Annotated in this window: 40 protein-coding genes and 1 riboswitch; of the genes, 30 read left to right on the forward strand and 10 right to left on the reverse strand. The window is 59.5% G+C overall.

Going from position 1 to position 54,951, the window contains the following annotated elements; translation table 11 throughout:
• The first annotated feature begins 71 nt into the window (after window positions 1–71).
• The 3 genes from F4Y00_04100 to F4Y00_04110 all read left to right on the forward strand — a co-directional run bounded on the left by F4Y00_04100 (window position 72) and on the right by F4Y00_04110 (window position 4,088).
• A complete protein-coding gene (locus F4Y00_04100; GenBank protein ID MYE04136.1) occupies window positions 72–332 on the forward strand; it encodes a hypothetical protein in 261 nt (86 codons plus the stop codon).
• A gap of 551 nt (window positions 333–883) precedes the next feature.
• A complete protein-coding gene (locus F4Y00_04105; protein ID MYE04137.1) occupies window positions 884–2,761 on the forward strand; it encodes a 2-oxoacid:acceptor oxidoreductase subunit alpha in 1,878 nt (625 codons plus the stop codon).
• 229 nt (window positions 2,762–2,990) lie between these two features.
• A complete protein-coding gene (locus tag F4Y00_04110; GenBank protein ID MYE04138.1) occupies window positions 2,991–4,088 on the forward strand; it encodes a 2-oxoacid:ferredoxin oxidoreductase subunit beta in 1,098 nt (365 codons plus the stop codon).
• Between the two features lie 13 nt (window positions 4,089–4,101).
• On the opposite strand, the gene F4Y00_04115 is transcribed toward F4Y00_04110, so the two are convergent.
• Entirely contained in the window at window positions 4,102–5,343 is a 1,242-nt protein-coding gene (locus F4Y00_04115; GenBank protein ID MYE04139.1) for a Gfo/Idh/MocA family oxidoreductase, read from the reverse strand.
• Between the two features lie 163 nt (window positions 5,344–5,506).
• Here F4Y00_04115 and F4Y00_04120 point away from each other — a divergent pair, with 163 nt between their 5' ends.
• From F4Y00_04120 to F4Y00_04135, 4 genes are read left to right on the forward strand one after another with little or no spacing between them, the layout of a single operon-like run.
• Entirely contained in the window at window positions 5,507–6,625 is a 1,119-nt protein-coding gene (locus F4Y00_04120) for an ABC transporter substrate-binding protein (GenBank protein MYE04140.1), read from the forward strand.
• Complete coding sequence (locus tag F4Y00_04125; protein ID MYE04141.1) at window positions 6,622–7,746, forward strand: ABC transporter substrate-binding protein; 1,125 nt, start codon at window positions 6,622–6,624, stop codon at window positions 7,744–7,746. The genes F4Y00_04120 and F4Y00_04125 overlap by 4 nt, the downstream gene beginning before the upstream one ends.
• Window positions 7,747–7,773: 27 nt before the next feature.
• Window positions 7,774–8,352, forward strand: coding sequence for a TRAP transporter small permease subunit (locus F4Y00_04130; protein MYE04142.1), 579 nt, complete (start codon window positions 7,774–7,776; stop codon window positions 8,350–8,352).
• On the forward strand, window positions 8,349–9,680 hold the full coding sequence (locus tag F4Y00_04135) for a TRAP transporter large permease subunit (GenBank protein ID MYE04143.1): 1,332 nt from the start codon (window positions 8,349–8,351) through the stop codon (window positions 9,678–9,680). Before F4Y00_04130 ends, F4Y00_04135 begins: the two co-directional genes overlap by 4 nt.
• Before the next feature lie 19 nt (window positions 9,681–9,699).
• On the opposite strand, the gene F4Y00_04140 is transcribed toward F4Y00_04135, so the two are convergent.
• Window positions 9,700–11,070: an AAA family ATPase gene (locus tag F4Y00_04140; GenBank protein ID MYE04144.1), complete on the reverse strand. Its 1,371-nt coding sequence runs from the start codon at window positions 11,068–11,070 to the stop codon at window positions 9,700–9,702.
• Window positions 11,071–11,277: 207 nt separating this feature from the next.
• Between F4Y00_04140 and F4Y00_04145 the strand changes: the two genes are divergently transcribed.
• Entirely contained in the window at window positions 11,278–12,159 is an 882-nt protein-coding gene (locus tag F4Y00_04145; protein MYE04145.1) for a sugar phosphate isomerase/epimerase, read from the forward strand.
• Between the two features lie 286 nt (window positions 12,160–12,445).
• Complete coding sequence (locus F4Y00_04150; GenBank protein MYE04146.1) at window positions 12,446–15,031, forward strand: bifunctional aspartate kinase/diaminopimelate decarboxylase; 2,586 nt, start codon at window positions 12,446–12,448, stop codon at window positions 15,029–15,031.
• 28 nt (window positions 15,032–15,059) lie between these two features.
• Here the strand turns inward: F4Y00_04150 and F4Y00_04155 are convergent, their stop codons facing one another.
• The 3 genes from F4Y00_04155 to F4Y00_04165 form a co-directional block, all read right to left on the reverse strand.
• A complete protein-coding gene (locus F4Y00_04155) occupies window positions 15,060–15,521 on the reverse strand; it encodes a hypothetical protein (protein MYE04147.1) in 462 nt (153 codons plus the stop codon).
• A gap of 411 nt (window positions 15,522–15,932) precedes the next feature.
• Complete coding sequence (locus F4Y00_04160) at window positions 15,933–17,162, reverse strand: cupin domain-containing protein (GenBank protein ID MYE04148.1); 1,230 nt, start codon at window positions 17,160–17,162, stop codon at window positions 15,933–15,935.
• Between the two features lie 32 nt (window positions 17,163–17,194).
• On the reverse strand, window positions 17,195–17,383 hold the full coding sequence (locus tag F4Y00_04165; protein ID MYE04149.1) for a zinc ribbon domain-containing protein: 189 nt from the start codon (window positions 17,381–17,383) through the stop codon (window positions 17,195–17,197).
• A 64-nt stretch (window positions 17,384–17,447) separates the two neighbouring features.
• On the opposite strand from F4Y00_04165, the gene F4Y00_04170 reads away from it, so the two are divergent.
• The 10 genes from F4Y00_04170 (at window position 17,448) to F4Y00_04215 (ending at window position 28,001) form a co-directional block, all read left to right on the forward strand.
• On the forward strand, window positions 17,448–18,209 hold the full coding sequence (locus F4Y00_04170) for a DUF4159 domain-containing protein (GenBank protein ID MYE04150.1): 762 nt from the start codon (window positions 17,448–17,450) through the stop codon (window positions 18,207–18,209).
• Window positions 18,210–18,219: 10 nt separating this feature from the next.
• The gene (locus F4Y00_04175; protein ID MYE04151.1) at window positions 18,220–19,527 is read left to right on the forward strand and encodes a serine hydroxymethyltransferase; all 1,308 of its coding nucleotides are present in this window, start codon (window positions 18,220–18,222) and stop codon (window positions 19,525–19,527) included.
• A 49-nt stretch (window positions 19,528–19,576) separates the two neighbouring features.
• Window positions 19,577–20,176, forward strand: a complete 600-nt coding sequence (locus F4Y00_04180; GenBank protein MYE04152.1) for an orotate phosphoribosyltransferase — start codon at window positions 19,577–19,579, stop codon at window positions 20,174–20,176.
• Between the two features lie 3 nt (window positions 20,177–20,179).
• Window positions 20,180–21,055 (forward strand): twin-arginine translocase subunit TatC, encoded by an 876-nt coding sequence (tatC, locus tag F4Y00_04185; protein MYE04153.1) that lies wholly within the window; start codon window positions 20,180–20,182, stop codon window positions 21,053–21,055.
• Complete coding sequence (locus F4Y00_04190) at window positions 20,995–22,728, forward strand: S41 family peptidase (GenBank protein ID MYE04154.1); 1,734 nt, start codon at window positions 20,995–20,997, stop codon at window positions 22,726–22,728. The genes tatC and F4Y00_04190 overlap by 61 nt, the downstream gene beginning before the upstream one ends.
• Window positions 22,729–22,804: 76 nt before the next feature.
• Window positions 22,805–23,635 carry a sulfite exporter TauE/SafE family protein gene (locus F4Y00_04195; protein MYE04155.1) on the forward strand — a complete coding sequence of 277 codons (831 nt, stop codon included), beginning with the start codon at window positions 22,805–22,807 and terminating at the stop codon, window positions 23,633–23,635.
• A 152-nt stretch (window positions 23,636–23,787) separates the two neighbouring features.
• Window positions 23,788–24,936: a trypsin-like serine protease gene (locus F4Y00_04200; protein ID MYE04156.1), complete on the forward strand. Its 1,149-nt coding sequence runs from the start codon at window positions 23,788–23,790 to the stop codon at window positions 24,934–24,936.
• Window positions 24,933–25,979 (forward strand): hypothetical protein, encoded by a 1,047-nt coding sequence (locus tag F4Y00_04205; protein MYE04157.1) that lies wholly within the window; start codon window positions 24,933–24,935, stop codon window positions 25,977–25,979. The genes F4Y00_04200 and F4Y00_04205 overlap by 4 nt, the downstream gene beginning before the upstream one ends.
• A 117-nt stretch (window positions 25,980–26,096) precedes the next feature.
• Window positions 26,097–26,810 carry a glycosyltransferase family 2 protein gene (locus F4Y00_04210; GenBank protein MYE04158.1) on the forward strand — a complete coding sequence of 238 codons (714 nt, stop codon included), beginning with the start codon at window positions 26,097–26,099 and terminating at the stop codon, window positions 26,808–26,810.
• 249 nt (window positions 26,811–27,059) lie between these two features.
• Window positions 27,060–28,001 carry a branched-chain amino acid transaminase gene (locus F4Y00_04215; protein ID MYE04159.1) on the forward strand — a complete coding sequence of 314 codons (942 nt, stop codon included), beginning with the start codon at window positions 27,060–27,062 and terminating at the stop codon, window positions 27,999–28,001.
• On the opposite strand, the gene F4Y00_04220 is transcribed toward F4Y00_04215, so the two are convergent.
• From F4Y00_04220 to F4Y00_04230, 3 genes are read right to left on the reverse strand one after another with little or no spacing between them, the layout of a single operon-like run.
• The gene (locus F4Y00_04220; protein MYE04160.1) at window positions 27,994–28,782 is read right to left on the reverse strand and encodes a queuosine precursor transporter; all 789 of its coding nucleotides are present in this window, start codon (window positions 28,780–28,782) and stop codon (window positions 27,994–27,996) included. The two genes, F4Y00_04215 and F4Y00_04220, sit on opposite strands and share 8 nt — an antisense overlap.
• Window positions 28,783–28,802: 20 nt before the next feature.
• Window positions 28,803–29,834, reverse strand: a complete 1,032-nt coding sequence (locus tag F4Y00_04225) for a histidine kinase (protein ID MYE04161.1) — start codon at window positions 29,832–29,834, stop codon at window positions 28,803–28,805.
• Window positions 29,834–30,529: a response regulator transcription factor gene (locus tag F4Y00_04230; GenBank protein ID MYE04162.1), complete on the reverse strand. Its 696-nt coding sequence runs from the start codon at window positions 30,527–30,529 to the stop codon at window positions 29,834–29,836. The genes F4Y00_04225 and F4Y00_04230 overlap by 1 nt, the downstream gene beginning before the upstream one ends.
• A 41-nt stretch (window positions 30,530–30,570) precedes the next feature.
• On the opposite strand from F4Y00_04230, the gene F4Y00_04235 reads away from it, so the two are divergent.
• The 8 genes from F4Y00_04235 to F4Y00_04270 all read left to right on the forward strand — a co-directional run bounded on the left by F4Y00_04235 (window position 30,571) and on the right by F4Y00_04270 (window position 47,320).
• Window positions 30,571–33,600, forward strand: coding sequence for a TonB-dependent receptor (locus tag F4Y00_04235; protein MYE04163.1), 3,030 nt, complete (start codon window positions 30,571–30,573; stop codon window positions 33,598–33,600).
• A 26-nt stretch (window positions 33,601–33,626) separates the two neighbouring features.
• Complete coding sequence (locus F4Y00_04240) at window positions 33,627–36,914, forward strand: hypothetical protein (protein MYE04164.1); 3,288 nt, start codon at window positions 33,627–33,629, stop codon at window positions 36,912–36,914.
• Between the two features lie 5 nt (window positions 36,915–36,919).
• Window positions 36,920–38,035 (forward strand): PorV/PorQ family protein, encoded by a 1,116-nt coding sequence (locus F4Y00_04245; GenBank protein ID MYE04165.1) that lies wholly within the window; start codon window positions 36,920–36,922, stop codon window positions 38,033–38,035.
• Between the two features lie 266 nt (window positions 38,036–38,301).
• Window positions 38,302–41,277, forward strand: coding sequence for a T9SS type A sorting domain-containing protein (locus F4Y00_04250; GenBank protein ID MYE04166.1), 2,976 nt, complete (start codon window positions 38,302–38,304; stop codon window positions 41,275–41,277).
• A 97-nt stretch (window positions 41,278–41,374) separates the two neighbouring features.
• On the forward strand, window positions 41,375–43,357 hold the full coding sequence (locus F4Y00_04255; protein MYE04167.1) for a T9SS type A sorting domain-containing protein: 1,983 nt from the start codon (window positions 41,375–41,377) through the stop codon (window positions 43,355–43,357).
• Between the two features lie 3 nt (window positions 43,358–43,360).
• Window positions 43,361–44,749, forward strand: coding sequence for a hypothetical protein (locus F4Y00_04260; protein ID MYE04168.1), 1,389 nt, complete (start codon window positions 43,361–43,363; stop codon window positions 44,747–44,749).
• A gap of 39 nt (window positions 44,750–44,788) precedes the next feature.
• Entirely contained in the window at window positions 44,789–46,426 is a 1,638-nt protein-coding gene (locus F4Y00_04265) for a glycerol-3-phosphate dehydrogenase/oxidase (protein ID MYE04169.1), read from the forward strand.
• A gap of 18 nt (window positions 46,427–46,444) precedes the next feature.
• A complete protein-coding gene (locus F4Y00_04270; GenBank protein ID MYE04170.1) occupies window positions 46,445–47,320 on the forward strand; it encodes a glycerophosphodiester phosphodiesterase in 876 nt (291 codons plus the stop codon).
• Between the two features lie 26 nt (window positions 47,321–47,346).
• Here F4Y00_04270 and gcvP read toward each other — a convergent pair whose 3' ends face one another.
• Both gcvP and rnc read right to left on the reverse strand, forming a co-directional pair.
• Window positions 47,347–50,232: an aminomethyl-transferring glycine dehydrogenase gene (gcvP, locus tag F4Y00_04275; GenBank protein MYE04171.1), complete on the reverse strand. Its 2,886-nt coding sequence runs from the start codon at window positions 50,230–50,232 to the stop codon at window positions 47,347–47,349.
• Window positions 50,233–50,293: 61 nt separating this feature from the next.
• Window positions 50,294–50,965, reverse strand: coding sequence for a ribonuclease III (gene rnc, locus F4Y00_04280; protein MYE04172.1), 672 nt, complete (start codon window positions 50,963–50,965; stop codon window positions 50,294–50,296).
• Window positions 50,966–51,399: 434 nt separating this feature from the next.
• A riboswitch (cobalamin riboswitch) is annotated at window positions 51,400–51,637 on the forward strand.
• A gap of 123 nt (window positions 51,638–51,760) precedes the next feature.
• On the opposite strand from rnc, the gene F4Y00_04285 reads away from it, so the two are divergent.
• From F4Y00_04285 to F4Y00_04295, 3 genes are all read left to right on the forward strand, one after another.
• Window positions 51,761–53,665, forward strand: a complete 1,905-nt coding sequence (locus F4Y00_04285; GenBank protein MYE04173.1) for a TonB-dependent receptor — start codon at window positions 51,761–51,763, stop codon at window positions 53,663–53,665.
• Between the two features lie 321 nt (window positions 53,666–53,986).
• The gene (locus tag F4Y00_04290) at window positions 53,987–54,484 is read left to right on the forward strand and encodes a hypothetical protein (GenBank protein MYE04174.1); all 498 of its coding nucleotides are present in this window, start codon (window positions 53,987–53,989) and stop codon (window positions 54,482–54,484) included.
• Between the two features lie 265 nt (window positions 54,485–54,749).
• On the forward strand, window positions 54,750–54,951 hold a 202-nt coding region (locus F4Y00_04295), incomplete at its 3' end, for a co-chaperone GroES (protein MYE04175.1).

Below are 54,951 nucleotides of genomic sequence, written 5' to 3' on the forward strand. Positions count from 1 at the left end.
ATACCGGGGAACCGGTAACGAAGGCAGGTATTGACAAGGGAACCCTGAAAATCGCCTTGACGGAGAACGCCATGGATCCCAACCTGCATCAGAAACAGGCCATTAATCACCTGAACAAGGTGCTGGATTACGCCCCGTTCGTCGCCGAGGGAGATCAGGCGACGGTGCATCTGACCCCGGAAGACTGGCATGTGGTCGCCGATGCGCTGTTCAGGATGGATACGCCTGCGGAGATGATCCCGGACAGGATCAAAAAATACCGCATTACGAACGAGTACCGCACTATCCAGCTCGACACGGAGGATTATCTGATTGACGTGGAGATGATCTGATCGGGAACTTCACCGAAAATCCCGATACCGGTTCAACCCCTTTTTCCGTGTGGGCGCACATCGCCGAAATTGTTTGTGCAATAACGGATTTTAAAATTCCCCTAAAAACACTTCCGGCACAGCTTCCCGCACAAAGTTCGATCCACAGGCACTGCACCGGCTTCGGAAAACGGATATCCTCTCCAAAGAGGTCAGGAAACATTGCGGTAACATTTTTTTCCGAAAGAATCGACTTTATCCGTTTCCCGGCGTACCTTTTATATCAAGCCGCTTCCGAACCCGTACCGCATAGCGGCTATACGTTATTGCCCGAACAGCCCCGCAACGCCGCCAAGCACTGGCCCCGGTCTGCTTTTTGACGGTTTTGGTCCGTCGCATTGAACCTGCCGCCTCCTCCGGCGTTGCACGTTTTTTATGCTGTCTGATCCGCAACCGCAACTGGCCTTCCCCGAGCTGACGCTATCCTGGAGCGCGTCCATCGACTCGATTCGATCCCGCCCGTAATCAGGTTGCACCCTCCCCCGGAAATCCCTCGCAAAGACGCCTGCACCATGGGAGTCAAGACGCAGGAAAAAACTGTCCAGGAAATCCCTGAAGCCACTATTCTTTTCGCGGGCGACTCCGGCGATGGAATGCAGCTGACCGGCGGTCAGTTTACGCTGGCCAGTGCGTACGCCCGAAATGATCTGGCGACGCTGCCGGATTTCCCTGCGGAGATTCGCGCCCCGGCGGGCACGACCTACGGGGTCAGCGGTTTCCAACTGCACTTCGGGTCCGTAAACGTGCGTACGCCGGGCGACGAGGTGGATGTGCTGGTGGCTATGAACCCGGCGGCGCTCAAGGTGAGCGTGGACCGCGTACGCAAGGGCGGTACGCTGATCGTCAATGTGGACTCCTTCGGAAAGAGGGACCTCGATCTGGCGGGATACAGTCAGAATCCACTGGAGGACGACTCGCTGAAGGCGTTCCATGTGGTCCGGATTCCGCTGACGACCCTGACACACGAAACGCTGAGCGATACCGGCCTCGACAAAAAGACGATGGACCGGTGCAAGAATATGTTTGCGCTCGGCCTCGCCCTGTGGATGTATTCCATGCCGATCAAGCCGGCGCTCGAATGGCTGAACAAAAAATTCGCCCGCAAGCCAGAGATTCTGGAGGCAAACCAGCGGGTGCTGAAAAAAGGGAGCCACTACGGGGAAACGGTAGAGGAATTCGCGGTTCGCTATGAAGTGCGTCCGGCCAGACTCAAGTCAGGCAAGTACCGGGCGATCATCGGTACGGAAGCGCTGGCTTTGGGACTGATCGCGGCAAGCCGCAAGTGCGGTCTGCCCATTTTCTACGGATCGTATCCGATCACGCCCGCATCGGAAATTCTGCACGAACTGAGCCGCCACAAGAACTTCGGAGTGAAGACGTTCCAGGCCGAGGACGAAATTGCCGCGGCGGGCGCCGCGCTCGGCGCGAGTTTCGGAGGCAACCTCGGCATTACGGCGACGAGCGGGCCGGGTCTGGCGCTCAAGAGCGAAACGATCGCCTTGGCCGTCATGGCGGAATTGCCGCTGGTCATCGTGAACATGCAGCGGGGCGGCCCCTCCACCGGCCTCCCTACGAAAACCGAACAGGCCGATCTGTTGCAGGCCATCTTCGGACGCAACGGCGAAGCGCCCTTGCCGATCATCGCTCCGGGAACGCCGGGCGACTGTTTCTATGCCGCGTTCGAGGCATGCCGCATTGCCGTCAAATACATGACCCCGGTCATCCTTCTCTCGGACGGCTATCTGGGCACGGGCTCTGAACCCTGGCTTATTCCGAACGTGGACGATCTGGAGAATTTCGAGCCGTCTTTCGCCTCGGCGCCGAATAGGACCGTGGACGGCGAAGACGTTTTCCTGCCCTATGTGCGCGACAAGAAGACCCTGGCGCGCCCTTGGGCCAAACCGGGAACGGCGGGGCTCGAACACCGCCTCGGCGGGCTGGAAAAAGAGCATGAAACGGGCAATGTCTCGTACGAACCGGAGAACCACGAATTCATGGTGAAACTGCGCGCCGAAAAGGTGCAGCGCGTCGCGCAGGACATTCCACCGCTGGAGGTGTTCGGCGAACAGGAAGGGGATCTGCTGGTCGTCGGCTGGGGATCGACGCAGGGCGCGATCGAGACCGCCGTGGACGCCTGCGTAGCGCGCGGCCTCCGGGTCGGCGCAACGCATCTTCGGCACATTGTGCCGCTGCCGAACGATCTGGGCAAAATACTCAGCCGGTACGAGCATGTGCTGGCGCCTGAACTGAACAACGGCCAGTTGATCCGGCTGTTGCGCGATCAGTTCCTGCTGCCCATCGCCCCGCTCAAGAAAATCCAGGGGATGCCTTTCAAGGCGCGCGAGATCGAAGAAAAGATCTGCGACATCCTCGGACTATCCGCCGCATAAGACCGCACTACCGCAATCCGTACGGGAGCAGTGCTGCTCCCTGTCCGTCATGAACGACACCAACGGAAAATCCGACCACGTTCCTCCTGCCGGGAAAAAGCCAACGCGCGCGCCGTCAGGAAAGAAGCCGGCCATGCCCGCCAAAGGCAAGAAGCCCACGCTCCCGGCAACGGGCAAAAAACCGTCGCTTCCCCCGGGAGGAAAGAAGCCGACCATGCCTCCCGGCGGAATGAAACCTGCGGGCGCTCCCGGCCGCAAGCCTACCGGCCCTCCGGCAGGGAAAAAAGCGGCTCTTCCGGCAGGCGCAGGGGGTGACGGAGCACCCATCACCCTGACCAGGAAGGATTTTGCAACCGATCAGGATGTGCGTTGGTGCCCGGGATGCGGAGATTACGCGATCCTCGCCACCATGCAGCGGCTCATGCCCGAATTGGGCGTGCCAAAGGAAAAAACGGTCTTCGTCAGCGGAATCGGTTGTTCAAGCCGCTTTCCGTACTACATGAACACCTACGGGCTGCATTCCATTCACGGACGCGCCCCGGCCATCGCCACGGGGCTCAAGGCGAGCCGCCCCGACCTGGACGTGTGGATCGTCACAGGAGACGGCGACGCGCTCTCCATAGGAGGAAACCATCTGATCCACCTGCTGCGCCGCAACGTAAACGTGCAAATCCTGCTGTTCAATAACCAGATATACGGCCTGACGAAGGGGCAATACAGCCCCACCTCGGAGCAGGGCAAGGTTACGAAGAGCACGCCGTACGGCTCCGTCGACCATCCGTTCTATCCCGTGCCGCTTGCCCTCGGCGCGGACGCGACGTTCGTCGCCCGCACGATGGACCGCGATCCGAAGCACATGCAGGCGATAATGCGCCGGGCCCATAGCCACGGAGGCGCCGCGTTCCTCGAAATCTACCAGAACTGCAACATCTTCAACGACGGAGCCTTCTTCGAATTCACGGAAAGGAGCACCAAGGCGCACAGCACGATCTTTCTGGAGCACGGCAAGCCGCTCGTATACGATAACGAGCAGCGGGGCTTGCGTCTCAACGGCTTCGAACTCGAATCGATCGATCTGTCCAGGGGGAAATGGTCCGTGGACGACTGCCTTGTATACAACGAAGGCAGCATCGAACTGGCGAACATCGTCTCGCGGATGTCCTGGCAGGAAGACCTGCCCCGTCCGTTCGGGGTGTTCTTCCGGGAAGATCGCCCTTCCTACGAGGAACTCCTGGAAGAACAAATCGAGGAAATCACCGGCAAGCGCGGCCAGGGAGACCTCAGCGCCTTGCTGAATGCGGGAGATACGTGGATGATCGGGGACTAAACCTCCGACGCTTCTACGGCCTCCACGTCCCCTGCGCCACGGCAGGCACGAAATCTTCCAGCCCCTCCGGTTTCCAGAGTAGGGTACGCTCCAGTTCGGCGCTCATGTACGCCGTCATGAGGAGTTCCACCACTTCGAGGCCGGCATGGAAATCCACGTCGGACTGCTTCCCGTCCAGAAACTGCTGGACGAAGTAGCGATTCTCGTTCTCGTAGCCGTACTCGGAGGCCTCGTTGCCGACCACCGGCATCAACCCTTGTTCGGCGTTTTGCTTTTCGACCAGATCTTCGCCCTGAGCGCCGGACACTTCCCGGCTGAAGAACAGCTTCGTGCCGGCGTCGAGCGTGTTGTGGTACATGGAGTACTCGGGGCCCAGCAGTTCCGAACTGAGGCGCAACCCCGCCCCGACGAAACTCCATGAGGTGGTCACTTCCGCAATCAACGGGCGCCCCTTGTCATCCTCGTATTCTATCGTGGCGCGCGCAAAGTCCTCGGACGGGCGATTCGCATAATCCACTTCCGAGCCGAACCGTTTTTTCAGGTCCTCCACATAATGCGGGCGCGACCACTTCAGGCTGGCGATATGGGCCGAGACTTTCTTCAGGCGAATGCTGCCGCGCGGAGCGCCCGGAGCCGTGAGCAGATACCGCCCCACCTCCACGCTGTGACACATCATGTCGTTCAGTACCCCGCCGCCCTGCATTTCTCCCTGCCAGAACCAGGGGGCATGCGGCCCGCTGTGCTCCTCGGCGGCGCGGGCCAGATAGGGACGGCCCGTGATCGCCGCCGCCCGGCGCCAGATGATTTCATGGCCGCGGACGAGGCCGGGCTCGAACAATTGATCTTCGAGGTAGCCGTGCAGCACGCCCGCTTCCTCGACCAACTCGACGACGCGCTTCGCCTCCCGCACGTTACGGCCCAGCGGTTTCTCGCAGGCGATACCCACCAGTTCCCCCTTCCCGGACTTGATCGCCGCCACGATCTCCTCCATGTTCTCGATGCGCTTGTGGTTCGGCCCGCATATCCACAGCGCATCGATAGCCGGATCCGCCACCATGTCGGTGATCGAGTCGTAGGCCTTCGCCTCGCCTACGCGGAGCTCCCGTGCATAGGCCGCCGCGCTTTCCGCACGGCCGCGGTTCGGACTCCAGATGCCCAGTACGTCCGCATCGCGGACCGCCTGCCAGGACAATAAATGAAACCGGGTGATGAAACCGCTGCCAATGAAACCTACCCCAAGTCGCCGTCCAGCCATGTCGTAAAATCGGGTTTTTGTGTAAATGGTGCGCGTGCGGCCAACAAAGTAGGCATTCCAAGCGTTCCCGTGCGTATAATTCAGCAAAGAAATTTGTCGGCGCGCCGCATGCATACGCGGAACGGCCCCTGACGTTGCGCTGACCGAGTTCGATTCGAATCCGATGAAACGCCGCACTTTTCTCAAAACGACGGCTGCCGGAATAGCCGGGAGCAGCCTCCTCGCCGGATGCGGCGGAGGGACCGGAGAAACCGGCAATGCGCCGGGCGTGCAAACCCGGCCGCAGGTTCGCTGGCGCCTCATATCGAGCTATCCCCGATCCCTCGACACGATTTTCGGGGCGGCGGAGGAGGTTGCCCGGCGGGTGGCCGAGATTACCAGTGGGCGGTTCCGGATTCAAACGTTCCCGCCGGGGGAACTGGCGCCGGCGACCGAGGTGCTTGGAGCCGTGCAGAAAGGCGCCGTGGAGATGGGCCATTCCGCCAGTTATTACTACACGGGACATAATCCGGCGCTCGTTTTCGACACGGGCGCCCCGTTCGGGCTCACCCCGCGCCAGCAAACGGCCTGGCTCCGCTACGGCGGCGGCATGGAACTGATGCGTTCGATCTACGCGGATTTCAATGTGATCAATTTCCTGGGGGGCAATACGGGCGTGCAGATGGGCGGCTGGTTCCGCCGAGAGATCAATAGCCTCGAAGACCTCCAGGGAATCAAGATGCGCATTCCGGGGCTCGGAGGCGAAGTGATGCACGAACTGGGCGTCACTGTGCAACTCATGGCGGGCGGCGAACTCTACCAGGCGCTCGAGCGCGGTACGATCGACGCTACCGAGTGGGTCGGACCGTACGACGATATGCGCCTCGGCCTCCACGAAATCGCTCCGTATTATTACTACCCGGGATGGTGGGAGCCCGGACCCGGCATATCCTTCATGGTCAATCGGGACGCCTGGAACGCACTACCGTCGGTCTATCAGGAAGCCCTCGAAGCCGCCACCGCGCAAGCGGGCCTTAGCATGCTTGCGCGGTACGATGCCCGCAATCAGGAAGCGTTTCGGGCATTGCAGGAAGAAAGCGTGCAAATCAGACCATTTCCCCCGGAGACGATGCAGGAGGCGGAACGCATTACCCTGGACCTGATCGAGAACTACGCCGCCAGAGATGCCGCCTACCGGCAGGTGTACGACTCGTTCCGCGCCTTTCGGAGAGATGCGCACGGCTGGTTCGGCACCGCCGAGCATGCCTATGCCTCCTTCGCGTATCCCCGACCGAACTCATGAAACGACGCGACTTTCTTCGTGCCGCCGCGCCCGGCCCGCAAGATGCGCCGGCTCCGGAAACGGCCACCGAACAGGCCACGACAGGAGAGGCGCCTGCCGTGCAGACGATGCCGCGTGTGATGTGGCGCCTGGCATCCAGTTTTCCCAACGGGCTGGACACGATCTACGGGGCCGCCGAGATTATGGCCCGGCGCGTGGAGGCGCTTACGGAAGGGCGTTTTCGCATTCGCTCCTATCCTGCCGGAGAGCTCGTCCCGGCCCTTGAGGTACTGAGCGCCGTCCAGAATGGAACCGTCCAGGTGGGGCACAGCGCAAGCTACTACTTTCAGGGCAAGAATCCGGCCCTCGTCTTCGATTGCACGATCCCGTTCGGGCTGTCGGCCCGGCAACTCAACGCCTGGTTCTATCATGGGGACGGTCTTGCGCTCACCCGGGAAATGTTCGCCGACTTCAACGTGATCAACTTCCCCGGGGGCAACACGGGCACGCAGATGGGCGGCTGGTTCCGCCGCGAGATCGGATCGCTTCAGGACTTGCGCGGGCTGAAAATGCGCATCCCGGGACTGGGCGGCGAAGTGATGAATCGCCTCGGCGTTACGGTGCAGGTCATACCGGCCGGCGAAATTTACCTGGCGCTCGAACGCGGCGCGATCGACGCCACCGAGTGGGTCGGCCCGTACGACGACGAGAAACTCGGGTTTCAGGAAATTGTGCAGGATTATTACTATCCGGGGTGGTGGGAGCCCGGCCCCGGCCTTTCGTTCTATGTGAACCGGGACGCCTGGGACGCCTTGCCGTCCGCGTACCGGGAAGCCTTTGAAACGGCCGCCGCCGAAGCCAACGAGCACATGCTGGCGCTGTACGACGCACGGAACGGCCCGGCCTTGCGGCGGCTTGTGGAAGGAGGCGTGCGGCTCCATCCGTTCCCGGAAGAGGTGATGGCGGAAGCAAGACAAATCACGGAAGAACTTCTCGAGGAATCGGCCAGCGATCCCGCGTACCGTACGGTCTACACGGCCTACAAGGCATGGCGCGACGACGCCTACCGATGGTTCGGGACCGCCGAACTGGCGTACGGCGATTATGCGTTCGGTTCGGATGCATCTCCCAGAAACGTGTAAGGATTTTCAGGAAGGGCTGCATCCATCATGCGCACGCTGCTTCGCATCGCACATCGTATCGACCAAACCAATGAGTGGATCGGCCGAGCCGTGTACTGGCTGACGCTCGTCATGGTGGGGGTCGGCGCGTACAATGCGCTCGTGCGGTATCTCGATCGGTTCACAGGCCTGGGCCTGAGCTCGAACACCTATATCGAGCTGCAGTGGTACATGTACAGCCTGATCTTTCTGTTGGGCGCCGCTTATACCCTGAAGCACAACGCCCATGTGCGCGTGGATGTGCTGTTCATGCGCCTGACGCCCCGGGGGCGCGCCTGGGTGAACCTGGGCGGCGCCCTGCTCTTCCTGCTGCCTTTCTGTATCCTCGTGATCTGGACATCCTGGCCCACGGTGCATAACTCGTGGGCGGTTCTGGAAGTCTCGCCCGATCCGGGCGGCTTGCCCCGTTATCCGATCAAGACGGTCATCCCCATAGCGTTCATTCTTCTTTTCTTACAGGGAGTCAGCCTCGCTATCAAGCAAATCGCGTTCCTGCGCGACCCGGCCGCGGAAGATATTCCGGGCCACGCTCAGAGTGACTCCGGAAAAGCGAAAGGAGGCATATGATGGGCGACTGGCTGGGGCCCCTCATGTTCGCCGGGGCGTTGATTCTCATCTTCTCGGGTTTTCCGGTCGCCTTCGCGCTTGGCGGCACCGCCCTGATTTTCGCCTTCGTCGGAATCGAACTGGGCTATTTCAGCTGGCACCTTCTGCTGGCCATGCCGGACCGCATCTTCGACGTGATGTCGAACACGCTGCTGCTGGCCGTGCCGTATTTCATCTTCATGGGCGCGATGCTGGAAAAATCGCGTCTGGCGGAAGATCTGCTCCGGACCATCGGTCTGTTGTTCGGGCGCATGCGCGGCGGGCTGGCCATTGCGGTGGTGTTCGTGGGGGCGCTGCTTGCCGCCGCGACGGGCGTGGTCGGGGCGTCGGTCGTGGCGATGGGCGTCATTTCCCTGCCGGTCATGATGCGCTACGGCTATTCCCACGAACTGTCCGCCGGCGTGATTTCCGCATCGGGTACGCTGGGACAGATCATTCCCCCCAGTATCGTGCTCATCGTGCTTGCGGACCAGTTGAGCGTGGCGGGCCGGGTTTCCGTCGGCGAACTGTTTCTGGGCGCGCTGGTCCCCGGCTTGCTGCTGGCCGGACTGTTTGCGCTCTATGCGGCGGGCGTGGCCTTTTTCAAACCGGACACCGCGCCGGCCCTTCCTGCGGAGGAACGCAGCTTGCCCCACAAGGAACTGATCCGCCGGGTGGCCCTCGTCATGCTGCCCCCGCTACTGCTCATCATCGTGGTACTCGGCAGCATCTTCGCCGGGGTCGCTACGCCGACCGAAGCCGGGGCGCTGGGCGCGCTGGGGGCATTGATCCTCGCCGCCGTCAACCGCCGGCTCACCCTGACGTCTCTCCGGGAAACCATGAAGGAGACGGCCAAGCTGACCGCCATGATCATGATTCTTCTGGTCGGCGCCCGGGCTTTTTCGCTCGTATTCATCGGGCTGAACGGCGACCTGTGGATTGAGGAGTTGCTCACCACCTTGCCGGGAGGGGTTATCGGGCTGATTCTGGTCGCGAATCTCGTGATCTTCCTGCTCGGCTTCTTCATCGATTTCTTCGAGATCGCATTCATCATCGTGCCCCTCATCGCCCCGGCGGCGGCGCTGCTGGGCGTAGATCTCGTATGGTTCGGCGTCATGATCGCCATGAACCTGCAAATGTCCTTTCTGACCCCGCCCTTCGGGTTTGCGCTGTTCTACCTGCGCGGCGTGGCGCCTCCTGCCATCACCACGACGCAGATTTATCGCGGAGCCGTTCCTTTCATAGGGATCCAGGCCATAGGATTGCTTCTGGTGATCCTGTTCCCCGAAATCGCGACGTGGATGTCGTGATGGTTCGTCCTTTCAAGGATCATTCCTCCTCTTCCGCATATCTCCGTACGCGGCGTTCGAGTTCCTCTTCGGCGTCGCGGCGCCGGAGTTCCTCCATACGCCGGGCTACCTCCGCCTCGTATCCGATCTCCCCAGGTTCGTAAAAATACGTGCCCCGCATTTCGTCGGGCAGATACTGCTGGGGCACATAGTGCTCCTGAAACGCATGGGGGTACTTGTAGCCCTTCCCGTGGCCAAATCCTTCCCTGTCCCGGCTGGCGTCCTTCAGGTGATTCGGCACGTCGTCGGACCGTTCCTGCCGGACATGGGACAGCGCACTGAAATACGACATGGTGGAATTGCCCTTGGGCGCGGTAGCCAGATACAGGCAGCACTCCGATAACATGAATTGTCCTTCGGGCAGTCCCACATAGTCGAACCCATGCGCCGTGGCGGACACCATCTGAAGCGCGCGGGGATCCGCCAGCCCGATGTCCTCCGCCGCGAAGATGAACATGCGGCGAATGATGAAACGGGGGTCTTCCCCGGCGTAAATCATCTTCGCCATCCAGTACAGGGCCGCATCGGGATCGGACCCTCGAAGGCTCTTGATGAATGCGCTGATCGTGTCGTAGTGTACGTCCCCCTCCTTGTCGTACAGCACGGCGCGCCGCTGGATGCTTTCCTCCGCCACGGCCAGATCGATCCGAATGGCGCCTGCATCGTCCGGATCGGTCGTCTCCACAGCCAGTTCCAGCGCATTCAGCACGGAGCGGGCATCGCCGTTGGCCGTGTCGATCAGATGCTCGAGGGCCTCCGGCTCGATCTGTACGTCGGCGCTGCCGTACCCGCGCTCCTCATCTCCGAGCGCATGGAGGGCGATCTGCCGCAGTGCCGGTTCTTCGAGCGTCCGCAACTCGAAGATGCGGGACCGGCTCACAAGCGCCTTAATGACCTCGAAGTACGGGTTCTCTGTCGTGGCCCCGATCAGCACGACCGTGCCGTTCTCGACATGCGGCAGGAGCGCATCCTGTTGCGACTTGTTGAACCGGTGCACCTCGTCGATGAACAGAATGGTCCGCTGTTGATACTGCTCCAGCCGGGCCCTTGCATCCCCGATCGCCTCGCGAATGTCCTTGACCCCGGACAGCACCGCATTGAGCGAGGTGAAATGCGCCTCGGTGGTGTTGGCAATAATGCGGGCCAGCGTGGTCTTGCCGCTGCCCGGCGGACCATAGAAAATCACGGAGGTGATCCGATCCGCCTGGATAGCCCGGCGCAGGAGCCGGCCCGGCCCAAGAATGTGTTCCTGCCCGACGAATTCGTCCAGCGTGCGAGGACGCATGCGGTCCGCCAGGGGGGCATTCCGCGCCAGATACCGGTGAGCGGCTTCCTTGAACAAGTCGGGCATGGGAGGGGAGGAAAGGTATCCTCAAGAGGATAGGATATACCTGAAAATAGAATATATGTACAAAATATGTTTGATAATTTCTAATACCGGCTATTCCATGTCCTTACCGCATTCCGTACGCGGACCATTGTGAATGCGCCCTGTTTTTTTTATTTAGGAGAGGATAGTCAAAACACGCCGACCGTATCGACCAGGACAGGAAAAAACATGGATAATACACGCCGAACTTTTTTGAAAACGCTGGGCGCAGCCGCCGCCGGCGTCGCTGTGGGTGGTTGCCAGGAAACTTCCGAGCCGTACACAGAGCCCGCCGAGCCCGAACCGCCGCTGCCCAGAATCGGATTCCAGTTGTACACAGTGCGGGACGCCATCGAGGTGGATGCCGCCGGCGCACTCGGCCGGGTTGCCGAGATGGGCTATACCGCCGTGGAAACGGGCTTCTGGCCGGAGGGAATGACTGTGGCGCAGGCAGGTCAATTGCTCAAGGACACGGGGCTAAGCGTGTTCGCGGTGCATGTAGAGATTCCGACAGAAGAGCATCAGGCTGCCGTGCTGGAGGCCGCTGAGGTCTACGACTGTGACCTCATGGTCTGGCATGGATGGCCCGAGGACGAGCGGTACCAGACGATGGACGGCATTAAGGAACTGGCCGACATCTATAACGAGGCCTATGCCTTCTGCCAGGCGAACGGCCTGCAATTCGGACTGCACAATCACTGGTGGGAATTCGAACCGATCGAGGATGGGGTACTTCCGTTCTATGAAATCAGACCCCTGATCGACCCTGGAATTTTCTTCGAGATAGACACCTACTGGGCCCTGGTGGCAGGCCTCGATCCTGCAGAGGTGGTGCGTGACTTCGGCGCGCACGCCCCGCTGCTGCACATCAAGGATGCGACGGTGCTCTCCACCGAAGGGCCCATGGTGGCAGCGGGAAGCGGCCTGCAGGATTTCCCGGCGATTGCAGAGGCAGGCAAAGGCCATATAGAGTGGATGATCGTGGAGATGGACGATTGCGAAACCGACATGTTCGAGGCCGCTGCGCAAAGTTTTGCGTATCTCACGGAAAACAATCTGGCGCGGGCCTGAGCCGGCGGCTTTCCGGTACAATGAACCCTGATGCAGACCTCGGCGCGGGTCCGGATTACACCTGCCACGGATTCGGCATCCATCGCACAGTAATTATCTTGCTCAACTTGCCAATTTGACATGTCTTCGAACACGGTACCTCGCAGGTCGGCTCTCATCGCGTAAACTTGGGGTAGACCTACACCACGTGTCAACTTAGTCGGCTGCTACCTCTCGTCGCCAAGGAACCTATGCGGCGCATCTCGACGTTGGAAAGCGTCCCGATCCATCCCGTAAGCCTCCTCCCATGCCCCGCTGGGTCCTTCTTAAATTCGGCGGCACGAGCGTTTCGAGTCGTGCCCGCTGGGATATCATTGAGCGCATCGTCCGGGCGCGTATCGACGACGGCTTCGTTCCCGTCGTGGTCTGCTCCGCCCTGAGCGAGATTTCCAACCTGCTCGAACGCCTGCTGGAGGATGCGGTCGAGGAAAATTACGAACACACCCTCGAGACGATTCGGGACCGCCATCTCCGCATCGCCGCCGATCTCGACATAGACGGAACGGCCCTGCTGGAAGAGGACCTTGCCGAACTGGAGCGCCTTGCCATGGGCGCCTCGCTTACTCGCGAAGCCGGCCCGCGGCTCCATGCCCGGCTACTGGCGCTCGGCGAACTCATGTCGACAAAAATGGGCGCCGCCTTCCTGACGTCCCGGGGACTCGATCCCGTTTGGCGGGACGCCCGCGAAATGCTGCGCGCGGACGAACGCCGCCTGCTTCCGGAACGGCGGCGATACCTGTCGGCTACATGCCGGTTCGATCCGGACACTGCTCTGCAGGAAGACCTGGCCCGCACCGCCGGCGATCTCGTCATTACGCAGGGTTTCATCGTTTCGAACAAGGCCGGAGAGACGGTTCTGCTCGGTCGCGGCGGCTCCGACACCTCCGCTTCCTGCCTTGGGGCCGTAATCGGCGCCGAACGCATTGAAATCTGGACCGACGTGCCGGGCATGTTCACCGCGAACCCGCACGACATTCCTTCGGCGCGCCTGCTCCGCCAACTGGACTACGCCGAGGCGCAGGAACTGGCGACGATGGGCGCAAAGGTCCTGCATCCCCGCTCCATCGAACCGGCGCAGCGGCAGCGCATCCCGATTCATATCAAATGCACCGGTGCTCCCGACCTGCCGGGAACCGTCATCTCCGACGACACTTCCGACTTCGGCGCGCAAATCAAGGCGATCGCCACGAAGACCGGCGTCATGCTGATCTCCATGGAATCGCCGGGCATGTGGCAAGAGGTCGGCTTCCTCGCCGATGTGTTCGCCACGTTCAAGGAACACGGCCTGTCGATCGACCTGGTGGCCACTTCCGAAACGAACGTCACCGTCTCGCTGGACCGCAACGCAAACGCCCTCGAAACAGCGCGTATGGATGCCCTGCTCCATGCGCTGAACAAATATTGCACCGCCCGGCAGATCGGTCCCTGCGCTATCGTGAGCCTGATCGGGCGCAACATCCGATCGATACTCCACGAGATGGGGGCTGCGTTCGAGGTGTTTCACGAACAGCAGGTCCACCAGGTCTCTCAGGCGGCCGGCGATCTGAACTTCAGCTTCGTGGTGGACGAAGATCAGGCCCGCCGCCTGATGCGCAAACTGCACGCGCAGTTCTTCGGAAAGCGGGAGCCGGACGCGCTGATCGGACCCGACTGGCGGGAATTGATGGAAGCGTCGGGTGAAGAACCGCCAAGCCGGACCGTCTGGTGGCAGGGCCGCCGGGAGGAGTTGCTGGCCATCGCTTCCGAAACAAGCCCGGTCTACGTATACGACGAAGACACGCTGCGGGAATCGTTGCAGCGGGTGTTGTCGATCGGCGCCCTGGATCGCGTGTTCTATTCCGTAAAGGCGAACGGGCACCCCGACATTCTTCGTCTTTTCCACGACGGAGAAATCGGGTTCGAGTGTGTGTCGCCGAACGAGATACGGTTTCTGATCGATCTCTTCCCGGACATCGACCGGAAGCGCATCCTGTTCACTCCCAATTTCGCGCCGAAGGGAGAATACGCCGAGGGGTACGAACTGGACGCGTACGTTACGCTGGACAACATCTATCCGCTGGAAGCATGGCCCGATGTGTTCCGCGGAAGGGACCTCCTCGTGCGTATGGACCCGGGGCGGGGCCGCGGGCATCACAAGTACGTGCAGACGGCCGGATCGCAGAGCAAGTTCGGCGTGGCGCCGGAAGAGTTGGAGCGCCTTGCGCAGCTTGCGGATGCAGCGGATGTGCGCATCGTCGGATTTCACGCCCATGTAGGCAGCGGCATCGTCGCGCCGGACACCTGGGCCGAAACGGCGGCCTTCCTTGCCTCGCTGCGGGACCGTTTCCCGGATGCCCGTATTGTCGATGTGGGAGGGGGGCTTCCCGTTTCGGAGCGGCGGAATGCGCCGGAACCGGACATGATCGACATCGCGGAGACGCTCGACGCCTTCAAGCAGGGGCATCCGGACGTGGAACTCTGGATGGAACCGGGGCGCTTCCTTGTGGCCCGCGCCGGCGTGCTGCTGGCCCGCGTGACGCAAACCAAGTGGAAAGGAGCGACAGGCTATGTGGGCATCGAAACCGGCATGAACTCGCTCATCCGGCCGGCCCTCTACGGAGCCTGGCACGAGATCGTCAACCTGTCCCGGCTGGACGAGCCGCTGGAAATCACTGCCGACGTGGTGGGACCGATCTGCGAAACGGGGGATGTGCTGGGCTACGGACGGCGCCTTCCGAGCACCGGGGAAGGGGATGTAATGCTGATCGCTACCGCAGGCGCCTACGGCCGCGTGATGAGCAACGAATACAACATGCGTGCCCCGGCGGAGGAGGTGGTGTTAGGGGGGAAGTGAGGGAGAATGAAGGAGAGAGGTGGTCCGGCTACCCGGCGAGAACGACAGCGAACAAGGCAAGCGTAATCGCCATGTTTACGCCTACCATCCATTTCAGGGCATCGATCCCCGCCTTGTTCGCGATGATTGCCGCCTTGTTCTCAATGATCGCTGCCTTGTTCGCATTGATCGCCACCCCGTTCGCAAGGATCGCTGCCTTGTTCGCATTGATCGCCACCCCGTTCGCAAGGATCGCCTCCTTGTTCGCATCGATAGCCACCCCGTTCGCAAGGATCGCCTCCTTGTTCGCATCGATAGCCATCCTGTTCGCAAGGATCGCCTCCTTGTTCACATCGATACCTGCTTTCAGATCGGCAATGTCCGAATGCATGACGCTGTCCTTGCGTTGCTCGCTCACGGCGTTCGCAATCGCCTGGGCGTGCGCTTTGGCCTGTTTCTGCTCGACGCCTGCGTCGGTAAGGCTTTCAACGATGGAAAGGGTATCGATCACGGCTTTCGCGGATGATTTGTAAGAAATAGTATATGGGTTTCGGTGTTTTGTTTCATTGCCCGTAGCATCGAGCGACGATCCTGCGTCCTTCGGCTTCGTTGCGCGCGGAGGGGCAACGGCACGATGAAGGGAATTACCTTCTCTCATGAAATAATCACCCCTCTGCGAACTGCTTCGGTCCCGAATAAGCCGGCCGGGTGCATATTCGGCTGCCAGCCCCGTTAGACACATCCGGCAGGGAAGTTGAATCTTCCGAGCGCCCTATTCGGAAAACATTCACAAAGGCAGGCGCCGCTTTACTCTGGTCGCCCGCCTGCGTAAGTAGTCACTCCCCACTTCCCGCATCCGCGCAGAAGAATTTTCTCAGACGATCGCAGCGCCTTGATGAGTATGCAAACAAGAGTCTGCGTGTCAAGACTCGGCATCCCAGCGAACGCCTGTCGAAAAGATTCCCCCGGAAACCTCCACACTCCCCGCATTCGCCAACACCGCCAATAATTCCAGAAAATCCCCATCCTCCAGCGCCTCCTTGAGCGTTTCCCCATTCAGCGGTTCCCGGCCCGCAATAAGCGGCGCGGCATACGCCAGCTCCGGCTCCAATGGATACGTCTCGCCGTGAGCAAACAGGACAGCGCATCCGTTATGGCGTTCGACGAAGGCGAAGCGATTCGGCGCTGCGCGCACCAGTTCGGCGCCGCCCCGCAACGCCCCGGCAAGGTCTTCTCCTGTCCATTCCCGTTCCGGCGCCGGCAACTCCTCGCCCCGCTGCGGCTCGGTAACAAGCGCACCGAAGGCTTGCTCAAGGACGGGGGCCGTCAAGGTGTCCCATACGAAAATGTACAACTGGTCCAGCACATCCTCCCCGATGCGACCCGGATGATCGGGCGGAGCCGACTCCGTCCCGGAAAAGCTCCCCAGCGGATCGGCGTCCGCGATCGCCCGGCGCAGCACGGCGTCAAGGTATTCCGCATGATCCGGCGCACGAAACCCGACCGAAAACGTCATGCAGGGGCCCAGCGCAATCCCGTGATGCGCCACGCGGGGCGGCAGGTAGAGCATATCGCCCGGCTCCAGCACCAGCACCTCGTCCGCCTCGAAATCCGCCAGCATATCCACATCGATATCCGGCACGGACACTTCCTCTTCGGCAGGCAGCGGCTTCGCCCCGATCCGCCATTCACGCCGCCCGAGCGCCTGGATCAGAAACACGTCGTACCGGTCCACATGCGCCCCCACGTTTCCGCCCTCCGGAGCGTAACTCACCATGATGTCGTCGAAGCGCCATGACGGCACGAACAGAAACCGTTCGAACAGGCCCGCCAGTTCAGGAACCCAGCGATCCACCTCCTGCACAAGCAGAGTCCAGTGCGTTTCGGGAAGATTCGCAAAATCCTCCTCCCGGAACGGCCCGTGGCGGAGTTCCCAAGGATACGTTCCGCCGCGCTCCAGGATGAGGCGCGAGACCGCCTCTTCCTCAAGCGCCAGGCCCGCCAGTTCCTCCGGCGTGATCGGGGACTCGAAATCCGGGAACGCGTTCCGGATGAGGAGCGGTTTCTTCCGCCACCAGTCGCGGAGAAAGGTATCGACAGACATGCCTCCCGGCAGACATTCGGGCAGGGCAGGCGAATTATTGGACAACATATCGGCGCGTATCGTTTGTTTTAAGAAATAATTCAGCGCAGCAGATACCGCACCAGTTCGAAGAGTGGCCAGAGCATCAGCACTGCGAACACGATGGCCGCCACCTTGATCGAAGAGGCGGTCCGGGGCAGGTCGTACCCGCAGTACGGACACACGTCCGCATGCGCATCGATGAACAGCGCACAGGACGGGCATTCCCTGTTCGCAGAACGCTCAGACATGAAACCGCATCGCTGTTTTTTTCTTTAATAGAGACCCCTCCGAACACACCGTAAACGCGACTCCATGCGGACGCATATTTCTCGAACAGGCGCCTTGGCACGCACCATTGCGCTATGGGTTTCGGCGCATCTTGCCGCGGGGCAGGTTGCGAACGGGCAGGCCGTGAATATACAAGCCCGGGAAAATGCGAGCATACAAGTCGTGCAGGAACAGGCCACGACATCCAACGCAGGTCTCCTGCGGATCGCCGCCGTGAAATACAGCGGAGGCGGAGACTGGTACCAGGCCAGCACGCCCCTTCCCAATTTCCTGCGGTATGTCCGCACCAACACGCTCATGCAGGTCGATACCCGTCCCGACGTGGTCGAACTCTCCAGCGACAAGGTATTCGGTTTCCCGTTCCTGTTCCTGTCCGGCCACGGCAACATCGTGCTCTCGGACGGCGAAGCGCAGCGGCTCCGGCGTTATTTGCAAAACGGGGGCTTCCTGTACGTCGACGACGACTACGGCCTCGACGAATACATCCGCCGGGAAATGAAAAAAATCTTTCCCGAAAAATCCTTTGTGGAGTTGCCGTTCGACCATGAAATTTACCATGCCCATTACCCGTTTCCGAACGGGCTTCCGAAGATTCACGAACACGACAACGCGCCGCCCCGGGGGTACGGACTTTTCCACGAAGGGCGCCTGATCGTGTTCTACACCTACGAAACGAACATCAGTGACGGGTGGGAATCGCCGGAAGTGCATAACGACTCCCCGGAAACGCGCGAGACCGCGTTTCGTATGGGCACAAACATTCTCACCTACGCCATGATGCACTAACCGCACCTCCATGAACGATCTTCAGAAAAACGACCCCCGGATGTACGAAGCCATCCAGCAGGAGGTCGATCGTCAAAACGAAGGACTTGAACTGATTGCGTCGGAAAACTTCGTCAGCCGGGCCGTTCTGCAGGCGCTGGGCAGCCCGCTCACCAACAAATACGCGGAAGGCCTCCCCGGCAAACGGTATTACGGCGGATGCCAGCATGTGGACACGGCGGAGGACCTGGCGCGAGAGCGGGCGAAGGAATTGTTCGGCTGCGACTGGGTCAATGTGCAGCCGCATTCCGGCGCCAGTGCGAATGCGGCCGTGTTTCTGACGCTAATGAAGCCTGGAGACACCTTCCTCGGGCTGGATCTTTCCCACGGCGGGCATCTCACCCACGGCAGCCCCGTCAACTTTTCGGGGATTCTGTACGAGTCCGTCCATTACGGCGTCGAAAAGGACGGCCCGCTGGCCGGGCACATCGACATGAACAAGGTGCGCGATCTCGCCCGGAAACAGAAACCCCGGATGATTTCCATCGGCGCAAGCGCCTATTCCCGCGACTTCGACTACGCTGCCTTCCGCGACATCGCCGACGAGACAGGGGCCTTCCTCTGGATGGACATGGCGCACACGGCAGGGCTGATCGCAGCGGGCCTGATGAACGATCCGATGCCGCATTGCCATATCGTTTCCACCACCACGCACAAGACGCTGCGCGGGCCCCGGGGAGGCATGCTCCTTATCGGAAAGGATTATGAAAATCCCTTCGGGAAGAAGGCGCCTGCCTCGGGACGCGTGAAGCGCATGAGCGAATTGTTCGATTCGGCGGTATTTCCGGGTACGCAGGGCGGGCCGCTCATGCATGTGATTGCGGCCAAGGGCGTTTCCTTCGGCGAAGCCCTGCAACCGGATTTCGTCGAATACGGCAAACAGATAATTGCGAACGCTAAAGCCATGGCGAAGGCCTTTATGGATCGGGGATACGATCTGGTTTCGGGCGGCACGGACAATCACCTTGTATTGATCGACCTGCGCAGCAAGGGACTCACCGGCAAGGAGGCCGAAGCGGCCCTGCAAACGGCGGACATCACGGTGAACAAGAACATGGTGCCGTTCGACGAAACGAGCCCGTTCGTGACGAGCGGCATGCGGATCGGAACGCCCGCCATGACGACGCGCGGCTTTGGAGAAGCGGAGTTCGAGTGGGTGGTCGAGTTGATGGACCGCATCCTCTCCGACATGGGGAATGAAGACGTGCGGCGCCACGTAAAGGAAGAGGTGCGCGCCCTGTGCAGCCGCTTCCCGCTGTACGATTTCGCCGTGGCATAAAACCCGTATCCTTGCCCCCCTCAGACCAAACCCACGTGCGTACACCACCATGTCGAATGGCGCGCCATCCCCATCCACCCATACGGATCTGGTCGATCTGGGTCGCCGCCTGTATGAGCGGGCGCTCGTCCGGCGCGGGGAAGAGCATCTTACCGACCCCCGGGGGCGGCCTATCGGGTGGCTGCTGGACATACGCATTCCCATGCTCGACGCCGCCATGTTCCGTGAAGTCGGACAGGTGCTGGCCGACCGCCTCCGCAGCAAGGGGGCATGCCAGGTGGCCGGTCACGGCTTCGGCGCGTACGCCATGGTATGCTCGGTGCTCGCTGCAGAAGGATCCCCGCCGTTTACGGCAGGTTTCGTGCGGGAAAGCCGCAAGCCGCACGGACGCCGCAGGCTCATCGAAGGACCGCTCGACCGACAGGAACCCGTCGTACTCCTTGACGACATCCTCAACAGCGGACGGAACGCCATGCGCGCGATTTCACAACTCCGGCAGGACGGGTTCGAGGTGGCCGGCGTCATGACGCTCTTCAACTTTGCATGGAGCGGCGGCAAGGCACAGGTGGAAAAGGACGGGGTCTGGGTGGATTCCCTGCTCGAACTGAACCTGCGTGACGAGAAACAGGAAAAATCCGATCCGGCATAACCGATGAGACTGTTCGGATTTCGCAATAAATCCGTTGCTGCCCGGAAAACGATCCAGGCGATCGGGGAAGACAGTGCATCCAGCGCATTCGATCTGGCCGATGTGCTGGAAGAAATGTCCTTCCTCGATCACCTCGAGGAACTCCGGTGGCGCATTCTGAAGGGGATCGGCGCCGTTATCCTCGGGGCCGTTTTTTGCGGGATTTTTGACGATTTCGTCATCGACCAGATTCTTCTCGGCCCCACGAAGCAGGACTTTTTCATGTATCAGCTCTTCGGTTTCGAAGCGAAGGCGCTGATCCTGCAAAACCGCACCGTAACCGGCCAGTTTTTCGCCTACTGGGGATCGGTGTTCGTGGTCGGCATCATTATCGGCGCGCCCATCGCCATCTACCAGTTCTGGAAATTCATTGAGCCGGGCCTGTACCCTGAAGAGAAAAAGGGCATGCGCTTCGCGTCCTTCTTCGCCACCGGATTTTTCGTGCTGGGCGTCGGATTCGGCTACTGCGTCATTACCCCGATGGCCTTGCAGTTCTTTGCAAATTTTGTCATTTCCGAACAGATCGTCAATGAATTCGACATCACCAAGTATTTCAGCCTGATAACCATGTGGGTATTCGGGGTTGGGCTGCTCTTCGAACTGCCCGTGGTTATGTTTTTTCTGTCGAAAATCGGCATTGTCGATTCCACGGTCTTGCGCAAGGGGCGCAAATATGCGCTTATTGCTATCCTGATACTTGGCGCGATTCTCACGCCTCCGGATCCCGTTTCGCAGTTGCTGGTGGCTGTACCTATGGTGGGGCTCTACGAACTCTCCATATGGATTGCAAAACACGTGGAGCGGCGCGAGAAACGACGATTGGAGAAAGCTCTCGAATAAATTCCCCCGATCCGATGCGCATACCTCCTGCAATGAAAAAACGTCCGACGCTCATCGTCCTCGCGCTCGGCGTGCTGGCGACCGGTTTCTTTTCAGTGGACGATGACGATTTCTTTACGCTGCGAAAGAGTTTCCGGATTTTCGGCTCGGTCTACGAGGAACTGGTTACCGGCTATGTGGACCGCCCCGATCCCGAACGGCTCATGCGCGTGGGTATCCATGCCATGCTGGAAGACCTGGACCCGTATACCACGTTCATCGACGAGGCCGACAATACGCAGATTCATATCATCACGCGGGGCAGTTACGGAGGGGTAGGTCTGAGCATCGACGTGCGCAACGAAAAGATCATCGTCGTGGAGCCGATCGAGGGCACGAGCGGGTACAAACAGGGCGTGCGCACCGGGGACGTCATTATCGAAATCGAAGGACAATCGACCGACGGCATGACGCTCAGCGACCTCCGGAACCTGATGCGGGGCGAACCCGGAACCGCTGTCGAACTGACCGTCGAACGCGAGGGAGCGCCCGAACCCATTCGTTTTCTACTGTACCGCCAGCAGGTCACCCTGAAAAATGTATCGTTCACAGGGTTTGCAGACTCCTCGTCGGGCATCGGTTATATCAAATTCGACCGGTTTGCCCGTGGGGCGGCCTCGGAATTCCGCGAGGCGGTAGAAACTCTGCAAAAAACGGACCGGATGGAGGGACTCGTCATCGACCTGCGGGATAACCCCGGCGGCCTTCTTGACGAAGCGGTAGAGGTTACGCAATTGTTTGTCCCGTTAGGCTCCGTCATTGTGTCCACGCGCGGACGAACCCTCCAGAACGAGCGGGTCTATCGCAGCACAAGCCCCCCCATCGCACCGGGCCTCCCGCTGGTGGTGCTGGTCGGCGAGATCACCGCCTCCGCCTCGGAAATCGTGTCGGGAGCCCTGCAGGACCTCGACCGGGCCGTCGTGCTCGGCACGCCCACCTTCGGGAAGGGGCTGGTGCAGGTCATCAAGCCGCTGCCGTACAATACGTCTCTGAAAATGACCACCTCGAAGTATTATACGCCCAGCGGACGGAGCATTCAGGCGATCGACTACAACGAGAAGCAAGACGCCGGAGCAACGATTGTCGATTCATTGCAACAGCAGTTCACCACCCGCAACGGCCGACCGGTCAGCAACGGCCGCGGGGTGGAGCCGGACCGCCTGGCGCCGCTCGAAACCGAGAGCGAACTGGAGAAAGCGCTCGTCCGCCGGGCTGCCTTCTTCTTCTATGCGAACCATTTCGCCGCCCTCAACGATTCGATCCCGCCCGGCTTTACCGTGTCCGATGACATCCTGACCGACTTTGCGGCATGGCTGGAGGAGGAACAGTTCACCTACCGGACCGACGCGGAACACGCGCTCCAGACACTGGACGCTCAACTGACAGAGAACGGATACGAATCGGCGCAGGACGAAATGGAGGCGCTGCGGGAAGTCATGTTGTTCGAAAAGCAGACCGCCTTCGAACGGCACAGCGAAAACCTGAAAAAACAACTTCGCGAAGAGATCCTGGCCCGGTATTTCGGGCAATCGGCGCAGATTGCCGCCTCCTTCGACCATGACGCCCAAATTCTGGCCGCCGTACATCTGCTCGAAGACCTTCCCGCATACCGCCGGATACTTGCGCCCCGTTAAACAGCACAGGGCGGCGCCCGTCCGATCTGCTTAACAAGGCGGCGCCCGCTCGGTCAACTCAACCGGTTTATCCGTCATGGATATCGTCCACCTGGTGATTCTGGTAGCCGCCGGCCTCGGTGGAGGATTCGTGGCTGGGCTTTTCGGGGTCGGCGGAGGCATCATCTTTGCCCCGGTGCTTTTCTTCTATTACCAGCAGATAGGCGTTTCTCCGGAGGCGCTTGCGCCCCTTACGATCGGGTCGAGTCTGTTCTGCACGATGATCACCGCCGGCGCCAGCGCCTGGGTGCAGTATGGAAAAAGGGCGGTCGTGTCCAGAGTGGCCGTGATCGTCGGTCTTTTCAGCGCCGCCATCGTTCTGATCATGACCCGCTGGATCACCACGAGACCCTGGTACGACGGCGAGGCATTCCAGATCGTTTTCAGCATCGTCCTGCTCGCACTGGTCGTGCGTATGGTGGTGCGTTTCGAATCCGAGCCGGAAAAAGATGTGTTCGACCCGCAACGGCTCGGAGGCGGCACGCTTGCGGGCACGGGAACCGCAGCGGGCGCCATTGCTTCGGCTGCCGGCGTAGGGGGAGGGGTGGTGCTCGTACCGGCGTACAACCACTTCCTGCGCCTGCCGATGCATATAGCCACCGGCACTTCCAGCGCCACCATCGTATTCATTTCACTGGCGGGCATTCTGGCATACGGCTGGTTGGGGCAGGGAGCGAACACGCCGGAACTCACGCTCGGGTATGTGGACGCCATCCGAGGTCTTTTTCTGGCAGTACCTGCTACGTTTACGGCCCAGCTGGGCGTACGCACGGCGCACCGCCTCAACCAGCGCATGCTGCAACTGCTGTTTGCGGCACTGGCCGGCATCGTGGCGTTACGGCTGCTTTGGGATGTAGCCGCAGGGTGATTTCTCCGAAACCACCCCCCGGACGATCTCGTAACAGGCAAATCAAGGGCCTATGCGCTTTCCCCCTGCGTTTCCCCACCCCCTGCATCGCTAAAGCGCCGGAAAAACGCTTGAAGACCATCTCTCTCGCCATACCGCGCCTTCTCGGCTGCATGCTGTTGCTCCTGAGTACATTCGGGTGCAAGCACAATGCATTATCCCAGGCGGTTCCGGAACAAGACGCGACTGCGGAGAAAACCGCCGCCGAAGATTCGGAAACCGTGCTGCACGCCGGGGCCGTCCAGGCCGAGATCGAGGCATCGCGCCAAACGGCCATCACCCGCGCCGTGGAGACGGTCTCCCCCGCCGTGGTAAGCGTCAATGTCATAGAACAGGTCCGGTATCAGGATCCGTTCTTCTCCGATCCTTTGTTCGAATACTTCTTCGGCAGGCAGGAACTCGAGCAGGAGGTGGAAAATCTCGGTTCGGGTTTCGTGATCTCGCCCGACGGCTACATCGTCACCAATGATCACGTCGCAGGCAACGCCACAAAAATCGCGGTCGCTTTTCCGGACGGCAAGGCCCTGGAAGGCGTCCTTATCGGCTCTGATCCGGTTTCCGACATCGCCCTGATCAAGGTGGAGCCGGGGGATCCGTTGCCCTACCTTGCATTCGAACTTGAGGAAGACGCCTTCGCAGGAGAATGGGTCATCGCGCTGGGCAATCCCTTCGGCCTTTTCGAAGCGGCCCAGCCAACCGTCACCGTCGGCGTCGTCAGCGCCGTGGAGCGCAACCTCGAATCGCCCGGAGACGGGCGCGTGTACCGGGACATGATCCAGACGGATGCCGCCATCAACCGGGGCAACTCCGGCGGCCCCCTCGTCAATGCCGTCGGGAAGGTCATCGGGGTGAACACGGCAATCTACAGCCGGACCGGGGGCTCGATAGGCATCGGGTTCGCCGTGCCAGCCTACAAAGTGCAGCGCATTGTCGACGAACTCCGCGAGCACGGCCGCGTCGATCGGGCATTCTACACCGGGCTGTACGTCTCCGAAGTCAGTCCGGACATTGCCCAGGCGTTGGGCATGACGTCCGAACAGGGCGTGCTGGTGCGTGACATAGATCGGGATTCGCCGGCCGACGAGGCCGGATTCGAACCCTACGATGTGATTGTGTCCATGGAAGGGGAAACCATCCAGGGGCACGAAGATCTGAGCGGCAAGATGCAGGATTACCGGCCTGGGGACCAGGTCCGCTTCGGCGTCTTTCGCAACGGATCGATCCAGCAGGTGACGATGCGCATTGGCCGGCAGTCCGGATGAACGGACATCGTCTTCGCACCTTCGCGGCCGCCGCGCTGCTGCTTCTGTCCGGCTGCCTTCCCTATTCCTGCCGGCGCCAGGAATCTACGGCGCTGACGCCCGCTGATTCCCTCTCCCGCGCACTGGCCTCGTCGATCCCGATGGACACGCTTGCGCTGGCATGGACCCGTTCCATCGGCGACGAGCGCGGAGACGCATATCCCCGGACCGTACGATTCGGCCCCGCCACAAACGGCCCCGTCTATCTGGGCGATGCGGAACAGGCGCTCGTGTTCGTCTTCGATCCGGGCGGGGCGCCGATCGACACTTTTGCCACGCCACCTATTCCCTACCTCGCCGGCATACATGAAGACACGGTGGCGGTCTTCGAACCGGAAGCACCGGCCATGCACTTTTTTGTCCGCGGCGCGCCGACAGGAACCGTCCCGATACAGGATCCGGAACGCTCGGAAACCGCGCTGGTGTACGGCGCTTTCGGGGGAAATCCCGAAAACGGCGCCATCTACTACAAGCGCGTCGATCCGGAGGCCGGAGGGTTCGTCGCCGGGATCGACGCATCCGGTAACGTAACGACCCGCCAGCCTCTGCCCGGGCCGCACTGGCGGCATGCAGGGATGCTCCGGTTCTGGGGCGATTCGCTCCTGAGCCTCTCCGGGTTTCGCCCTGTGGCGGATGTGATCGCGCAAGACGGGATGCTCGACACGCTTGCGCTGCATGGGTTCGATTCACCGATGCTGGCTCGCAGCCGCTCCTGGATGCTGGGAGAAATCCACCAGGCGCCGCTGTTGACTCCTTCGGCGGCCGCGGAAAACGATCTGCTCTTCGTCCTGAACCTGCGCGCCGGCTGGCTGCGCATCGACGCCTTCGACCGGACGGGGCGGCTCGTACACCGCCTGACGGAACCTGATCACGCATGGGACGCCTCGTTCTTTCCGCAGGACCTGGACGTCCGAAGCCGCGCGGACGGAACCTATGTCATCGCTGTGGCCGTATCGAGCCCCGATCCGGAACTTCGTCTGTACATTTGGCGGCCTTCCAGATGACGCAATCCGGGGAAGTCGGCGAGCAATCAGGCATCACCCGGCAGTAACTTCCGCAGACGCACAACCGCCGGCAAGGCCGCTACCGGACCCCAACACAACAAGAACGATGACCAGGCTATGATCGAAACGAAGAACCCGCGTGTGCTGGTCATCATTCCGGCCTTCAATGAAGCCCGCGCCATCGGCCGCGTCATAAGGGACATTCCCGGCGACCAGGTCGAAGAGATCATTGTCGTGAACAATGCGTCCACGGACGAAACGGAACGCCATGCGCGGGCGGCAGGCGCCACCGTCCTGCGTGAGGACCGCAAGGGATATGGCTGGGCCTGTCTCCGGGGAATCGAATATGCCCGCAGCCGGCAACCGGACATTATCGTATTTCTGGATGGAGACCACAGCGACTACCCCGGCGAAATGCCGCAGCTGCTGGCGCCGATCCTCCGTAACGAGGCCGACTTCGTCATCGGCTCTCGCATGACGGGCGACCGGGAACCGGGGGCCATGCTGCCCCAGGCACTGATGGGCAACTATGTGGCCTGCTCCCTGATCAGGTGGATATGGGGCGTCCGGTTCACCGATCTCGGGCCGTTCCGCGCCATCCGGTTCGAGGCGCTGGAGAAACTCGCCATGCAGGACAAGACGTTCGGGTGGACGGTCGAAATGCAGATCAAGGCTGTGCGGGCCGGGCTGCGCTGCCGGGAAACGCCCGTATCGTACCGCCGTCGGGTCGGTGTATCCAAGGTAACCGGTTCCGTTTCGGGGACGATCAAGGCTTCGGTGAAGATACTCTGGACCATCGGGAAATTCGCCTTTCAAGGAAGCTCTGATTAAATCCGCATGCGCGAGGGTCTTGTTGCGCGCTCCAAAACCCAATCATTGCTTAAGCAACCCCTGAACTTTGTCGATTTAATCAGAGGTTTCTTAAAAAACGCGACGGATTCGAAAAGAACCTTTGAACCGTTCTCTCGTTGCAGAGTACCCTGCCGGTTCGCATTTTTTGCAAATCCTTTGCATGGCGCGCCCGGCGTCGAAAAACTTTTCAGGGAGCTTGTCCTCCCATCCTTTCTGTTTGCGTATCCCATGACCAAACACCCTATCTGGTTCAATGGAAAACTGGTGCCGTTTGAGGACGCCAAAGTGCATGTGCTGACCCATGCCCTGCACTACGGATCCTCCGTGTTCGAAGGCATTCGCTGCTACGACACGGATGCCGGCCCGGGTGTTTTCCGGCTGCGGGAGCATATGCGGCGGATGGTCGACTCCGCACGAATTCACCGGATGGACATTCCGTACTCCATCGACGAGTTGGTGGAAGCGGCGCTCGAGACGGTGCGTGAGAGCGGCATGCGGGAATGCTACATCCGTCCGCTGTCCTTCCGCGGAGAAGGACCGATGGGCGTCAATCCGCTGAACAACCCGGTCGAAACGGTTATCGCCGTGTGGGAATGGGGAAAATACCTCGGTCCCGAGGCGCTCATCGAAGGAGTGGATGTTCATGTGTCTTCCTGGAACCGCATGGCTCCGAACACCTTTCCGGCACTTGCAAAAGCCGGGGGCAATTACCTGAACGCCTCGCTCGCAAAAATGGATGCGGTGCTGAACGGGTACGTGGAAGGCATCATGCTTTCCTACGACGGGCATGTGGGAGAAGGCAGCGGCGAGAATCTGTTTCTGGTTCGCGACGGAAAAATCCTTACGACGCCCCTGGCGCTGTCCATCCTTCCCGGCATTACGCGCGACACGGTCATAACCCTGGCCCGGGAACGCGGGTACGAAATCGTCGAAACGCGCATCCCCCGGGAGGCGCTCTACATCGCCGACGAGCTCTTCTTTACGGGCACGGCAGCCGAGGTGACGCCGATACGCACGGTCGATAAGCACCGGATCGGAAGCGGGCGGCGGGGACCCGTCACCGAAGAACTGCAGGAAGCCTTTTTCGACGTCGTCAAAAAAGGAAACGACCCGCACGGGTGGCTCTCGTTCGTGAACCGCACGTTCAACGAAGTGGCGGAAATCAACTGAACCCGTCCTTCTTCGATCCGGCCCGGATCGCCCCTTCAGGCTGGCCGGCTATCGCGGCAGCAGCATCCCCCGAAGATGTGTCTTTGCCGTCATGGGCCAGATACCGGTCCATGCCCCAGTGCGCCAGATAAATGATGGGCGTAATCACGACGGCAATGATAAACTTGTAGGCGTAATTGAAAAGCGTAATCGCCAGAATGTCCTGAATCCTGAGTTGCCCCCAGAAGGCCACGCCCAGCACCACAAAGGTGTCGATGAACTGGGAGCCGAATGTGGAGCCGGTGGCGCGCAGCCACAACATGCGCCCGGCGGTAAGTTTGCGCAGCCTGTGGAAGAGATGGATATCTACGAGCTGCCCAACCAGATAGGCAGTCATGCTGCCGAAAATAATCCGGCCCGTCGTGCCGAAAACGGTCGTGAACGCCTCGTCGGAGATAGGCGAAGAAGGAGCTGTCGGCACGGCCATAGCCACCTGCAGCAACGCAAACTCGAAGCCGATCATGACCATGCCCACGAAAGTCACGAAGCGAATGCCCTTCTTGCCGTAGTACTCGTTGATCAGGTCCGTCACGATAAACGTGACGGGAAAGGCGATCACCCCGGCGGTCATAATCACTTCATTGAACGTAACCCCGAAAATGACAATGCCCCGGGGCAGATCGAATGCCGTGAAGAATTTGCCCGCAGTCGCTTCAGCCACCACGAGGGCTGTGAGGAACACAGCGGCGCAAAAGACGAACAGCTTTTGCGGACGGGTAAGTTCGTAGGCCTTGCGCAGCATGCAGAAATGTCTTTATGTCGCTATTCGGAGAGAACCGGCCGCTCGACGGCAGGGAGTAAAAACGAAAACGTCGAGCCGGAACCGGGGGTGCTCTCTATGTCAAGCGCTGCTCCATGCGCCCCGAGGATATGCTTGACAATGGACAAACCCAGACCGGTTCCCCCCTGCGCGCGCGACCGACTCTTGTCCACGCGGAAGAAGCGCTCCGTCACCCGGGGCACATCTTCCTGAAGCATACCGATGCCGTTGTCTTCCACGGATACGCGCACAAACTCCTCCGACCGGCGGGCAGCGAGTTGTACATATCCGCCGTTGTTGTTGTACTTGATGGCATTATCGACCAGATTGACGAGCACCTGCCGGAGCTGATCGCGGTCTGCGTCCACCCATTCCGCCCCGGGATGGATATCGCTGCGCAAGCGAATGTTCTTTTTTCGGGCCGCGTGTTCGAGCGATTCCTTGACCTCGTCAAAAATCTGTCCCGCGAAAAACGGCTCGCGGTCCAGTTGGAACGCTCCCGTCTCAAGGCGTGAAATTTCCCCAAGGTCTTTGGCGAGCGCATTCAACCGGAACGCATGGTGCAGAATTTTCTGCACGAATCCGCGGTTGACTTCCGGGTCTTGCAGGGCGCCGCTCAGCAGCGTTTCGGCAAACCCCTGGATAGCGAACACCGGAGTTTTGATTTCGTGGGAAACATCGCCTACATATTCCCGCCGGTAATTATCCGCCCTGCTCAGATCGGCGATGTGATTCCTGACCGCGTGCCGGGTCTGATCCCCCCGGCGGATAAGCTGATCTATCTCATCCCCGCTATTGTCGATCGGCGCTTCCGCGTAGCCTTGTTCGCGGCGAATCGCGCCCAGCGCATCATACACATTCCGGAGGCGTTGCGTAACCGTGCGGTGCATCACGAAGTACATGGCCATCCCTACCGCGGCGGCCACACATACGGGCCACACATACGATATGCGCGTGAACAGCGTAACCAGCAGGCAAGCTCCTCCTGCCAGAAGCGCTGCGGTCAACGCCGTCTTCGTCGCAATACGATGCATCAGTACACGTTCAGCTTGTACCCTACGCCGGTTACGGTTTCAATGAGTCCGGTGCCGAACTTTTCACGAATCTTGCGCACATGCACGTCCACCGTACGATCCACCACATACACATCGCGCCCCCAGACGGCATCGAGTAAATCCTGCCGGCGAAACACCTTGCCCGGATTGGAAGCCAGGAAATAAAGGAGATCGAATTCTTTTTTCGGCATCCGTATTTCTTCGCCCTTGTGCACCACAAGATAGCGGGCGCGGTTTACTTCGAGCGCACCCAGATGCAAAATGTCCGGGGGATTCTGTGTACGCCCCGTACTCCGGAGCAGCGCATTGACCTGACTGATGAGTACGGGTACCGAAACAGGCTTTCCTATGTATACGTCCGCCCCCACATCCAGCCCCTCGATGTAATCCCGGTCTTCGGTGCGGGCCGTCAGCATGATGACCGGTTTCCTGCGAAGATTTGCATCCCGGCGAATCCTTTGACATACCTCGATGCCGTCCATTTCCGGCATCATGATATCGAGTACAATGAGGTCCGGGTCGTCTTGCCGGGCGCGTTGCAGCCCCTCGGCGCCATCGAGCGCCGCAATGGTTCGAAAACCCTCTTTCTCGAAATTGTACTTCAGAAGATCCAGCAGATCCTGTTCGTCGTCCACGATCAGAATCGTCCGGCCTTCCACCGAATTACCGGCCATGGATGTATGCCGTCCTTTAAGCGACTGTCATGCGCTGATGAATGAGCCGCGTGACGCCAACAGAAATTCGCGCGACGACCCCGAATAAAAATACTTCGCGCACAGGCTATCGGCAAGACGCCGGATACTTGCCATCTATAAAGAACATTCTCAAGGTTGTCGAACTTCCGCTTATCAAGTGTTGTGTTTGGTTACCACAAGGCGTTATTTACGGTGGCGGCCGTGGGCGGAAGAGTTCAGGTAGCACATCGCGGAATTACGGCCAGGAGCCTGCATCTATTGTCCCGGACAATCTTCGATGTACCATGGCTAAGCTGATTCGGCCGTTTACAACGCCCACGACATGGTCGGCAGCAGGGCTTCTGTTGGTATTGACTTTGCTGCCAGCCCAGGCAATGCCTGTGTCAGAGGATCTTGTGTTCGGTACGACCGGCAAGATTGCAGGCCGCATCGTGGACGCAAATACGGGCACTCCTGTGCCCGGCGCCACCATTATAATCGAAGGCACAACGCTTGGCGCTGCCGCCGGCAATGACGGATACTATACGATAATCAACGTCAAACCGGGGACATACACACTGGTGGTGTCCATGATTGGTTACGCCACATTTCGAGTGGAAAATGTTGAAGTCTCCGCCGACCGGACTACCCGTGTAAACCTGGAATTACAGGAAACGGTCATTGAAGGAGAAGAAATTGTGATCGTTGCACAACGTCCACTCATAGAGATGGATCGTACGACTTCGGCCTCCTACGTTTCCGCAGAGTCCATTGCAAACCTTCCGGTCCAGGAATTACAGGACCTGCTCCAGCTTCAGCCCGGTGTTGTTTATGATGCGTCGGGGCGCCTTCATCTTCGCGGAGGGCGCCACGGTGAGGTAGCCTACATGATTGACGGCATCCCGGTAACCGACCAGTTTAGCGGTGGCAGTAAGATAGAGATCGAAAACAGTTGGGTCCAGGAATTGCAGGTTATCAGTGGTACCTTCAACGCCGAATACGGCCAGGCCCAGTCCGGCATCATCAACATCGTCTCGAAAGAAGGGCGGTCGACTTTCGAGGGGAGCAGTTCATTCCATGTAGGCAGCTACCTTACCTCGAAGAACGACGTATTTCCAAAGGTTGCAACTCCCGGACTGACCGAATTGAATGGCGAATTTACTTTCGGCGGCCCGATCCCGTTTCTACCCGCCGGCTCATTTTTCGTCAACGGGCGCCTGCTTAATTCTGATGGATGGCTCTATGGTGAGCGCCGCATGCGTATCGAGGATACTGTCCCTATTCAGGACTTCATCCACCAGGCGCGACAGACATCAACTGACCAGGAGACGCTGGTAGGCATTCGCGTACCGGATTCACTGCAGACGGGTGACGGCGCATATGTGCCCATGAATCCACGAAAGAAGTACGCGTTTCACACTTCTCTGTCTGCTCGCCCGGTTCAGGCGCTGAAGGTGGGCTATGCCCTGTTTCTCAGCAACCAGCAACGCAAGTACTACCAGGATAGCAGGCGATTTGCACCGGATGGACAACCAAAGGTCACCGAATGGGGACAGAACCATATCCTGTCGTTGACCCACACCCTGACCACGTCCATGTTTTACCGGATGGCCCTGTCGTTCCAGCGCGATAAACGGACAAGCTTCCTCTTTGAGGATCCATTGGATCTGCGCTATCAGGGTCTCGCGTACGGAGCCAACGGTTTCCTTTTTGGAGGAACCAGTAACGGAAACGCCGAGACTACGCAAGACCTCTATCTTGCCAAGGCAGACTTTTCGAGCCAGATCGACCGATTCAACCTGATAGAGTTTGGGATTGAATACCGACGTCACAAGATAAATACCCGAGATCTGGTGACTATTTCGGATGGCCCGGTTTATGATGAGCCGGACCTCCGCATCCCGTCCTCCAACACTGCGGGCAATGATGCCTACACCCAGGCGCCACGCGAACTTTCGGCCTATTTGCAGGACAAGATTGAAATCGACGAGATCATCCTGAATGCGGGCCTCCGGTTCGACCATTGGAATCCGAATGGCCGCATCCCGGTCGAGCCGGAGGCAATCACAAACCCGGAAGACGGCATACGTCTGGCCACGGATTTTGGCGCATCGGAAGTGAGCTACCAGCTCAGCCCCCGTATCGGACTTGCATTTCCGATTTCCAGGTCAGGGGTCCTGCACGTATCGTACGGCCATTTCTTCCAGATTCCACGATTTTCATTCATATTCACCAACTCGGAGTTCGAGGTGAAACTGGGCGACCTGGAAACGCTGATGGGAAATGCCAACCTCAAGCCGGAAAAAACGATAGCCTATGAGTTAGGGCTACAGCAGGCCATTGCGCCTGCATGGAAGTTCGAGCTTACCGTCTACTATAAAGACATCAAGAATTTATTAGGCCAGGAGATCATCACTACACGAGATAAGAAAATCTATGCACGCTACATCAACAGGGACTATGGCAACACGCGCGGTATGGTACTGTCACTCATCAGACAATACCAGGACAACCTTGGGGCTACGGTAGATTACAGCTACCAGATAGCGCGCGGCAACGCCTCCGACCCAAACGCGGTATTCTTCGATCACCAGACAAACCCGCCGCGGGAAAGCGAGAAGCAAGTTCTCCCCCTTGACTGGGACCAGCGCCACACCATCAACGGCACGCTGATCATAGGCAATCCCGATAACTGGACTCTCAGCCTGATTGGCCGCTATCATACAGGCCAGCCCTACACGCCAACGGATCCGGGCAGTGCGCTTGCCGAGCAATTCGAAAACAGTGAGCGCAAGCCCTCGCAGGTAAGCCTTGACCTGAACTTCAATAAGCGCCTCCAGTGGGGCGGGGTGCAAGTAAAGTTTTTTGTAAAGGCCTACAACATCCTTGACAAGCTAAATACCGACCGGGTGTATACGAGCACCGGTAACGCGGCACACCCCTATCGCACCATTGGAGAAACCGAGATATTACTGCAAAACCCCAATTTTTCCCTTCACGAGATTGACCTCCGGCCGGATTTCTATGCCGAGCCGCGTCGTGTTATCGCGGGTATTGAACTCAATTTTTGACCATGCGAGCGACTCTGAATCGGATCATGCATACCGTCGCAGCTTTCGCCGGGCTGCAATTGCACCCCGTGGGATTCGCTGGCGAGGTGGTCACAATGCCGGGTCGGCGTCTGGCGATAGCCCTTTTCGGGCGGATGTTGCCGATCGGGCTGCTACTGTCCTTTGTCGGCATTGGGCCCGGGCATGCCCAAACGCGGCCCGAGGCAGGAAGGGACCAGCGGCGGACAGGCATCCATGACGGCAACCTGGTCTTTACCCGCTATTCGAATTTCGGCAATCTTGGATCGCGCTATGAGCCCCCCAAGATGGAATGGCCCAAAGGTTCCGGAACCTGGTACGGGTTTGAATTCATTATGATGGCCGGGGCTGAAGTGCTGGATGCCAACAGCAACCTGATTAAAGTCGTTTCGGAGAATTACACCAATCCCGGATCGTTCGACATCAGTCCCGATGGATCACATACCTATGGCTGGGAGCCGCTTGCAGGCTATTTTCACTCCGGAGGGGCCAACAGGCTTAACTACCCTGCCATGAGCCACCTGAAAGAGACCTGGCCTGCGAACTGGCCCCATGACCATCCGGGCTTGCCAGGCTCCCGCGACGGGCGGTGGAACGGGGAATTCGGATCGTTTGTCCGCGGTGATCAGGAGAGCTACTATGTGATGGATGACCGCAATAATGATGAGTTTCCTTACTATCCCTTCACTGGTAGCGCCCAGGACTCTTCCGCCTATCCTGTCGGTCTGCGGGGCCTTGGTCTTGAAGTCAAGGTTCGCGGTTATCAATGGGTCTCCGTGCAGGCTGAAGATATACTTATCGTCCGCTATGATATCAAGAACGTCAGCCACAAGCCGCTCCTGCGTGTCGTCTTCGGCATGTATGTGGACCCTGCTGTAGGCGGGCAAGGCGACTCTGTCGACGATTTTGCCGATTTCGAACAGGTTGACGATATCGTCTATATGTGGGACCGGGACGGAATTGATAATCGCGGGCGCCCCGGCGTGGGCTACTTCGGCTTTGCCTTCCTGGAAAGTCCCGGAGATCCTCTGGACGAGATCGACAGCGACCAGGACGGCGTCATCGACGAACGGCAGGATAATCCACGGGGAACCCTGCTGCTTGGCCAGGACCAGATCGACGCGTATATCGATTCCCGGTATGACCGGGTGGCCTTTGAGAATTTCTTCGGCGACGTGGCGCTGCGTCCGGCCTACGAGAGAGGAGTCTGGTGGACGGGGGATGAAGACATGGATTGGGTTGCCTTTCTGGACGCCAACGGGAATGGCATACAGGATCCCGATGAGCCGATCCTGGACGACACGGGGTCGGATGGACTCGGCCCCGAAGCCGAAGATTATCCGGGGCCCGATAGCGACGGCACCGAAGGCAACGGAATGCCTGATGCGGGCGAGCCCAACTTCGGAAAAACGGACAACGACGAATCGGACCAGATTGGTCTTACCAGCTTTGTGCTTCGCCCTGCCGGGAACGTAAGTGACGATGCCCGGACATGGCGAGAAATGGAGCCGGGACGATTTGGCGGTTCGATGCCGAGCAACCTGGCTTTTATCTACGGCTCGGGGTACTTCGAATTACCCCGGGAAGAAACCCGGAAGTTTGCCATCGCCAACCTGTTCGGCCGGGATTTAGATGATATCCTGCGCAACAAGCGCACGATGCAGCGCATCTACGACGCGGATTATTCTTTTGCGAAACCGCCCAACAAGCCTACGCTGACGGCGGTGCCGGGGGATCGCAAGGTAACGTTGATGTGGGATAATCGGGCGGAATTCTCTCGTGATCCGATCTACGGACGCGACTTTGAAGGGTACCTGATCTACCGGTCTACCGACCCCTCTTTCAATTCGATCAAGACGATCAGCGACGCGTTCGGCAACCCGACCCTCTGGAAGCCGATAATGCAGTTTGATCTGAAAAACGGCCTCAGGGGTCCCCACCCCATTCAGATCGGCGAGTCCGGCGCAGTCTACAATGTAGGCAAGGACACGGGTCTGCGGTACTTCTTTGTCGATGAAGGACTTGACAACGGCCGGACCTATTATTACGCCGTCGTTTCGTATGATGGCGGTTACGATGTCGATTTTTTTGCCCGCGGCCTCAGCGACAAAGACAAACTCACTCCTATCGCTCCGAGTGAGAGCGCAAAAATCATACAGACCGACCTGGTTGGCAACGTCACGTTTCTTGACAGGAATACGGCAGTCGTCGTTCCCAATGCACCGAGCGCGGGTTTCATTGCGGGGGATATCCAGGGTAATGTCGAACACGAAGGGCCAGGCACGGGCCGCGTGGACATCGAAGTGGTCGTGCCCGACAGTATCCGGAACGGTGCGCAGTACGCAATCACCTTCACGGACACAACCCGTTCCTTGCTCACGAAGGGAGTGCGTATCGAGGAATTGCTGTCGGGACGCATCGTGTACGAGGCAACTCGATTCGACAGTCTCGATCTGGTAACCCGTATACGGGAAGGTATGCGCTTCAAGATATTTACGCCGGAGGCTGCAGCACCCACCGTGTACGGCTGGACGCAAGGAAACAGCAATCTACAGGCTGACATCGATCTGGTCGAGTCCGGGCGCAGCGTCGCACTGCCCGAGGACATCGAAATACGTATAGCCGAACCGGGTGTGGACACCAGTTTCGTGCAATTCGGTTTCCAGCAGGGTATCCCGGTCAACTTTGAAATCAGGAGCGCGACCACGGATCGCTCCTTCGAATTCCTGTTCGAAGAAACAGGGGATGCGGATGGCCTGCTGGGCGCCGGAGACATCGTAACCATTGTATTCGATGTCGATGGCTTGCGCTTCAACCTGGGGTGGCGCCTTGGTTTTCTGGCACCACAGGGAGAGGACGCTATAATGCCGGAACCGGGCGATGTGTATACACTGCAAGTCTCCAAGCCCTTTTCATCACTCGACCGGATTACCTTCACCACACAGGCTTCCGCCTTTGATGAAACGCTGGCGCGGGACAATCTCGACAATATTTATGTCGTGCCGGATCCGTATGTGGCAAGCGCTTCCTGGGAGCGTCCCCTCTTCAACCAGACCGGCCGCGGCGAGCGGCGCATCGATTTCGTTAACCTGCCGCCGAAGTGCACAATCCGCATCTTCAACATGGCGGGCAAACTCGTCCAGACAATCAATCATGATGCGCCCGCGGAAGATGGTACGGAAAGTTGGGACCTTGTATCAAAGGACGGCCTCACGGTCGCCTTCGGCGTCTACATCTTCCATGTTGAAGCGCCTGGCGTAGGCAACAGGATCGGGAAATTCACCCTCATCAAGTAAGGGCCATGTGTCACGTACCATCCCCTTGTAACGTAACCGATGCCCTGCGATGGGTGAGGACTGGCGCACGCGCAGCCCGGTATGCCGTGTGCATCGCAGTCACGGCATCGTTGCTTCCCATCGTCGCATGGGGGCAGGAGGTAGATCGGCCGGTGAATTTTGTTGAAGACGTTACCAACGCCGGTACGAGTGCCGCTGCGTTTCTTGAAATCGGTGTCGGAGGTCGCGCCCAGGCTATGGGGAATGCCGGCGTCGCCCTGCCTCATGACGCATCGTCCATGTTCTGGAATCCCGCCGCCGCCGTTGCCTTGGACGGCACGGTCCTGGTCTCCTTCGACCATACCGAATGGCTTGCCAACACCCGGCTTGACTATGTCGCGGCGGTCCTGGCCCTTCCGCGGATCGGCGCTCTGGGGCTAAGTGTGATGAGCTTCGATATTGTGGATCAGGCGCCCGTACGAACCATCTTGCAGCCGGAAGGCACGGGAGAGTTCTACAGCGTGTCCGATCTGGCTCTTACGCTAACCTACGCCGCACGGCTCACTCCTCGATTTATGGCGGGCGTCTCAGGTAAGATTATTCAGCAGACCCTTTGGCACGAGAAAGCCAGCACATACGCTTTCGACCTCGGGATGATGTATGACACCAACCTTCCGGGCCTGAGTCTGGCTGCGAGTCTTGCCAATTTCGGTGGCGATATGCAACTGAAGGGGCGAGACCTGCGCAGGCCTTTCGACGACGATCCGATCAACTTCAGCAACGATAAGCTCAATGTTAATCTGCAGACGGATGCGTTCTCTTTGCCACTCTTGTTCAGGTTTGGAATCGCGTACCGGTTGGAGGCTCCCATGCACCGCATGGTTCTTACAGCCGATCTGCTGCATCCCTCGGATAACAGCGAGGCCGTCAATGCGGGGCTCGAATACACGTTCATTGATACGATTTCCTTTCGGGCAGGGGTGGCGTCTTATTTTGAGGCGGATCGTACCGGCGGGTACACCCTCGGCATGGGACTTCAGCGGCGCGTGTTCGGTCAAGTCGGTGTGGTAATCGACTATGCGTATGCGACATGGGGTATTCTGAACGCGACCCACCGCTTCACCGTCACCCTGATCCGTTGACCTGTCAGAACTGCCGTTACCTGCTTTGGGGCCCTGGCAACAGGGATGGATCCATGGTACTTCGCGACCCGCCCCAACAGAATCAAATTCTTCGTAACTGAAAACTGAATGTCAGCATTTTGTAACACCCCCAAATACCGCACTCTTAATGCAAATTGCGGTCTTTTTGACATCGAGACTGGTATCTTTCGTTTCTTTAGTTTACGATATACGTATAAAGTCTTACCCAAATTTTCACACTACACCTTGGCTAAACCGATTGCGCCATGAAAACATTCCTCCCCTTTCTCGCCTGCATCTGCATGTTTTTATGTGCCAGCCAAGCCGTAGCACAGCAGGCGCCACGCCTTATTGTGAATGAGTTTCTCGCCGATCCGGCGGCTGACGCTCCCGGTGACGCCAACGGAGACGGCACGCGTTCCGGTTCGCAGGACGAGTTCGTCGAGCTTGCCAATATCAGTGCGGATACGCTCGATTTGACCGGCTGGATGGTCGGTGACGATGAGGGAATAAACTTCACGTTCCCGGACGGCTACATGATGCCTCCCAGGGCGCTGCTCGTCATTTTCGGCGGCGGCGATGTCTCGAATGTCCCGGGTTACGATGCGGATCCTCTTATGACGCGTGCATTCCAGGCCGACAGCACCGTGGGCAACGGCTTCGCCAACGGCGGTGACTACATCGTCATCCAGTCGCCCGACGGCAATGAGGATATGTACGTTGCCTACAATTCGGCGAACGGTCAGGGCCCGCCAACCAAGGATGCGGTCGCAAATATCACGTTCGAGTTCGAAGTGAATGTAAATGCGGCGGCCAATGAGGATGTCTCTCTTACAAGAAATCCTGATGGCGACATCTCGAATCCCGATCCATTCGTACAGCATAGTTCGGTAAGCTCAGCCCTCTTTTCGCCCGGGCTGACCATCACCGGCGGTGACATGGTCCCCAAGGTCCGGCCGCCGCTTTCCATCGTCATCAACGAAGTTTTAGCCGATCCGCCAGGAGGAGACGCCGGTGACGCCAACGGAGACGGCACGCGTAGTTCGTCACAGGATGAATTCATCGAATTGGCGAACGTAGGCGATACCGCAGTTGATATCGGAGGGTGGATGCTGGGGGACGACGAAGGTATTGCCTTTGTTTTTCCGGATGGATATATGGTGGAGCCGCGCGGCATCATCGCTGTCTTTGGTGGAGGAGATGTAAGTAATGTCCCGGGTTACAATGCGGATCCGATGATGACGCGTGTATTTCAGGCTGACAGCACCGTGGGGAACGGCTTCGCCAACGGCGGTGACATCATCATACTCCTGTCTGATGATGGGACGTATGATACATGGTTTGCCTACGGAAGCAAAGCCAACACGGGGGGCCCCGCCCCGGAGACGTACCCGGCAGGTACGGAATTCGAGATCGAGCAGGATGTTGCTGCGCCCGCTAATGCGGACAATTCGGTGACCCGCTTTCCGGACGGCAACGTTAATGTGCCGGATCCATTCGTGCAGCATCTGGCAGTGAGCACCAATGCATTTTCGCCGGCCCTTACTATAGACGGCCGCATGCAAGTACCGCCGCCACAGCCGCCCGTTACGATCGTCATCAACGAAATCCTTGCCGATGCGGCAGGCGACGCCAACGGCGACGGCACGGTCGACGGCATGCAAGACGAATTCATCGAACTCATCAACACCAGTGAAGAGATGTCCGTTGACCTCTCCGGCTGGAGCGTCGGAGATCCCGGGGGCCTTACGTTCACGTTCCCGGACGGCTTTATGCTCCCTCCGCTAAAGCTGGTCGCCGTCTTTGGGGGAGGTGATGTGTCCGCTGTGCAGGGGTACAATGCAGATCCGCTGCAGTCGCGGGTCTTTGCAGCCAGCGGCAGTCTTGGCGATGGCCTGGATGAAGCGGGAGACCACGCCGTACTGGTAAGTGCTGACGGCTCGTACGATGCCTACGTCGCTTTCGGCAGTGCAAGCGGTGGAACCGCACCGACGATCATGAGCGGCGGAAGTAACGTGGACTGGGAGTTTACCCTGAATACGGCTGCTGAGGCAAACATGGATAATTCCATTACGCGCGAGCCCGACGGCAATTTCCTGGCCATGGATCCCTTTGTTCAGCATTCGACCACCGGCGGCGGGCCCTGGTCTCCGGCAGCAACTATTGCCGGCGTCGGCGGGCTTGACGAATTCAAGGATGTTCCCCACCCCTGGGGTACGGGCTACGTGATGGCGTTCAACTGGTGGGAGCGTGACCGCGTTGAAATCCGCGACGCTCCCCAGCTCTTCCCGATCCGGATGGACGAGGGTACCATCGAACTCTGGTTCAGGCCCGACTCGATCCTGACGAATGACACCCATGACCCCGACTGGACGTACCTGTTTGGCAAAAATCTCGGAGGCAACAATCCCGGTGACCTGGGTGTGGGCTGGCGGCGTAGCGAGGGGCGTCTCCTGTTCTTCATGCAGGACGGCACCAATACCACCAATCTCAACCAGAACGACGACATCCGCACACAATTCTTCCCGCGCTGGTATCATGTGGCGGTAACGTGGAATGTTGCGGACAAGATGCGGATGTATATTGACGGCGCAAAAGTTGCCGAAATCGAGTCGGAGGTTCCATTGCTGGGGGGCTCGATGCAGGCAGCGATAGGCAACGGCGCCTCAGACCTGTGGAACGACAGGTATGAAGGCTTCCGCGGCATGATCGATGAGGTACGTGTCTCACTGGTCGATCGGTATGCCGGCGTCGATGCTTTCGACTTGCAGACGGAACCGTTCGAGCCTGACGCAATGACGCTGGCGCTCTGGCACCTCGATGAGGGACAGGGAGAAACCACGGAGGATGCCACCGGGAACGGATTCACGGGGCACCTCGGCGGTTTTGATGGAGACGGGAATTTTGACGCGGCTACTATGCCGATGTGGATCGACGCTTCCACGCTGGTGACCGGAGTTACCGAAGACGAACTGCCAAAAGAATTCTCCCTCGAACAGAACTATCCGAACCCGTTCAATCCCAACACATCGATTACGTACACCATTCCGCACATGACCAATGTAAGGGTCGAAGTATACAATGTGCTGGGACAGCGTGTCCAGGTGCTGACCGACCAGGCGCTGGCTGCCGGGACCTACACGATCAACTTCCAGGCCGATCGCCTCGCCAGTGGTATCTACTTCTATGTGCTGCATGCCGACAACACGCATCTGGTACGGAAGATGGTCTTGCTGAAGTAGTCCTTCAGATCGGCGGGCAGCTCCTTGCTGCCCGCCGGTCGTCTGCGCAGGACGATCAGCGGACGGCTTCCTGATGTGATACTCTTCACATGCAAGAATGAGCATGATTCCCGGATGCAACAGGCTCCGCCTCTACCTGGCGGCGGCTGTGCTTATGCTCTCTGCAGGACAGGTTGATGCGGCTGGTGTGATTTTTCGCTATCTGCCCGGATCGCCGGAATTATCCTCAGTAGTTGAAACACGGCACGTAGAGGCAGGACCGTTTCTTGACCCGCGGGAACGCCAGGCGCGCTGGCCGGATAGCTGGGGCTACAATCCCGTTTGGGCTGCCGAATTCGAGGGGACATCATCCACGATGCGAGGCAGTGCCGGCACAAATGTGAACCAGCCGGCCGGTCCGCGAATGACAGCCGAGGTGTGGCTGCGGTTGCTGGAACGCGGTGATCACCACACATTGCTCAGCAATCGCATCGGATCACTCGACGGATTTACCCTCGGCCTGGAAACAGGCATACCCTATTTCACGGTGGTCATCGGGGGAGTAGCCTACCGCATTGCGGGTTCGGAAGAGGTGGTGGTTGGTCAGGACGTGTGGATTGCAGCGACCGCAGAGTACACGTTTTCGAATACGCTGATTCTCAGGATATATCGCGATGGCAAACTGGACGCAGAGGAGTCGAAGGCGGCAACGATTGCATCGCCCTACGTCATACCGCAGCCATTTTTCGTGGGGACAGAGGCCACGGGCACAGAGGATGACCTGAATTTGAAGGGCGCCATTACGGGGCTGGTTTTCGCTGCTGTAGTGCGCGACTATGTGGCCCATCCGTCCTATCTCGGCACGTCTCCGCCCTTCGATGGAAGCGCCTACTTTGGCATGCCTGCTTTCCATGACTATGAACCGGGAAGCTTTAATCTCCCCATGGACCAGCGTATAAACACGTATACCACGCCGGTTACCCGCCGCTTTTTCCTGCCGCATGTGAACGATGCCTTCATCCCGCAGGGCACAGCCGTAGTGAGCGACGAAGCCGGGCAGGCCAGACTGGTCTATGTATCCTATTACCACAGGACCCGTGACAACCGGCTGGAGACCAGGCGTTCCATCGTTGTCGAGATTGATGTCGCCACGGGGCACGTGCGCCGTACATTTCGCCTGAACGGCCGACTGAGAACGGCGCACGTTGGAGGGGTCTCCGTCGTCGGCGAGGCCATTTATGTCGCCTCGGAAGGAACGGTGGAACGCTATATTCTTCCACCATACGAAGAGGCCGGCGATCGGTATATAGATCTGTTGGCGGATTCGCACGGAACACGAAATGTTCGAAGCAAGGCTTCTTTTGTGTCGTCCTTCCAGGACACGCTTTGGGTGGGCGATTACCGGACCGGCGGACAGCAGCAGCCCTATCTGTATGGCTATCCACTGGACGAAGCAGGTCTGATCGTACAGAGTGCGAGCCCCGTCATCTATCCCATCCCGCGCAGGATACAGGGGGTGGACTTCCATGCCGTAAACAACACGGTCTACGTTTTCATGGCCCGTAACCGAAATAGCCGGGAGGCGGAAGTGCTGCGCTTTAAGCGTTCCGACCTCCGTCCTGGTACCCTTCCTGTCTGGGAGGCCAGCATCACGTTCCCCCATGGCATCGAAGATCTTGCGTTCTCGCCAGACGGAACCCTGTGGACGAATTCCGAGTCGGGTACAGACTATTACCAGCGTACAGTCGGGTGGTCCACGTTCTACCCCTTTGTATACGGTGTTGCCCTGTCGGAAATCCTGCTGCATGCCGGCGACACAAAGCCCGACCAGGTTCCGTTGCCAGACCTGCATCTGGAAGTGTTTCCAAACCCGGCGGCTGATCAGCTCCATATCAATTATGTCCTGGACCAACCGTCCACCGTGCATCTGGAGGTGTTCGACCTCCTTGGTCGAGAGGTAAAAGCGGTCGTCTATCCGCCGCAAAGGCCAGGCGCCCACCATGTGACATGGATGATTGACCACCTGGCCTCCGGGACCTATATGCTGGTTCTGGACGCGGAAGGGTACAGGGTCTATCAACCTGTTACTCTGCTACAATAAACGATGCGTGGATTGGCGCTTTTTGTCCTGCTCTGTGTGCTCCTGTCGACTTCGGGCTGTGGTCCCGCGGCCCCGGGGTCTACCGAATCATCGGCCGAAGGAGCCATTGTCGCGACGGTAGATGGCGAGCCGATCTATGCCAGGGATTTTGTCCTGAACTACGAACTGGGGTTTCCTCATCTGCATCGGGGAGACAACACAAGGCTGGCATATCTGAGCCGCATAATTGACGAGAAACTCCTGGCTCTTGAGGGGATTCGGCGAGGGCTCCTGGATCACGCAGAGGTCAGGCGGAATATTGAGGACCTGCGCGAGGAATTGCTCGTCGAACAGGTATTCCAACGCTACGTCAACGATCAGGTTAGCGTTACGCCCGAGGATATCACCCTGGCCATGCAGCAGGATCGGACTTCTTTTCAACTGCGGTATCTGCCGGCCCGGTCCTCCGCGGAGGGGCATCGTTTGCGCGATGAGGCATTACGGGTGGGATTACCGGCGCTAATCCGGGAATTCGTGTCCAGCAATGATGAGCAGAACCTGCATCCGTCAGACTTCGAGAGCCCCTATGTCACGAGCCACGATCTGCACCCGGACCTGATGGCGGCGATCATCGATCTTCCGATAGGCGAGATTTCGGCGCCGGTGCCCTACCATGGCCAATACCTCTTGCTGCAGCTCGTCGATGTGCGCCGTGAACCTGTGTCGCCGTCCGCCACCGCACGCGCCACGTTCGAGCAGGTAGTCTTTCACCAGAAGGCCAGTGTCCTGGCGCGAACCTTTATCGGTTCCATGATGAAGCCGCTTGACGTACGCCTGAAGCCTGCATCCTACAGGCTGCTGCGCGAAGAACTATGGCACTGGTACCAGGAGGGGCCACCTCAGGGTAATCTTCTGACTGAATTCCTGGCGCGTGAAGCCTCCGATACCGACAACCTTCGCGTGATTCCTGATGATGTGCTCATCACGACTTCCGACGGCGACTGGACCGTCCGGGACTTTCTCGCGGCCTTTCCGGCCGCGCGATATCCCCTGCGCCATGAGCGCCGGGAGGTCTTCGAGAATGACTTGTACGACGCAATCGGTCTTACTCTTCGCGACCACTATTTTGTCCAGCGTGCACTGGAAGAGAATATGGACGAGGACCCGGCGCTACGCCACGAACTTGCCCTATGGACAGACAAGTGGGTTTATCGTGTGCTGCGCGAAGAACTCGCCGATAGCGAGGAAACAGTGGGCGAAACCCTCCGGCGGTTGCGTGAGCACTACCCTGTGGTCGTCCACCATGCGGTACTGGACACACTAACCCTTTCGACGCCGAACAACGCGGGGTTAACTGTGCTTAAAGGCCATACGCTGCGCCCCGCCTTCCCCGTTGCCGATCCGGTGTGGTAGCCTCGCACATTATCCCTCCTGTAACCGCTCATGGCGCCTATGAAACGCGAGGTCTTTCTCGATCATATCCGGGATGAAGACCGTCCATGGGATGTGATCATTATCGGGGGTGGAGCTACCGGCCTGGGCGCCGCCGTGGATGCTGCGTCCCGCGGATACCGGACGGTTTTGCTCGAACAGGCCGATTTCGCCGAAGGCACGTCAAGTCGCAGCACAAAACTGATCCATGGCGGCGTCCGATACCTGAGGCAGGGCAACGTAGCGCTTGTCCGTGAAGCATTGCGCGAGCGCAGCCGGCTCCGCGACAATGCGCCGCATCTGGTGCGCAATCTGAAGTTCATGCTCCCCGCCTATTCCCGGTGGGAACGCCCGTTTTACGGCCTGGGACTGAAGACCTACGACCTGCTGGCGGGCCACCGCTCCTTCGGGAAGTCGCACCTGCTTTCGCGGGCGCGGACGCTGGAGGAACTCCCCGGCATAGAGGCCGGCGGACTGTGCGGCAGCGTCGTTTATCATGATGGTCAGTTCGACGACGCCCGTCTGGCCCTGACTCTGGCCCGCACGGCCGCTCGCCACGGGGCCGCAGTGGTCAATTACGCCCGTGTCGTCGGACTGCTCAAAGCACAAAACAAGGTAAATGGGGTCGTAGCCCGCGATCTTGAATCCGGCCAGGAGCTGCATCTGCACGGACACGCCGTCGTGAACGCCTGCGGCGTCTTCGTGGACGCTGTCAGGAAGCAGGACAAGCCCGGCAGCTCCGATCTTGTGCGCCCGAGTCAGGGCATCCACCTTGTACTCGATCGATCTTTTTTTCCCTCCCGGCACGCGCTTCTGATCCCCAGGACAAAAGACGACCGCGTACTCTTCGCCCTCCCCTGGCATGGGCGCGTACTGCTGGGCACTACCGATACCCCCGTCAGCGCGCCGGCGCTCGAACCGCTGCCGCGCGCCGACGAAATCGAATATCTGATAGACCATGCGGCCCATTATTTCGAGCGCCGTATCGCTCCGTCCGATATACTGAGCGCCTTTGCCGGATTGCGCCCCCTTGTCAATGCAGGCAACACGTCGGATACCGCTTCCATCTCGCGCGATCATGTCGTCCGCATTTCGAAGTCAGGCCTGATTACCGTCACGGGAGGAAAATGGACCACCTATCGCAAGATGGCCGAGGATGTCATTAACGCGGCTGTCCGGGTAGGCGGGCTGGACGCTCGACCGTGCGTAACCGCCAATCTGCGGCTGCACGGATGGCAAGAGCCCCGCGAGGACGGGGAAACCCTGCAGGCGTACGGGTCGGACCAGGCGGAGGTCGAGGCGGTCATAAGGGAAGTAGAGAATGGGCAGGAACGGCTGCATCCCGATTTGCCCTATCGCCGCGGCGAAGTCCATTGGGCAGCGCGGCATGAAATGGCTCGCACGGTCAGCGACGTGCTTGTGCGCCGCATTCCCGCTCTGCTGCTGAACCGCCATGCGGCCCTCGCGTCCGCGCCGGTGGTGGCGCGCATCCTTGCGCAGGAATTGGGACGCGACGAAGCCTGGGTGGCAGCACAAGTCCAGGCGATGCGGCAACAGGTAGCCGCCTGCCTGCCCGCGCCATACGGGACTCCGTCTCCTGTTTCCACCACCGGAACGGCATCGTCCGACCCAAAACGGAACTTGTCAGAGTATCCCTAACAAAATGGAGTGCATCCCATGACTATCTCCGTCATTCTGATCCTGGCAATACAGGTCGTCGTCGGTCAGGTTCAGCCCCCCTTCGACATCCAGGGACACCGGGGCGCCCGGGGCCTGCTGCCCGAAAATTCCACCGCCGGCTTCTTGCTTGCGGTAGACCTTGGCGTAACCACACTCGAGATAGATGTCGTGGTCTCAGGGGATTCTACGGTCGTCGTCTCCCACGAGCCATGGATGTCGGAGACGATCTGCAGCGACGCAACGGGCCGCGCCATTACGGACGGCAGAAGCCACAACATCTTTCGCCTTTCCTACGAGGCGGTCGCGCAATACGACTGCGGCAGTCGCGGGCATCCCGACTTTCCGCGCCAGGAAAAGCAGCCCGCCGTAAAGCCCAGGCTGGTGGACGTGATCAATGCAGTCGAGAAGCACACCGCAGAACACGGAATTGAACCGCTGCAATACAACATTGAAATCAAGTCACGCCCGGAATGGGACAGCGTCTTTACGCCGGCTCCTCCTGTATTTGCGCAACTCGTGCATGACGCAGTGACCGCCACGGGTATCATGGACCGCGTCACTGTCCAGTCCTTCGACATACGTTCGCTTCAGGCTGCGCACAGGACCCGCGCCCGCTGGAAGCTGGCGCTGCTTGTGGCGTCAGAAACAGACCTTGCGTCAATCCTTGACCGGCTTGGCTTCACGCCCGAGGTGTATTCCCCTTATTTCCGTCTGGTAGATGAATCTACCGTACGTGACGCGCACGCCCGAGGCATGCGGATCGTCCCGTGGACCGTGAATGAGGTCTCCGACATGAAGCGGCTGAAGGCTCTTGGGGTAGACGGGCTTATAACGGACTATCCGGACCTTGCCCGGACGGTTTCGGATCCATAGTCCGGCAGCGGGCCCGCACCCGTCCGTCAGGTCGCTTCCTCTCCGGCGTATTCCCCTACGGGCGGACATGTGCAAACCAGATTGCGATCCCCGTGGGCATCGTCGACGCGCCCCACGAAGGGCCAGAACTTGTGCGCACGGGTCCATTCCGTCGGAAAAGCCGCCGTTTCCCGACTATACGGATACTCCCAGGTATCGGACGTGACCATCCGCGCCGTATGCGGGGCATTCCTGAGTACATTCTGCTCGGGATCCGCCTCCCCCTCCTCGATTTGCCGGATCTCCTCCCGGATACATTCGAGCGCTTCGCAAAAACGATCCAGTTCTTCTTTCGTCTCGCTCTCCGTCGGCTCGATCATAAGCGTACCCGGAACGGGGAACGAGACGGTCGGCGCATGGAAACCGTAGTCCATCAGGCGCTTGGCCACATCGCGCTCGGAAATACCCGCGCTGCGGCTGAAAGGACGCAGATCGAGCAGAAATTCGTGCGCACACCGGCCAAAGGCTCCCTTGTACAGCACCGGGTAGCTCTTTTCGAGACGCGCCATCATGTAGTTGGCGTTCAGAATAGCCAGTTTCGTCGCCCGAGCCAGCCCTTCCGCCCCCATCATGGCGATATATGCCCATGATATGACCAGAATATTCGCGCTGCCGTACGGAGCCGCCGCCACAGGTCCCACGGCAGCCTCTTCATCCCCCTCTCCGGGGAGCGGCGAGCCGGGCAGAAACGGCGCAAGATGCTCCGCTACACAGATCGGGCCCATCCCCGGCCCCCCGCCGCCGTGCGGAATGCAGAACGTCTTGTGCAGATTCAGGTGGCACACATCCGCGCCGAAATCGCCGGGGCGGCACAATCCCACCTGGGCGTTCATATTGGCTCCGTCGAGATATACCTGTCCCCCGTGCTCGTGCACGATGTCGATAATCTCCCGGATGTCTTCTTCGAACACCCCGTGCGTGGACGGATAGGTGATCATCAGCGCAGCAAGACGGTCCGAATGCGCTTCCGCGGCATGGCGCAGCGCCTCCACATCCACATTGCCCGCCTCGTCCGTTTTGACCACGACCACCTGCATGCCTGCCATCACGGCGCTGGCGGGATTCGTTCCGTGGGCCGATTCGGGGATCAGGCACAAGGTGCGGCGCCCCTCCCCTCGGGATTCGTGCCAGGCCTTGATGACGAGGAGACCCGTATATTCCCCCGAGGCGCCCGAATTGGGCTGGAAAAAGGTGCGTGCGAAGCCGGTAATCTCGCTGAGCCAGGCATCCAGTTCTTCGATCAACGCGGTGTACCCCTCTGCCTGATCTGCCGGGACATAGGGGTGCAGCTCACTGAAACCCGGCAGGGTAATCGGCAGCAACTCGGCGGCGGCATTCAGTTTCATCGTGCACGATCCCAGGGGAATCATGCTGGTCGTCAGGGACAAGTCTCTGGATGCAAGGCGTTGCAGGTAGCGCATCATCTCCGTTTCGGAACGATACCGGTGGAACACCGGATGTTCGAGAAATGGCGTGGTGCGCTGCAAGGGGCCCGCATACGCAGCCGGCGTTTCCGGGGCAAGCGCCCCCACCGACACGCCGTTCCGATCGCCGGCAAAGATATGCAGAAGCGTATCCACCTCTTCGAGGCAGGTGGTTTCATCGAGGGCCACACCGAGTGAATCGTCGTCGTAGCGGCGCAGGTTGACGCTGTGCCGCCCGGCGTTCCGGAGAATGTTTTCCGCGCTACCCCTCCTCGGATCGATGCGCAGCGTGTCGAAGAAATGTGCATGCCGGATCTCGTGTCCGAGACGATCCAGGCCATTTGCGAGCAGTCTGGCGAGACCGTGTATCCGCTCGGCAATGGCGCGCAGTCCGTCCGGCCCATGGTAGACCGCGTACATGCCGGACATGATGGCGGGAAGCACCTGCGCCGTGCAAATGTTGGAGGTCGCTTTGGCCCGCCGGATGTGCTGCTCACGGGTCTGGAGCGCCATTCTCAGGGCGGAATTTCCGTGCGCGTCCACTGACACGCCGATGATTCGTCCGGGTATCTTGCGCTTGAACGACTCGGTGGCAGCCAGATAGGCGGCATGCGGACCGCCGTAGCCCATGGGCATCCCGAATCGCTGCGTGGTCCCCACCGCAACATCCGCTCCGAAGTCGCCCGGCGGGGTCAGAAGCGTCAGACTGAGCAGATCGGCGGCTACAACCACATGCGCCTGCGCGTGGTGCGCCTGCGCGCACAGGTCCGAATAGTCGCAAATGGCTCCGTCGGTGGTCGGGTACTGCACGAGCGCTCCGAACACCTCGTCGCCGAACGTGAAGGCGCGCCAGTCCCCGACAATCACCGTGATGCCGAGCGGTTTTGCCCGGGTTTGCACCACCCGGATCGTCTGGGAATGACAGGCTGCATCCACCAGAAAAATGCGAGGGTCCCGCCGGGCCGAACTCCGGGCCAGCATGGTCATGGCCTCGGCGGCAGCGGTCGCTTCGTCAAGCAGCGAGGCGTTGGCGATAGGCAGCCCGGTCAGGTCCGCCACGGCGGTCTGAAAATTCAGAAGCGCCTCCAGCCGGCCTTGCGAGATTTCGGCCTGGTAGGGGGTATACTGCGTGTACCAGTTCGGATTTTCCAGTACGTTGCGCCGGATCACCGCAGGCGTCACCGTATCGTGGTACCCCATCCCTATGTATGACCGGCCGAAGCGATTCCTGTCGGCCAGCACATGCGCTTTCACAAGAAGGTCCCGTTCGCTGAGGGCTTCGGGCAAATCAAGCATTCCATCCAGACGGATATCCGCCGGGATGGTGCAGGCGATCAGCTCATCCAGCGAGGAACACCCTACGTGTTCGAGCATCCCTCGGATGTCTTCTTCGGTCGGCCCGTTGTGTCGCTCTGCAAAGCGGTCGGTAGAGGAAAACGCGGTGGGCATGGTGGGTTGAAACAGGTATGCGGAGCGTCTAAGCGTTGTTATTGTCGTAACAGGATAAGCGCTACTCGTCCCGTGATTCGCGACGCAATCGGTTGAGCGCTTGTGCAGCGGCTTCCTGTTCGGCCTTTTTCTTGCTCTGCGCCTGGCCGCGGCCATACGCTTCGCCGTGCAAGACAACGTCGATCGTAAATGTCCTCTCGTGCGGCGGGCCTTCTTCGCGCGCCACGTGGTAGTGGGGCTGGGGCCATCCGAGCGCCTGCACATGTTCCAACAACAGACTTTTATAATTGTCCCGAACTTGCGCAAGATCGTTCAGATCGAGTCGTGCAAACATCCTGGTCCGGACGAACGTACGGGCCGCTTGTTCTCCCAAATCGAGATACACCGCCGCGATGACGGCTTCAAGCGTATCGGCGAGAATAGCCGTGCTGTCACGGCCTCCGTCCCGCCCCACGGCGTCACTCATCACAATCATATCTCCGAGCCCCAGTTCGGAGGCAAACTGCGCCAGAGCCTGGCCATTGACGATCCGGGCCCGCAAGCGCGTCAGAAAGCCCTCGTCGCCGTCCGGAAAATGATGATAAAGATGTTCCGCCGTTATGGAATCGAGTACGGCGTCGCCCAGAAACTCGAGCCGCTCGTTGGAAGCCGTATGCTCCTCGCCGACGGTGTCGGAAAGAGAGGAACGGTGCCGCAGAGCCTGCTCGTACAGTTCCATCGTGCGGACGGGCATCCCGACCAGTTTTTCTATGTCGGCGCGTGACGCGCGCGGCCTTTCCGCTACCGGTTTTTCGGCCGCTTTCCCGCCGTGCGCTTCCGATGCGCTCCGGAATCGCCGGAAAAAAGCAAAAAGACCTTTTCGAGAGGAGGTCAAGACGCAGAAAATGTTAAGGATACTCTGATCAAAACCGCTTCGATCAGCGCTTCACGTTCGTGCGTAAAAGATATTATAATTGCATCGTTGAAATTAGGGGAAAACCCTTGCGGATTCGGGGCAGTGCGGGCGTGAAGCGCCCTTCGGGAGGCTGAGAGGGGGACACCCTGCAAAATACGCCGGGGCAAGGACATACCGAACCCTTTCCCGGAGAATGTTCGGCTTCTCCGTTGCCTCTTCGCAGATTCTTCGTTTGCGATGGTACACGGTGTCTTGCTATGCTGTCTATGTTCTTTGGTATACGCTTGTCAGGTTCCATGCCCCCGATTCGTCGGATAAGGGTTGGATAACAGGGAATCCGGTGCGCGCCGCAGGCGCTATTCCGGAGCTGTACCCGCAACTGTAAGCCGCGCCGATATACCGGTCACGACGCGTCGCGCCACTGTTCCTTCGAATGGGAAGGCAAGACGCCGAGCCGGAAGTCGTAGGGCGCGGCAAGCCAGGAGACCTGCCTGCAGGCTTATCTGCCGCAAACCTTCGGGAATCAGAGGTTCGTGTGGTGGTCTTCCTGCCCGTCTGCCCGGGTTTTCGCCGGGCGATCCTTACCTTCCGGGTCGAGCTCATCCCGATCCTCATAAAACTTCGGGATGTTTTATGATCGCTCGCCTTCGCGCCCTTCACTGGGCCCTCCTTGTTCTATTCGTTTTTTCCGGATACCCGGCCGCATCGTTCGGCCAGATCGCGGATTCCGTGTTCGCCCTGAAAGAAATCACGGTGTCCGCCTCGCGGATCGGGGTGCCCGCGTCGCGGGCCCCGCAGCGCATCACGGTGCTTGGGCAAGCGGAAATCGCGGCCACCGGCTCCCGTACGGTCGCTGATATACTGTCTGCCCGCTCCGGATTTTTCATCCGGCAATACGGACAGGGGTTGGCTACCGTCTCCCACCGGGGCGGAGCGGCGGGGCACACACAGGTATTGATCGACGGCATGCGTCTGTCCGATGCGCAAGCCGGCCAGTTCGATCTGAGCCTGCTTCCGCTCCATCTGTTCGATTCCATGGAGGTGCTGCACGGCCCCTCCTCCTCCGTCTATGGCGCGGACGGGATGTCCGGCGCCGTGTACCTGCGAGGCGCCCGGGGCGGAGGCGGGCGTGCGAGCGTGGCTACGGAAGTCGGGGCCTGGGGAGAACTGCTGACATCAGCGGGCTGGGCTTTCGGCAAAGGCAGCGTATCCGGCCTCGTTTCCGGGGAATACCGCCGCAGCAAGGGGGATTTCCCGTACCAAACGGAGGCCGGAGAAGAGATGCGGCGCGAAAACTCGGATCGGGAGGGCTGGTCCGTCATGGGCACGCTGCAAGGCCGCACAGGCCGGCATACGCTTCGCGGCGCATTCTTCCACATAGATTGGCAACGACATCTTCCGGGCTCGTCCGTGTTCGGACCTCAGGGAGAACAGCAATGGGATACGCACTCGCGCCTGTGGCTGGAAGATGCGGTATCGCTGGGCTCCGGGGCCCTTGTGCTGCGCGGATTTATGCATCGGGGGAAACTCCGGTACCTGAACCCTCACCCTGTATGGGGACAGGACGTTACCGGGCGTACCACGACGAGTAGACTGGAAGCCGCGTACCGGTTGCCTGCAGGAACCCATCTGGATGTATCCGTCGGGGCTACCGCCGGATACGGCGCCGCCGATAACCCCTCTCTGGAATCGTCGGTCTCCGAATTCAGGTCGGGCGCTTTCGTTTCGGCGGCGGGCGCGTACGGGCGCTGGCGGATCTACCCGGCGGTTCGGTTCGATACCTATCGCGAAAGCGACCGCACCCTGTCGGCGCTCAGTCCGCGCCTCGGAATCAATGTACAGCCGGTCGACCGATTCCCGCTCTTCGTAAAAGCGAATGTCGGCGGCGGTTTTCGGGTGCCTACCTTCAATGATCGGTTCTGGGCGGGCGTCGGCAATCCCGATCTGAAGCCCGAACGATTGTACTCGGCGGACGCGGGCCTGCAGGTTGACGGGCGGGCCGTGCAATTCGAGGTGTCTGCGTACGCCGCGCGGTATTCGAACAGAATCATATGGACGCCCGACGACGAGGACGGCTTCGTATGGTCGCCCAAAAACCTGGCAAAGACCCGGGCGCTGGGCATCGAAACGTCGATCTCCGCACGCGTGAACGAAGAACTGACCGTGGGGGCGCTGCATACCTGGATGCACGCCGTCGACCGGTCGGATTCGTCTTCTCCCGCCTATAACGAGCGGCTTCCTTTTTTACCGGCGCACCTCGTGAAGCCCTATGTGTCGGCGAAGTTCGGACGGGTCAGCGTAGACCTGCACGGTCGATTCATGGATCGCCGTTTCACGACGCCGGGGGACAAAGAGAACAGCCTCGACCCGGCGTTCGTTGTCGGCGCACAGGTAGGCTTCGTCTGGAATGCCGGACCGTTCAGCGGACGGCTTTCGACGATGGTCGAGAACGCTTTCGACGAGCAGTACACCATCGTCGGAGGATTTCCCATGCCGCCGCGTCACGCGCGCCTTCGCCTCGTGCTGCAAACCCGCTGAGGCACCGCCTTCGCGCCCACGGACTTATGCACGGCCTGGGCCCCCTGCCCTTTCGTCAGGAGACAGACAAGTCTTATTCTACGCATAATTTGCGGAGAATAATCGAAAGGGTATGTCTATATTCGACGGCCCGTTTGAAAAGGGCTGAAAACCAGTCTGCCTGCCGGAATTCTGCTCTTTAATCAGAGTAGGACAGACACTTTCTCCGCATGATATGCGGAGAATAATTGGGGATATGTCGATATGCGACAGCCCGTTTGAAGAGAAAAATAGAAACTTATATCTTCAACTTGCCAAACCAGTAAAAGAGAAGAGAACAACATGGAATTGAAACGATCTTTTACAGCGATTGCTTTTTGTGTTTTGGCCTTTGTCGTAGGCGTGTCGCAACAAAAAGCGATAGCGCAAGAAGCGCCGGCGCCAGAACAACAAGCCCTGACAGCATTGGAAAAGGCTACTGAGGCAATGGGGGAGCCGATAAAATTTGACGGCTTCATAAGCGGCTGGAACATAGCAAAGATGTATTGGGACGAAGAAGAAGCATTGCAGGAAAAACTCACGGAATGGCAGAACGACGCGCTGGATTTGAGCGAGAGAGTTGTGGAAGCGGAGAAATTGATAGAAGACTGGCGAAATAAAGTGGAAGAATTGCGGGAATTGCTCAGTGAGGGAGCCGACCCCGACATGGGAGAGGAGTTGTATTCACTTGTTACGGATTCGTGGCTTGATGGAGCGGAAGGTTTGGAAGAAGCCGCAAACGAAATGGAAATGGCGATTAAAGAAAGCGATACGGATGCATCAGCGACTACGGAAGAATAGATGTCAAGTTCAGGGTGTCAAGCTAAAGATATAATTCCCAAAGACATGAAAACCGGGGCATCTGCGGGTGGCCTGCCCTTTCGTCAGGATAAGGGCTCTGGCCCGCCCCGAAATGCCGTATTTCTCCGGGCCGGAGTGTGTCAGGACGGCAGAATATGAAATTGGCACGCCGTTTGATAGGGCCGGGGCGTTCCCTTTTTCGTAACACAACCTTTTTCGCAACCCAAATCGTCCGGTTTCCGCCGGAAGGAGGAAAAAAGAACCCATGACCAGCATAACCCCGATAGGCGACCGAGTGGTCGTGCAGCCGGAGGCTGCCGAGGAGAAGACATCGAGCGGCTTGTTCATTCCCGACACGGCGCAGGAGAAGCCGCAGCGCGGCACCATCCTGTTCGTGGGTCCCGGCCAGGTAGAGAACGGCAAGCATGTCGAGATGACCGTAAAGGCGGGAGACACCGTGCTCTACG

The sequence above is a fragment of the Bacteroidetes bacterium SB0662_bin_6 genome (assembly GCA_009839485.1).
Taxonomy (GTDB): domain Bacteria; phylum Bacteroidota; class Rhodothermia; order Rhodothermales; family VXPQ01; genus VXPQ01.

What these genes read in the sequence shown, in the direction of transcription:
- F4Y00_04100 (MYE04136.1), top strand. Translation starts at nt 72, where the DNA reads ATGGATCCCAACCTGCATCAGAAACAGGCCATTAATCACCTGAACAAG.
- F4Y00_04105 (MYE04137.1), top strand. Translation starts at nt 884, where the DNA reads ATGGGAGTCAAGACGCAGGAAAAAACTGTCCAGGAAATCCCTGAAGCC.
- F4Y00_04110 (MYE04138.1), top strand. Translation starts at nt 2,991, where the DNA reads ATGAAACCTGCGGGCGCTCCCGGCCGCAAGCCTACCGGCCCTCCGGCA.
- F4Y00_04115 (MYE04139.1), bottom strand. Translation starts at nt 5,343, where the DNA reads ATGGCTGGACGGCGACTTGGGGTAGGTTTCATTGGCAGCGGTTTCATC.
- F4Y00_04120 (MYE04140.1), top strand. Translation starts at nt 5,507, where the DNA reads ATGAAACGCCGCACTTTTCTCAAAACGACGGCTGCCGGAATAGCCGGG.
- F4Y00_04125 (MYE04141.1), top strand. Translation starts at nt 6,622, where the DNA reads ATGAAACGACGCGACTTTCTTCGTGCCGCCGCGCCCGGCCCGCAAGAT.
- F4Y00_04130 (MYE04142.1), top strand. Translation starts at nt 7,774, where the DNA reads ATGCGCACGCTGCTTCGCATCGCACATCGTATCGACCAAACCAATGAG.
- F4Y00_04135 (MYE04143.1), top strand. Translation starts at nt 8,349, where the DNA reads ATGATGGGCGACTGGCTGGGGCCCCTCATGTTCGCCGGGGCGTTGATT.
- F4Y00_04140 (MYE04144.1), bottom strand. Translation starts at nt 11,070, where the DNA reads ATGCCCGACTTGTTCAAGGAAGCCGCTCACCGGTATCTGGCGCGGAAT.
- F4Y00_04145 (MYE04145.1), top strand. Translation starts at nt 11,278, where the DNA reads ATGGATAATACACGCCGAACTTTTTTGAAAACGCTGGGCGCAGCCGCC.
- F4Y00_04150 (MYE04146.1), top strand. Translation starts at nt 12,446, where the DNA reads ATGCCCCGCTGGGTCCTTCTTAAATTCGGCGGCACGAGCGTTTCGAGT.
- F4Y00_04160 (MYE04148.1), bottom strand. Translation starts at nt 17,162, where the DNA reads ATGTTGTCCAATAATTCGCCTGCCCTGCCCGAATGTCTGCCGGGAGGC.
- F4Y00_04165 (MYE04149.1), bottom strand. Translation starts at nt 17,383, where the DNA reads ATGTCTGAGCGTTCTGCGAACAGGGAATGCCCGTCCTGTGCGCTGTTC.
- F4Y00_04170 (MYE04150.1), top strand. Translation starts at nt 17,448, where the DNA reads ATGCGGACGCATATTTCTCGAACAGGCGCCTTGGCACGCACCATTGCG.
- F4Y00_04175 (MYE04151.1), top strand. Translation starts at nt 18,220, where the DNA reads ATGAACGATCTTCAGAAAAACGACCCCCGGATGTACGAAGCCATCCAG.
- F4Y00_04180 (MYE04152.1), top strand. Translation starts at nt 19,577, where the DNA reads ATGTCGAATGGCGCGCCATCCCCATCCACCCATACGGATCTGGTCGAT.
- tatC (MYE04153.1), top strand. Translation starts at nt 20,180, where the DNA reads ATGAGACTGTTCGGATTTCGCAATAAATCCGTTGCTGCCCGGAAAACG.
- F4Y00_04190 (MYE04154.1), top strand. Translation starts at nt 20,995, where the DNA reads ATGGATTGCAAAACACGTGGAGCGGCGCGAGAAACGACGATTGGAGAA.
- F4Y00_04195 (MYE04155.1), top strand. Translation starts at nt 22,805, where the DNA reads ATGGATATCGTCCACCTGGTGATTCTGGTAGCCGCCGGCCTCGGTGGA.
- F4Y00_04200 (MYE04156.1), top strand. Translation starts at nt 23,788, where the DNA reads ATGCTGTTGCTCCTGAGTACATTCGGGTGCAAGCACAATGCATTATCC.
- F4Y00_04205 (MYE04157.1), top strand. Translation starts at nt 24,933, where the DNA reads ATGAACGGACATCGTCTTCGCACCTTCGCGGCCGCCGCGCTGCTGCTT.
- F4Y00_04210 (MYE04158.1), top strand. Translation starts at nt 26,097, where the DNA reads ATGATCGAAACGAAGAACCCGCGTGTGCTGGTCATCATTCCGGCCTTC.
- F4Y00_04215 (MYE04159.1), top strand. Translation starts at nt 27,060, where the DNA reads ATGACCAAACACCCTATCTGGTTCAATGGAAAACTGGTGCCGTTTGAG.
- F4Y00_04220 (MYE04160.1), bottom strand. Translation starts at nt 28,782, where the DNA reads ATGCTGCGCAAGGCCTACGAACTTACCCGTCCGCAAAAGCTGTTCGTC.
- F4Y00_04225 (MYE04161.1), bottom strand. Translation starts at nt 29,834, where the DNA reads ATGCATCGTATTGCGACGAAGACGGCGTTGACCGCAGCGCTTCTGGCA.
- F4Y00_04230 (MYE04162.1), bottom strand. Translation starts at nt 30,529, where the DNA reads ATGGCCGGTAATTCGGTGGAAGGCCGGACGATTCTGATCGTGGACGAC.
- F4Y00_04235 (MYE04163.1), top strand. Translation starts at nt 30,571, where the DNA reads ATGAGCCGCGTGACGCCAACAGAAATTCGCGCGACGACCCCGAATAAA.
- F4Y00_04240 (MYE04164.1), top strand. Translation starts at nt 33,627, where the DNA reads ATGCATACCGTCGCAGCTTTCGCCGGGCTGCAATTGCACCCCGTGGGA.
- F4Y00_04245 (MYE04165.1), top strand. Translation starts at nt 36,920, where the DNA reads ATGTGTCACGTACCATCCCCTTGTAACGTAACCGATGCCCTGCGATGG.
- F4Y00_04250 (MYE04166.1), top strand. Translation starts at nt 38,302, where the DNA reads ATGAAAACATTCCTCCCCTTTCTCGCCTGCATCTGCATGTTTTTATGT.
- F4Y00_04255 (MYE04167.1), top strand. Translation starts at nt 41,375, where the DNA reads ATGAGCATGATTCCCGGATGCAACAGGCTCCGCCTCTACCTGGCGGCG.
- F4Y00_04260 (MYE04168.1), top strand. Translation starts at nt 43,361, where the DNA reads ATGCGTGGATTGGCGCTTTTTGTCCTGCTCTGTGTGCTCCTGTCGACT.
- F4Y00_04265 (MYE04169.1), top strand. Translation starts at nt 44,789, where the DNA reads ATGAAACGCGAGGTCTTTCTCGATCATATCCGGGATGAAGACCGTCCA.
- F4Y00_04270 (MYE04170.1), top strand. Translation starts at nt 46,445, where the DNA reads ATGACTATCTCCGTCATTCTGATCCTGGCAATACAGGTCGTCGTCGGT.
- gcvP (MYE04171.1), bottom strand. Translation starts at nt 50,232, where the DNA reads ATGCCCACCGCGTTTTCCTCTACCGACCGCTTTGCAGAGCGACACAAC.
- rnc (MYE04172.1), bottom strand. Translation starts at nt 50,965, where the DNA reads ATGCCCGTCCGCACGATGGAACTGTACGAGCAGGCTCTGCGGCACCGT.
- F4Y00_04285 (MYE04173.1), top strand. Translation starts at nt 51,761, where the DNA reads ATGATCGCTCGCCTTCGCGCCCTTCACTGGGCCCTCCTTGTTCTATTC.
- F4Y00_04290 (MYE04174.1), top strand. Translation starts at nt 53,987, where the DNA reads ATGGAATTGAAACGATCTTTTACAGCGATTGCTTTTTGTGTTTTGGCC.